Consider the following 57,521-nt stretch of genomic DNA (forward strand, 5'->3'; position numbering starts at 1 on the left):
CAACCTCATCTTCGACGCCATGCTGTCGAACAAGCTCGACCGGCGCGCCGTGCTGGTGGCGCTGGGCGGCGGGGTGATCGGCGACATGACCGGCTTTGCCGCAGCGGTCTACATGCGCGGCGTGCGTTTCGTGCAAGTGCCCACCACATTGCTGGCCCAGGTCGATTCGTCGGTAGGCGGCAAAACGGCGGTCAATCATCCGCTGGGCAAGAACATGATCGGCGCGTTCTATCAACCGATTTCGGTCGAGATCGACCTGGACGTGCTCACCACCCTGCCGGCCCGCGAAATCTCTGCCGGCCTGGCTGAAGTCATCAAGTACGGCCTGATTCTCGATCCCGCATTCTGGTCATGGTGCGAGGCAAACGCCGAGAAGTTGCGCGCACTCGACCCGCCCACGATCGCCTATGCCATCCAGCGTTCGTGCGAACTCAAGGCGCAAGTGGTGGGCAAGGACGAGCGCGAGTCGGGCCTGCGCGCCATCCTCAATCTGGGTCACACCTTCGGTCATGCCATCGAATCGGGTCTGGGCTATGGCGCATGGCTGCATGGCGAAGCGGTGGGCTGCGGGATGGTGCAGGCCGCTGAGCTGTCGGCCGAAGTGATGGACTTTCCGCGGGCCGATGTCGAACGCGTGCGCGCACTCACCGAGGCCATCGGTTGCCCGGTGGTTGCGCCCGATCTCGGCGCGGATCGTTGGATCGACCTGATGCAGGTCGACAAGAAAACGGAAGGGGGCGAGATCCGCTTCGTGTTGATGCCGCAAATTGGCGAGGCCTTGATGCGCAGCGTACCCGATGCGGCATTGCGACGCGTGCTCGACCGCACGGTGGAAACCGCATGAGCGCACTCGCGCCATACGCCTCCAACCCTGACCGCACGCGCGGCCGCCGCTTTCCCGAAACCACGCCGCCGGGCCGCAGCGAGTTTCAGCGCGACCGCGACCGCATCATTCATTCGGGCGCGTTTCGGCGCCTCGAGTACAAGACGCAGGTCTTCGTCAATCACGAGGGTGACCTGTTTCGCACACGGCTCACCCACAGCCTCGAGGTGGCGCAAATTGCCCGCACCCTGGCGCGCAACCTGGGGCTGTCCGAAGATCTTACCGAGGCCATTTCGCTGGCTCACGATCTGGGCCATACCCCGTTTGGACACGCCGGGCAGGATGAGCTCAATGCCTGCATGCGCGAGTATGCGCCGGATGCGGGCGGCTTCGAGCACAACCTGCAAAGCTTGCGGGTGGTGGATGCGCTGGAAGAGCGTTACGCGTCGTTCGATGGCCTCAATCTGTGCTTCGAAACGCGCGAGGGCATCCTCAAACACTGCTCGATTACCCATGCGGCGCAATTGGGCGATGTGGGCGAGCGGTTTCTGAATCGCACCCAGCCTTCGCTCGAAGCCCAACTGGCCAATCTGGCCGACGAGATCGCCTACAACAATCACGACATCGACGATGGCTTGCGTTCCGGCTTGCTGACCATCGAGCAACTGCAAGCGGTGCCGATTTTCGAGCGGCACTTTGCTGAAGTCACGCAACGCTATCCCGGCATTCAGCCGCGCCGCGCCATTGCCGAAACCACCCGCCGCATGATCAATACGCTGGTGGTGGATCTCACGCAGACGAGTGCGGCACGCATCGCCGAGCATGCCCCGCAGAGTGTGGACGATGTGCGGCAAGCGCCTGCACTGATCGGGTTTTCAGCGGCGTTGCGCGCCGAGGCCAACGCGCTCAAGCGGTTTTTGTTCGAGAACCTGTACCGGCATTACCGCGTGCTGCGGATGACCACCAAGGCGCAGCGTATCGTGCGTGAGCTGTTTGTGGCGTTCCATGCCGATGCGCGGCTGCTGCCGCCCGATTACCGCCGCGACGACCCCATCGCGCAAGCCCGCGCCATCGCCGATTACATCGCCGGCATGACCGATCGTTACGCGATCGGCGAACATAGACGCATGTTCGAGATGAGTCAGCTGTAGGGCGTCGTCGACGGTACGCAATGTACCGGCGCACTTGCTCGTCGATCGCTTTGGCGATCGACGGCCCCCGTCCAGCAGCGAACCGCGGTAGGTGTTCCGGGCACCTGCGGTATGACATTTGCTCTCCTGATCCGCCCGGCAGGTCGATTGCATCAGACCCTGTGCGGGATTGTCGATTCGGGCGAGCGCCGCTTGGCCCTGTTATCGAACGCTTTCGGACGATCTTCATGGCCACCTCGAGCAGCCGTACGATTTGGAAAGGGGCGATTTCCTTCGGCCTCGTGCATATCCCGGTCGGATTGCATACCGCGACCACCGAACAGGGTATCGATTTCGACTGGCTCGACAAGCGGTCGATGGATCCCGTGGGATACAAGCGCATCAACAAGCGCACCGGCAAGGAAATCGATCGCGAAAATATCGTGAAGGGCGTGGCCTACGAAGACGGTCAGTACGTCATCATCTCGCCCGACGAGATCGAGAACGCGTATCCCAAAACCACGCAGACCATCGAGATCCAGCGATTCGTGGATGCGTCCGAAGTGCCGTTCGTCTATCTGGAACGACCCTATTACGTGGCGCCGATCAACAAAGGCCACAAGGTGTATGCGCTTCTGCGCGAGACGCTGGTGAAAACCGGAAAAATCGGCATTGCCCGCGTGGTCATCCAAACCAAGCAGCATCTTGCGGCGTTGATGCCTTCGGGCGATGCCTTGGTGCTCAATCTACTGCGCTGGGGCGATGAGGTGCGCACTACGGAAGGCCTCGATCTACCGGCATCCGGAAGCAAGGGCGTAAGCATCAGCGCCGCCGAAATGAAAATGGCCAAGCAGTTGGTCGACGACATGACCGAGAAATGGAATCCGGACGATTTCAAGGACGAGTTCAAGCAAGCCGTGATGGGCTTGGTCGAGAAGAAGGTGAAAGCCGGCAATACCGAGACCGTGATGCAGCCGGAAGAAGAGACGCCGGCGCAAGGCGACAACATTCTGGATCTGACCGAGCTGCTGGCACGCAGTCTGGCGGGCCGCAAAGGCAAGGGTTTGGGTGGCGCAGCGGCGAAAACGGACGAGGATGCGCCCAAGAAAGCAGCGAAAGCCGTGTCCATAGACAAGGCCAAGTCGGGCGATACCGGCACAGGTGCGAAAAAGTCCTCGAAGGCCGCGACCAAATCGGCGGGCAAGACAGCCACGAAGACCACCACGAAGGCGGCCGCGAAAGCAGATGCAGATAGCGATGGCGCCGGCAAGGCGACAGCCAAGAAGGCATCGCCATCCAAGACCCCAGGCAAGGCTGCTGCGAAAACCGCGAAGCCACGTAAGGCGGCATAGCCATGGCCGATACCCTGCAGCGGTACCGCGAAAAGCGGAACTTCGGCATCACGTCGGAACCTGCTGAAGGGGGCACTGCAAACGACGACGCACGCGCCTTCGTCATCCAGAAGCACTGGGCGTCGAGGCTGCACTACGACCTGCGTCTTGAGCTCGACGGTGCGATGAAAAGTTGGGCCGTGCCGAAAGGGCCCAGCTATGACGTGGCCGACAAGCGCATGGCGGTGCAGGTCGAGGATCACCCGATCGCATATAACCAGTTCGAAGGCGAGATCCCCAAAGGACAGTACGGGGCCGGCCGCGTCATCATCTGGGACGAAGGCGTGTGGGTGCCGCTGGAAGATCCGGTCGAGGGTTACCAACGCGGCATGCTCAAGTTCGAGCTGCACGGCGTAAAGATGCGCGGGAAATGGGCGTTGATTCGCATGAAAGGCAAGGGCGAAAAGCAGCCCCCCTGGTTGCTGATCAAGGAAAAGGACGCGTTTGTGAAGCCGGCTGCCGAGTTCAGCGTGGTGGACGAGATGCCCGACAGCGTTGTGCCGTTGCGGGCTGAGGTCAAGAAAGCGCGGGCGCAGCAAGCAAAGGCCGCGACGGCTGCAAAAACTGCAAAGGCTACAACGGCGAAGGGTGCAACGGCGAAGGGTGCAACGGCGAAGGGTGCCGGTGCTGCCGAGGCGAAAGCGTCGAAGGCTGATCGGGCGAAAACGTCGGCGGCATCGGATGCTTCGAAGGCTAGTGGGGCCAAAGCGGCAACGGCCACATCGAAGCGGGCGAAGGCCGCAGTGAAGAAGGCGCTCGATGGCGATCCAGACGCTTCGACTGCCGTGGCGGAGGACAGTGCGGGCCGTCTGCCCGGTGAAGCCGCGCCGCTTCCCGATCTGCTCAAACCGCAACTGGCCACGTTGGTGGACGCGCCGCCGCCCAATCCGAAAGATTGGCTGTTTGAAGTGAAGTTCGACGGCTATCGCATCGGCGCACGGTTGGACGGCAAGCGAGTCCAGCTCTTTACCCGCAACGGTCACGACTGGACGCACAAGCTGCAGCATCTGGCCGACGCCTTGGCGACGATGAAAACCGGCAAAGCCTGGTTGGACGGTGAAATCGTGGTGCTGGGCGATAACGGCGCCCCAAGTTTTCAAGCGTTGCAAAACGCGTTCGACAGCAGCAAGACGGGCAACATCGCGTACTACGTGTTTGACGCGCCCTTTCTCGCGGGTCGGGATTTGCGCGGCGAAACCTTGATGACGCGCCGCGCGTTGCTCGAGCAGATCTTCGATGATGACTCGCCGGATCTCGTGCGCTTCAGCGGCGCTTTCGACGTGCGGCCGCAGGATTTGGTCACGTCCGCCTGCAAGATGGGTTTGGAAGGGGTGATCGGCAAACTACGCGACTCGACCTATGTGTCGCGCCGGTCGCCGGCCTGGATCAAGCTCAAATGCGGTCAACGCCAGGAGTTCGTGGTTGTGGGCTACACGCAGCCCAAAGGCACGCGCGTGGGGTTGGGCGCGTTGCTGATTGCCGTGCACGATGACGATGGCGCACTGCGCTTCGCCGGTAGTGTGGGCAGCGGCTTTGACGATCGCGGGTTAACCGAAATCAAACAGAAGCTTGATGCCATCGCGGTGGACAAAAGCCCGTTTTCCGCGCGTACGCCGGTCGATCGAACGGCACAGTGGGTAAAGCCGCAATTGCTTGCCGAGGTGTCGTTTTCCGAATGGACATCATCCGGCAGCATTCGACATCCCGTGTTCAAAGGATTACGCAGCGATAAACCGGCGAAGGCGATCGGGCGCGAGAAGCCGGTGCCGGCGAAAGAGGTTGTCGCCAAGCTCAATGCGGCAACGCCCGATGACTCGGAGAGCACGATGAAGAAAACAAGCGCGACGACGAAGGCGAAGAAGAGCGCCAAGAAAGCGACTACGGGTAAAGCGACTGCAAAGAAAGCGCCCGCAAAGAAAGCGCCCGCAAAGAAAGCGACTCCAAAGAAAGCCACCGCTGCGCCGGCAAGCCCCGCGAAGACCGCAACCAAGAAATCGTCCGCCAAACTCACGCATCCTGAGCGCGTGATTGATTCTTCCACTGGTCTCACCAAGCTCGATCTCGCGGAATACTACGCTCGCGTGTCGCCTTTGTTGTTGCCGCATTTGAAAGCGCGTCCCGTGTCGTTGGTGCGTGCGCCGGGCGGCATTGAAAAAGAACTGTTTTTCCAAAAGCATCTCGAAGCGCCGATGCCGGGGGTGAAGCCACTCGATCCCAAACTCGATCCCGATCACCCCCCGCTGCTCGAAGTGCCCACGGCGCAAGCATTAATGTCGGCGGTGCAGATGAACACTGTTGAGTTCCATACCTGGAACGCCGTCAAGACGGCCATCGATAAACCCGACCGGATGACGTTCGATCTCGATCCGGGCGAGGGGATCAAATGGCCCGCGATGGTGCAGGCAGCGCAACTCGTGCGCGTGATGCTGACCGAGATCGGGTTGACGTCGTGGATCAAGACCAGCGGGGGCAAGGGTCTGCACGTGGTGGTGCCGCTGAAAAAACAGTATGGCTGGGATACCGTCAAATCATTCTCGCAAGCCATCGTGCAGCATCTTGCGCGTACGTTGCCCAAGCTTTTTGTGGCGAAGAGCGGGCCAAAAAATCGCGTGGGAAAAATCTTCGTGGATTACCTGCGCAACGGCTTCGGTGCCACCACGGCATCGGCGTGGTCGGCGCGGGCGCGGCCCGGTATGGGCGTGTCGGTACCCATCGAATGGGACGAAGTCGAGGGGATCAGCAGCGGCGGCCATTGGACGATCGCCAACATCGACGACCGCCTGGATGTAGGCAACCATCCTTGGGACGACTATGCCCCGCAGTCGGTGACCGGTGCGATGTCGACACTGGATTTCAAACCCTAGCGGTCAACGCAGGTAATACCTCAGTATCTCCTCCACGCCTGCCTGTATCAGTGGCGCCGTCCGCTCATGCCGCCAGGCCAATTGGCACACCGATTTATCGGTATGCGGAAACGCGATGAAGCGGCATCCGGTCAGGCCGCTGCGCGCCAGGCACGACGGCACGATGGCTACGCCCAGGCCTTGCGACACCAGTGAGGCCACCGTCAACCAATGCCGCACTTCGTGGCGGATGGCCGGCGTAAAGCCAGCATGTGCGCAGAGCGACAACACCGTCTCGTAATAGCGCGGTGACGCATCGCGTGCGAATAGCACGAATTCGTCCGCCGCCAGATCCTGCAAGGCGATCTCGCTGGCCTCAGCCAGCCGATGCGTGGCGGGCACGCACACCACGAACTGCTCGGCCACGATATCCACAGCCGTTACGCCGTCGGGCGCTGGGTTGGCGTGGATGAATGCCAGGTCCAATTCGTCGCGTTGCAGGGCCTCCAGCTGATCGCGTGAGTTGAGCTCGGTCAGCACATGCTCCACGCCGGGTTGTATGTGGCGCAGGGTCGTCAACGCATCGGGCAGGCCGCGATACACCATCGATCCCACAAAGCCGATACGCAACCGCCCAACCTTGCCGCTTTCGATGCCGGCAATGAGCGTGCGCACCTCGTCGTTGCGTTTGAGCAAACTCAGTGCCTCCTCGTAAAGCGCTTCACCGGCTGCCGTCAGGCTCACCTGCCGGCTCGTGCGGTGCAGCAATGTGGCGTTGAGCGACTCCTCCAGTTGGCGAATCGCATAGCTCAACGGCGGCTGCGACATGTGCAATCGCTGCGCCGCCTTGCTGAAGTGCCGCTCTTCCGCGACCGCAACAAAATAGCGCAGCACTCGAGGGGATAAGTCCATGGTTGTCTCTTATCTATACTTTTTTTGAATTGTTCTACACCCAAGCGGTATTTGTACAGTTGGATCGGTCGGCCGACCATGCGGCGTATGTCTACCCCGGTCACTATCGCCATGGATTCGATCCCTCGCACCGCTGCGCCCCATCCCGATGCACCTGCCGCCGACGCATCCTCGTTGGGCGTACCCCTTCCCGAGTCACACATTCCCGATGCGCGCGGCATCAATCTATTCGATGCCGACCCGCACGCCGCGCCGTTGCTGCGCCTCTATCTGGGCGAGCGCCTGTACGACCATCTGCATCCCCATGTCCATCGCCTGGGTGCGCTGGCCGGCGGTGGGCTGGACGAGTTGGCGTCCACAGCGGATAGGCACCCGCCCACGCTGGCGGTGCGCAACCGGCAGGGGCAGGATGGCTCGTTCGTGCACAAGCACCCGGCCTACGTCGAGCTCGAGCGGCTGGCTTACAGCGAGTTCGGGCTGGCCGCGATGTCGCATCGTGGCGGCGTGCTCGGTTGGCCCGAGCCGTTGCCACCCGCCGCCAAATACGCGCTCACTTATCTTTTCGTGCAGGCCGAGTTCGGTTTGTGCTGCCCGGTCAGCATGACGGATTCGCTCGCGCGCACGCTGCGCAAGTTCGGCCGTCCGGAATTGGTCGCCGATGTGCTGCCGCAGTTGATCACGCAAGACTTCGACGGTCTGCGCCAAGGCGCGATGTTCATGACCGAACAGGGTGCGGGTTCCGATGTGAGTGCCACAGCCACGATCGCTGCGCGCAGCGATGACGGTACGTGGCGGCTCACGGGCGATAAATGGTTCTGCTCCAACGCCGATGCAGGATTTGCGATGGTGCTGGCGCGCAGCGAGACCGAACCCGGGCTGAAGGGCGTCTCGCTCTTTCTGCTGCCGCGCGACCTGCCCGATGGCCGTCACAACGACTATCGCATCTTGCGCCTGAAGGACAAGCTGGGTACGCGATCGATGGCCAGCGGCGAGATCCGTCTCGAAGGCGCGCAAGCCTGGTTGATCGGTGAGCGCGGTCAGGGCTTCAAGCACATGGCCGACATGATCAACAACTCGCGTCTGTCCAACGGCATGCGCGCCGCCGGATTGATGCGGCGCGCTGTCACCGAGGCAACCTACATCGCCACGCATCGCCGTGCCTTCGGGAAACGATTGATCGACATGCCGCTCATGCGCCGGCAATTGGCCAAGATGACGGTGTGGACCGAACAAGCTCGCAGCATGATGTTCCAGACGGCGCAGGCCTTGCAGGCCGCCGATGTGCCTGGCGCGGATCGCGCGCTGGCCCGCATCCTCACGCCGCTGATCAAATTTCGGGCCTGCCGCGATGCGCGCAAGGTAACCGGCGACGCAATGGAAGTGCGCGGTGGCTGCGGCTATATCGAAGAATGGAGCGACGCGCGGCTGCTGCGCGACGCTCACCTTGGGTCAATCTGGGAGGGCACCAGCAACATCGTGGCGTTGGATGTGTTGCGCGCCATCAAGAAGGAAAACGGCCTGCCCGCGCTAAAGAACCGGATTGCCGAACTGCTGGCGGATGGCGCACCGTGTGAGCCCGCTATCCGCGAACGCCAGGCGCAGGCCCTGGAGAGCGCCTATGCGCTCGCCGAGCACGCGGCGCAAGGCGGACATGACCATCTTGCGCGCCAGGCCGCCACCGGGCTCTACAACGCGTTCTCGATGGCGGCCTTGCGCTGGGAAGCGCAGGCTGCCGGGATCCCGGGCCGTGCCGATATCGCCGACGCCGTCTTGCGGCATCGCCTGGCGCCGCGCGATCCGTGCGCCATGGCGCCGGACGAATCAATCGCGATCGATCGTATTTTGCAACCGTCGCTCGAACGGTAAGCCCATCAGAACAGGAGACAACCATGATCAAACGAATGCTTGCCGTCGGCATGACGGCGGCCGCTGCCTTGGGAGCGCTCGGCGTGCCTGCCATCGCGCTTGCCGACGCCTATCCGTCGCGCCCCATTACTTTGGTGGTGCCGTTCCCGCCGGGCGGCCCGACCGATGCGCTGTCGCGCCGGCTCGCGGGCGGTGTCGGTCAGGCGATCGGCCAAACCGTGGTCGTTGAGAACCGGCCGGGTGCAGGTGGCAATATCGGCGCCGAATATGTGGCGCACGCCAAGCCCGATGGCTACACGTTGCTGTTTGGCACCTCGGGGCCGTTGGCGATCAACGGCAGTTTGTACAAGGATCAACGCTACGACCCGCAGAAGAGCTTCGCGCCGGTGATACGCGTGGGCCACTTGCCCAATATCCTTGTGGTCAATCCCAAGGTGCCGGCGACGAATGTGCAAGAACTCATCGCCTTGGCGAAATCGCGTCCCGACGCGTTGACGTATGCGTCGTCGGGCAACGGCGCATCGTCCCATCTGGCCGGCGTGATGTTCAATCAGATGGCGGGCACCAAGCTGCTGCACGTGCCTTACAAGGGCACGGGCCCGGCATTGAATGACTTGCTGGGCGGCCAGGTCGACATGTCGTTCACCGACATCATGACGGCGTTGCCGCACATCAAGGCCGGCAAGCTGCGCGCGATCGGGCTGGCCAGCGCCGACCGATCCGCGGCATTGCCCGACCTGCCCACGATCGCAGAGCAGGGCCTGAAGGATTACGACGTGAGCGTGTTCTTCGGCATCACGGCCCCCGCCGGCACGCCGCCCGACGTGGTGGCGCGCTTGAACGAGGCGTTTGCCAAGGCGCTCGACGATCCCGCAGTGAAAGAGACGCTGACCAATCAGGGCATCGTCGCTGCGACCGACCGCACGCCAGCCGGTTTGCAGGCGTTCATCGATGAGCAAGTGCCCAAGTGGCGCGACGTGGTGCGTGCAGGCAACGTGTCCATCAACTAACGACCAAGGATCAAAAGATGAAGTCTGCCGGTGCGCTTGCGGGATGCAAAGTCGTCGATCTGTCGCGTGTGTTGGGTGGCCCCTACTGCACGCAAATTCTGGCCGATCATGGCGCCGAGGTGACCAAGATCGAGCCGCCGTCAGGTGACGAAACGCGCGGCTGGGGCCCGCCGTTTCTGGGCGATACGGCGTCCTACTTTATCGGCGTCAACCGCAACAAGCGCGGCATGGCCGTGGACCTGTCGCAGCCGGCGGGGCAGGAACTCGTGCGTACGTTGCTCGCCGATGCCGATGTGCTGGTGGAGAACTTCAAACCCGGCACGCTCGAGAAATGGGGCCTGGATTACGACACACTCAGTGCGGCATTTCCACGTCTGGTGCACTGCCGCATCAGTGGGTTCGGTGCCGATGGCCCGCTCGGTGGATTGCCGGGCTATGACGCCTGCGCGCAAGCCATGTGCGGCTTGATGAGCGTGAATGGCGATGCGGATGGTGAGGCCACGCGCGTGGGCTTGCCGGTGGTCGACATGGTGACCGGGCTCAATGCTGCAGTGGGTATTTTGCTGGCGCTCAACGAACGTGAAAAAAGCGGGTTGGGCCAGTTCGTGGACATGACGCTCTTCGACTGCGCGATTTCGCTGCTGCATCCGCATGCCGCCAATTTCTTCTACAGCGGCAAGACGCCGCAGCGATCCGGAAATGCGCATCCGAATATCGCGCCTTACGAAACGTTTGAGACGCAAACGGGGCCGATCTTTCTCGCGGTGGGAAACAACACCCAATTTGCCGGGTTGCTGCGCGTGCTGTCTGCCGAGCACCTGGGCGAAGATCCGCGCTTCGTCACCAACGCCGAGCGTTTGAAGCATCGCGACGCGTTGCGGGCCGCATTGGGCGCACTGCTGGCATCCAAGGATGCCGCCGTGCTGGCCGATAAGCTGTTGCGCCATGGCGTGCCCGCGGCACCGGTGTTGACGGTGCCGGATATCTTGAGCCATCCGCACACCGCGCACCGCAGTATGGTAATGCACGAGGGCGACTATCACGCGGTGGCGTCGCCCATCAAGCTGTCGCGCACGCCCGCAAGCTTGCGGCGGCTGCCGCCGAAGCTGGGGGAGCATAACGAGGGATAGGGCGGCTCTCAGGCACGCGGCTCGCTGATGATGGTCGTCATTCAACGCCCATAAGGTAGCCGCTATGTCGACGCCCGTTACGCCCCCCTCAAACCCGCAGTTTGTTCGTTACACCCCAACGCTCGAGCAGATCCCGGACGATGAAGCTGAAACCATCCAGGGGCTGACCGAGGCGTTGCGCAGTATTTCCGAGCGGGTGTACGAAGATAGCGGCCATGCCGTGCGTTCCGTGCATGCGAAAAGCCATGGCCTGTTGTCTGCGGTCCTCGACGTGCCGGAGGGTTTGCCCCCGCATTTGGCGCAGGGCATCTTCGCCAAACCGGGTCGCTATGACGTGGTGATGCGTTTTTCCACCAATCCGGGCGACATTCTCGACGACAGCATCTCCACCCCGCGCGGACTAGCGGTGAAGATCATTGGTGTGGAGGGCGAGCGGCTTCCCGGTTCCGAAGGCGAGAACGTCCAGGACATCGTGATGCAAAATGCGCCCGCATTTACCGCCGCAACGCCGAAAGCCTTCTTGAAAACGCTGAAACTGCTTGCGGCCACGACTGATAAGGCGCCGGGGCTGAAGAAGGCCTTGTCAGCCGTGCTGCGCGGCACCGAAAAGGCGCTCGAAGCGGTGGGTGGGGAAAGCGGCACGCTGAAGTCGCTGGGGGGCCATCCCGAAACCAACCTGCTGGGCGAAACCTACTACTCGATCGCGCCGGTGCGTTATGGCGATTATGTGGCGAAGCTCAGTCTGGCACCGGTGTCGGCTTCACTCACGAACCTGACCGACGCACCGGTCGAAATCAATGGCCATCCCAATGGCTTGCGCGAGTCGGTCAATTCGTTTTTCGTACAGCAATCGGGCGAGTGGGAAGTGCGCGTGCAGCTCTGTACGAACGTCGAGACCATGCCGATCGAGGACGCCTCGGTGCGTTGGCCCGAAGACGAAAGCCCGTTCGTTACGGTGGCCAAGCTGACGGCAGGACCACAAACCGCCTGGAGCGAAGCGCGCGCGGCAGTGGTCGACGAGCGCATGGCCTTCGGCCCGTGGCATGGTGTGGTGGCGCATCAGCCGTTGGGTGGCGTCATGCGCGCACGCAAAACCACCTATCAGTCGTCGGCTGACTATCGCAGCGAACGCAATGGCTGCCCGATTCATCAGCCTCGCGAGCAGACCTATTTGCCTGAATGATCAGAGCCGTGTCGGCGCGCGGCGTCAAGCACCGCTTGAGTACGTGCACCGGCCGCAAAAGCGCGTAGCGAGCAATCGCTACGCGCTTTTGTTTGCCTAGTCGCGCGTCACCGCAGCGCGCGCATCGGCGCGTAACGAGGCCGGCCCATCCGGCCAGATGATGGCTTGCGCCACAATCACTTGCGCGCCGTTGAACGTGACGGCGGGTGAGCCATGCAGCACGTATCCCATCGTGAGGGCATCGCTCACGCGCTGGCAAAATGCGGCGTCGTCAGGGCCCGTGAGCACGCGGTAGATCGGGAGATTCGAAGGGGGCAAGCTCATGCGGTCTTCCTGTTTTCGGGATGCTTCTTCAGCGTGCGGGCCAGATACGTACCGGTATGGCTTTCCGGTGCGGCCGCCAGATCTTCTGGCGTGCCTTGCGCAACCACGCGTCCGCCACCGTCGCCACCTTCCGGACCCATGTCTACCACCCAGTCGGCGGTTTTGATCACGTCCAGATTGTGTTCGATCACGAGCACGGTATTACCCGCTTCGACCAATTGATTGAGCACCTGCAGCAACAGTTCGATATCGCGGAAATGCAGGCCCGTGGTGGGCTCATCCAGGATATACAGCGTGCGGCCGGTGCTGCGGCGCGACAACTCGAGCGACAGTTTCACGCGTTGCGCTTCACCACCCGATAACGTGGTGGCGCTTTGACCCAGACGTAGATACGACAGGCCCACGTCCATCAACGTATGCAGCTTGCGGGCGATGTTCGGCACCGAATCGAAGTACTCGAGCGCCTGCTCGACCGTCAGATCCAGCACCTCGCTGATATTGCGGCCGCGATAGCGGATTTCCAGCGTTTCGCGGTTATAGCGTTTGCCGTGGCACGTGTCGCAGGGTACGTACATGTCCGGCAAAAAGTGCATCTCGACCTTCACCACGCCATCGCCCTGGCACGCTTCGCAGCGGCCGCCCTTGACGTTGAAGCTGAAACGTCCGGGATCGTAGCCGCGCGTGCGCGATTCCGGCACACCGGCAAACAATTCGCGGATCGGCGTGAACAGGCCCGTATACGTTGCGGGGTTGCTGCGCGGCGTGCGGCCGATCGCGCTTTGATCGACAGTGATGATCTTGTCGAAATGCTCCAGCCCGTTGATCGCCGTATAAGGTGCCGGCTCCGATTGTGCGTGGTGCAGATCGCGCGAGAGGGCCACGGCCAACGTATCGTTGATCAGCGTGGATTTGCCCGATCCCGATACTCCCGTCACGCACACGAAGCGGCCCGCCGGAATGCGCAGATCGACCGACTTCAGGTTATTGCCGCTTGCGCCCAGCAATTCCAGCGCTGGCTGGTCGTCGGTGACCGGGCGACGTTCGGGAATCGCGATTTCGCGCGCGCCGCTCAAATATTGTCCGGTAACCGAATTGGGATCGCTCTGAATAAAGTCGGGCGTGCCTTGCGACACGATCTGACCGCCGTGTTCGCCCGCACCCGGGCCCATGTCGATCACCCAATCCGCCGTGCGGATCATGTCCTCATCGTGCTCGACCACGATCACGCTATTACCGAGATCACGCAAATGCTGCAGCGTACCGATCAGCCGATCGTTATCGCGCTGATGCAAGCCGATCGACGGCTCGTCCAGCACATACATCACGCCGGTCAGCCCGGAGCCGATCTGGCTGGCCAATCGAATACGCTGCGCTTCGCCGCCCGAAATCGTATCGGCGCTGCGATCCAGCGACAGATAATTCAAACCGACATTATTCAGAAACGCCAGACGGGCCTCGATCTCGCGCACGATGCGTTCGGCGATCTCCTGCTTTGAACCCGTAAGCTTGAGCGCTTGAAACCACGCGAGGCAGGCCGACAACGGCATCGCTTCGACTTCAAAAATCGCCTGGCCGTGACGTTCGCCCACACCGCGATCTTCATTGCCGATCAACACATTGCGCGCATCTTCGCGCAGGCGCGAGCCGCCGCAATCCGGGCAGGTTTTGACCGCACGATATTTACCCAACTCTTCGCGCACCGTGGACGAATCGGTTTCCTTCCAGCGGCGTTCCAGATTGGGAATCACGCCTTCGAACGGGTGATTGCGTACCGTGCTGCGGCCTTTCTCGTTCAAATACAGAAAGGGAATTTCTTCGTCGCCCGAACCGTCGAGCACGATCCGGCGCATGTCTTCGGTGAGTTCTTCCCAGGGCGTTTCGATATCGAAATCGTAATGGGCCGCCAAACTGGTCAACAGCGAATGCGTAAACGCGTTGCGCCGATCCCAGCCGCGAATGGCACCGGCGGCCAAGCTCAATTCGGGAAACGCGACCACGCGCTTCGGATCGAAAAAGCCCACGTGCCCGATGCCGTCGCAACTGGGGCAGGCACCGATGGGATTATTGAAACTGAACAGACGCGGTTCGAGTTCCGGCAGACTATGGCCGCACACCGGACAGGCATATTTGCTGGAGAAGGTTTGCTCGTGGCCGCTATCCATATCGAGTGCGATCACGCGGCCTTCGGCCAGTTGCATCGCCGTCTCGAAACTCTCCGCCAGACGCTGGGTGGCCTCGGGGCGCACGCGCACCCGGTCGAGCACCACGTCGATATCGTGTTTCTCGGCCTTTTTAAGCTCGGGCATGCTGTCGATCTCGACCATCTCGCCGTCGACGCGCAGCCGCACGTACCCTTGCGCCTGCAGACTGGCGCACTCATCCTCGAACGCGCCTTTCTTCGCGCGCGCCAGCGGTGCCAGGATCGCCAGGCGCGTCTCGGGCCGCCACGCCATCACCGCGTCCACCATCTGGCTCACGCTCTGCGATTGCAGCGGCAGCGAATGGATGGGGCAAAAAGGCGTGCCGACGCGGGCATAGAGCAGGCGCAGGTAATCGTGGATTTCTGTAATGGTGCCCACGGTGGACCGCGGGTTATGGCCGGCCGCCTTTTGCTCGATCGAAATCGCGGGCGACAGCCCCTCGATCAGGTCGACCTCCGGCTTGTCCATCAGTTGCAGGAACTGGCGGGCATAGGCGGAAAGACTTTCGACATAGCGCCGCTGCCCTTCGGCATAAAGCGTGTCGAAGGCGAGCGAAGACTTGCCGGATCCCGAAAGACCGGTCACCACCACCAGCTTGTGACGCGGGAGGTCCAGCGACACATTCTTCAGGTTGTGGGTGCGCGCACCCCTGATACGAATCACATCCATGCGGGTTTCAGCAGATTCAAAGGCCAACTTGGTACTATAGCGCGCCGAACCGCCTTGGCCGCATGGGCAGGTCGGTCTGGCTGTACTTTGGCTGTATTCAGTACCGGAGATGCCCATCATCCGGACTTCCCATTTCATTTCTGCATGCCCGCCACACCCAAACTCAAACTGACAGCGGCCGAACGCCGCGCCAGCATCGCTCTCTCCGGCCTTTTCGCCTGTCGGATGCTGGGCCTGTTCCTGCTGCTGCCGGTGTTTGCCGTGTCGGCCGCCGGGCTGCCGGGCGGCAACGATCCCGCGCGCGTGGGGTTGGCACTGGGCATGTATGGACTCACGCAGGCCGTGATGCAGATTCCGTTCGGTCTGGCGTCCGATCGCTGGGGGCGACGGCCCATCGTGCTGCTGGGGCTATTGCTCTTCATCATCGGCAGCGTGGTCTGTGCGATGGCCGATGATGTGTTCTGGATCACCATCGGCCGCGCGATTCAGGGTTCCGGCGCCATTTCCGCGGCCGTCACCGCCTGGCTGGCCGACGCCACCCGCGATGAGGTACGCACCCGCGCCATGGCCATGGTGGGCGGCTCGATCGGGATTTCGTTTGCCGTGTCGCTCGTGGCGGCCCCCGTGCTCGTGGGCTGGTGGGGCTTGTCGGGCCTTTTCTGGACGATTGCCTGCCTGGGCGTGGCCAGTCTCGCGGTGGCGCGTTTCGTGGTGCCCGTCGTGCCTCGCACCACCGCCCGCAGCCTTTCGGTCAGCCCGCGCGCTGTGCTCACCCATGGCGACCTCCTGCGGCTCAACTTCGGCGTGTTCAGCCTGCATTTGATCCAGGTCGCGCTCTTCGTCGTTACCCCGGCTTTGCTGGCCCAGGCGGGCGGCCTGGCGGCGAGTGACCTTTGGCGTGTGTATCTGCCGGTCATCCTGATTTCCTTCGTGCTGATGGTGCCCATCGTCTTCATCGCTGAGAAACGCCGCGCCCACCGTGGCGCGCTGCGTGCGACGGTGGCGGGGCTGGCGGTGGTCTGTGCGCTCATGGGGGCCGTCAGCCACACGTTTTATGCGCTGGCTGGCGCGCTCACGCTCTTTTTCGTGATGTTCAACGTGCTCGAGGCGTTACAACCGTCGCTCGTATCGCGCGTGGCGCCAGCACAGTTTCGCGGTCTGGCGCTCGGGTTCTACAACACCGCGCAGGCCGCCGGGCTGTTCACCGGCGGCGCGCTGGGCGGCTGGATGGCCTCGCACTATGGGTCGAACGCCGTATTTGCCGGCACGGCGATCCTGGCGGCACTGTGGCTGATCGTGACCTGGGCGCTGAAACCGCTGCCGGAGGCGGCCAAGCCGTTGCATTGAGCGCCGGATGGCCGGGTTCGTCCCATGCGGTCAAGGCTGGGGCAGGCCTCTTGCACATGCGGTACTGCGGCTGCAAATCGCCATAGTGACCCGGGTGGACACGGTTGTCCGCCCGAGTAGGTCGAATTCATCACAGAACAATTTTTTTAAAACCTGTTTTATCGTCTAATGGCGGTTTAAGGGAGATCGCAATGGCATCCGTCAACAAAGTCATTCTCGTCGGCAATCTGGGCCGCGACCCGGAAGTGCGCTACAGCCCCGAGGGTAGCGCCATCTGCAATCTGTCTCTGGCGACGACGTCCCAGTGGAAAGATAAGGCGTCGGGCGAGCGCAAGGAAGAAACCGAATGGCACCGTGTGGTCATGTACAACCGCTTGGCTGAAATCGCCGGCGAGTACCTGCGCAAGGGCCGCCCGGTGTATATCGAGGGTCGTCTGAAGACCCGCAAGTGGCAAGACAAAGACACCGGCGCTGATCGTTACAGCACCGAAATCGTGGCCGACCAGATGCAAATGCTGGGTGGCCGTGAAGGCGGTGGCGAAGGTGGTGGTTTCGGCGGTGGCGACACCGGCGGCGGCTACGAAGGCCGTGCTCCGCAACAGCAACGCAGCGCGCCGCGTGCTGCTCCGCAGCGTCCGGCGCCCAGCGCACCGGCCGGCGGCAATGGCGGCAACCAGGGTGGCGGCGCCGCTAACTTGGCCGATATGGACGACGATATTCCGTTCTAAAGTCGGCGGTTACGGCTGGAAGACTTACAGACCCGCGCTCGCAAGATCGCGGGTTTTGTATTTGGTGCCATAGCGCAGAGGAAAATAATTCGCAACCGAATGCAATCCGCCGCTCCCGAAGCGGGCGCGATTGCTAGAGTGCGTGCCCCTCAGTTAAACGAAGTACCCCAAATGAAAGTGTTGAAGTTCTTGCTCATTATCGTGATCGCCGCCGTCGTGATCTTTGGATGGCGCTGGTACAGCTACGTAAGCAACACGGAAAGCCCGTATCAGGAAGTCGGCATCGAGCTGAACAGCCGCATGCCAGGCCCGATCAATAAGTGGGGCTGCGACAAGCTGCATGCCACGTTCCAGAACGTGCTGCCGCCGTATGGTTGCCAAGCTGCGACGGATCCGAAGCAGTGGCGTTGATGCGGTGATGCCGTCGTGATCGATGCCTGGTGCACCGCATAGCGAATACACCTGCAACAGCATTCACATTCGCACTGTGGATCGTTGATTTGCCGAAATAAATCGGGCCGCCATCGATGAGATGGCGGCCCGATCGTTTGTGAGACGGACAACGCTTCAGTTCGCCGTAATCCCGGCCGACGTAATCACACCCGACCAGTGCTTGGTATCGGCCTCGACCGTTTCACCCAACGTCTTCTGATCCTGATACCGCACCTCGATACCGGCGCCGCGCGCCTTCTCGATCACGTCCGGCGATTGCAGCCCCTTCTGAAGCGCCGTCGACATCTTGGCGATCACGTCGTCAGGCGTACCTGCCGGTGCGAACAGCGCGACCCACGCATCCAGTTCGAATCCCTCAAACCCTTGCTCGGCGGCTGTGGGCACGTCGGGGATCATGGGGTGGCGCGCGCTGCTGGCAACCGCAATCGCGCGCAGTTTGCCTTGCTGAATGTGGCCCATCACCGAGGGCGGTGTGGTCAGGAACACCTGCACACGGCCCGACAGCACATCCTGGATCGCGGGGCCCGAGCCTTTGTAGGGCACGTGCACCATGTCGGTGGCGCTCATTTGCTTGAACAATTCAATGCCGATGTGCGGCACCGAGCCGCTGCCTTGCGACGCATAGTTGATCTCACCCGGGTGCGCTTTGGCATACGCCACCAGCTCTTTCAGGTTGTGCACCGGCAACGAAGGGTGCACCACCATGACCTGAGGGGCTACGGCAATCATCGCCACGGGCTTGAACGATTCCTTGGTCCAATGCAGCCCGGTGAACATCGACGGGTTGCCCGCGTGGTACATCGAATACGACGCGAGCAGCGTGTAGCCGTCCGGCGGCGCGGCGGCCACCATGTTGTAGGCGATGTTGCCGCTGGCGCCGGTGCGGTTGTCGACCACGGTGGCTTGGCCGAGCCCGCGAGTGAGCGGTTCGCTCGCCAATCGCGCCGCGAGATCGACGATGCCGCCAGGTGGCACCGGCACCACGATGGTGATGGGATGCGTGGGGAACTCGGCCGCATGCACAGCCGGCACGAGCAGGGTCGCGGCCAGCACGGCCAGCACTTTACGAAACATGATGCGGTGTCCTTACTTGCCGTTGACGGAGCCGTTGCCGGTCGTCTTCGCCAACTCGTCGCGCACAATGCGGGTGCCGTCGACCATGGCGCGCATCTTGTTGAAGGCCACATCGCGCGGCAGGTATTTCAGGCCGCAGTCGGGGGCGATCACCAGGCGTTCGGGCGCCACGTGGGGCAGGGCGCGGCGAATGCGCGCGGCCACGACGTCGGGCGTTTCGATCTCGTTGGTCGACAGATCGAGCACGCCGAGCATGATCGATTTGTTCGACAGGTCGTCGAGCACGGCGCAATCGAGGTTGGACTGCGCCGTCTCGATGGAGATCTGGTGCGCTTTGCAACCACACAACTCGGGCAGGAACGAGTAGCCCGAGGGACGCGCGTGAATCACGGCGGCGTAGCCGAAGCAGATATGCACGGCGGTGGTGCCGGTGATGCCGTCCAGCGCGCGGTTCAACACCTCGACGCCGAATTCGCGCGCCTTTTCCGGGCGGGCTTGCATGTAGGGCTCATCGATCTGAACCACGTCGGCACCGGCCGCAAACATGTCGCGGATTTCTTCGTTTACGGCTGCGGCATAGTCCATGGCCATGTCAACTTCGTTGTCGTAGAAATCGTTCTGCGCTTGCTGGGCCATGGTGAAGGGGCCGGGCACCGTGATCTTGATCTGGCGATCGGTGTGGGCACGCAGAAACTGCACGTCGCGGACTTGCACGGCGTGACGGCGGCGAATCTTGCCCACCACACGCGGCACCGGATTGGGGTGGCCGCTGCGATCCAGGGCCGTGCCGGGATTGTCGATATCCACGCCGTCGAGCGCGGTAGCGAAGCGGTTGGAGTAACTCTCGCGGCGCATCTCGCCGTCGGTCACGATGTCCAGGCCGGCACGTTCTTGCTCGCGAATGGCGTGGATGGTGGCGTCGTCTTGAGCTTGCTCGAGCCACTCATCCGCCACGCGCCACAGTTCTTGTGCGCGCACGCGGGGCGGAAACCGGCCGCCGAGTTTGGCGCGATCGATCAGCCAATCGGGTTGGGCGTAAGACCCCACGAGGGTGGTCGGCAAGAGCAAAGACATGACGAAATCCTGGGTGATGAGGCGCCTCATACGGCGCATGCGAACAACCAGGATTTATAAGATAAATAGCGAGAAAATGGCTTGTGATTAGCGTGAGCGCGGCTCACGTTAATCACGGCAGGAGCGCATGGAGCTTTCAATAACCGCGCCGCCGCTGCCTCTTGGGCGCATATCGGTTCGGCGAAGATAGGTTCAGCAAATATCGGTTTGGCAAAGTTAGCCGGCCAACACACTTCGTTGGCCAGGGGCCTAACTGGGTCAAGCCTGTGGTTCTTGCCGCGCCAGAAATGCCACAAACGCGGCCAGCGTGGCTTCGCTCACATAATGCTCGATCCCTTCCGCATCGCGTCGTGCCGAATCTTCATCGACGCCCACGGCCACCAGAAACCGCTCGACGATCTGATGACGCCGGCGGCTGGCCTCGGCCAGTTGCTCACCGGCTTCCGTCAAGAAGACCCCGCGATACGGCTTCTGCACCACATAACCGGCTTCCACCAGCCGGCTGAGCATCTTGGCCACCGTGGGCTGCGTGACCCCGATGCGGGCGGCCAGGTCGACCTGGCGCGCCTCGCCACCATCCCGGATCAGATCCGAAATCAGCTCCACATAGTCTTCTACCCGCTCCTGGCTGCGGGCTTGTCGGACTTGGCGAAAGTTTTCGACCTGGATGGCAGCGGCCATCAAATCGGACTTTGCAGGGGTACAGGGCGTGTTCTTGGTCATGCGAGTGCCGTGCGGCAACCTCTTCGGCGATGGGGAAGGCCACATCTTAATGGACTGGAATGGCGCTTGCTATCCATCCACATAGTCTAGACTGTAGATTATAGCCAATGCTATATTCGATCGACAGTTTGTGTAATCCCTTATCTGACGGCATGGCTCGGAGAGAAAATGGTACTGAACGGTGGACGCAGGATGCTCGGCGCGGCGGCAGTGGCGGTCGCGATGGCTGCTTTTTTGGGACTGACCGCTAATCAAGCCCAGGCTGCGGAGAAGTTCAAGGTCGTCACCACGTTTACCGTGATTGCCGATATCGCCAGCAATGTGGCCGGCGATGCCGCCACCGTCGTTTCGATCACCAAGCCGGGTGCCGAGATCCACGAGTATCAGCCCACGCCAGGCGATATTCTCAAGGCGCGCGATGCACAACTGGTGCTGTGGAATGGGTTGGGTCTCGAGCTGTGGTTCGAGCGCTTTCTCAAGCGCCTGGATAATGTGCCCAGCGTGGTGATTTCGAATGGTGTGACGCCGATGGGGATTGCCGACGGCCCGTATTCGGGCAAGCCCAATCCGCACGCCTGGATGTCGCCGTCTGCCGCGTTGATCTATGTGGACAATATTCGCGATGCGCTCGTCAAATACGATGCGCCCAATGCGGACACCTATCGCGCCAATGCCGAGGCGTACAAGAAGAAAATCAATGCCACCATCGCACCGATCCGCGCGCAACTCGAGGCGATTCCGGCCGAGCGCCGCTGGTTGGTATCGAGCGAAGGGGCATTCAGCTACCTGGCGCGGGATTTCGGGATGAAAGAACTCTACCTGTGGCCCATCAACGCCGACCAGCAAGGCACGCCGCAGCAGGTACGCCGCGTGATCGATGCAGTGAAGGCCAACAAGATTCCTGCCGTGTTCAGTGAAAGCACGATTTCGGCCGCGCCGGCGCAGCAGGTGGCGCGTGAAACCGGGGCGAACTACGGGGGCGTGCTGTATGTGGATTCCTTGAGTGCCGAGGGCGGCCTGGTGCCCACCTATATCGATCTGCTGCGCGTGACCAGCGAGACGATTGCCAAGGGGATCGCACAGTGACCCCCGGCGCGATGGACACTTCCGGTTCAGGGCTGTCCGTTCAGGGCGCCACCGTCACTTACCGCAATGGCCATACGGCATTGCACGACGCGACCTTCGAGATTCCCACCGGCACGATCACCGCGCTAGTGGGCGTGAACGGCAGCGGCAAGTCCACGCTCTTCAAGGCGATCATGGGTTTTGTGCGCCTGGCGACGGGGTCGATTTCGGTACTGGGCATGCCGGTGCCGGCTGCGATCAAGCGCAATCTGATCGCCTATGTGCCGCAGAGCGAAGAGGTCGATTGGAACTTCCCGGTACTCGTCGAAGACGTGGTGATGATGGGCCGCTATGGCCACATGAATATGCTGCGCCGCGCGCGGCCTGCCGATCACGAGGCCGTCGATCAGGCGCTGGCGCGCGTGGGGATGGCCGATTTTCGCAAGCGTCAGATCGGTGAACTCTCGGGCGGGCAGAAGAAGCGAATCTTTCTTGCGCGCGCATTGGCCCAGGATGGCCGCGTGATCCTGCTCGACGAGCCGTTCACCGGCGTGGATGTGAAAACGGAAGACGCCATCATTCAATTGCTCGACGGGCTGCGCGCGGAAGGCCGCGTGATGCTGGTCTCAACCCACAACCTGGGCAGCGTGCCCGAGTTCTGCGATCGCACCGTGCTCATCAATCGCACCGTATTGGCGCACGGCACCACGCAAGAGGTGTTTACGCATGAGAATCTGGCACGCACGTTCGGAGGCGTGCTGCGCCACTTCGATTTCCAGCAAAGCGACGCCGACTCGGGCGCAGGCGCGGTGGGCATCATCACCGATGATGAACGGCCCCTGGTGATCTGGGGCGGCAAGTCGGCCGTGCGCGAGCGGCCCGGACCCGGCGACGATGATTGGAAGGGAGCCGACTGATGGACGTGCTCCTTCAACCGTTCGGCTATGGCTATATGGTCAACGCTATGTGGGTATCGGCATTGGTGGGCGGCGTGTGTGCGTTCCTGTCGTGCTATTTGATGCTCAAGGGCTGGTCGTTGATCGGCGATGCGCTGTCGCATGCGATTGTGCCGGGCGTGGCCGGTGCCTACATGCTGGGTTTGCCGTTTTCGATTGGCGCATTTTTCTCGGGCGGCTTAGCCGCCGGTGCGATGTTGCTGCTCAATCACCGCACGCGCTTGAAGGAAGACGCGATCATCGGCTTGGTGTTCTCGGGCTTTTTCGGTTTGGGGCTTTTCATGGTGTCGCTGTCGCCCACTTCCGTGAATATTCAAACCATCGTGCTGGGCAACGTGCTGGCCATCACGCCCGCCGATACGCTGCAACTGGCGATCATCGGTTTCGTGTCGCTGGCGATTCTGCTGCTCAAGTGGAAAGACCTGATGGTCGTGTTCTTCGATGAAAACCACGCGCGCTCGATTGGCTTGAGCCCTGCACGGCTGAAGCTTTTGTTCTTCACGTTGCTCTCGGTATCAACCGTCGCCGCCATGCAAACGGTGGGCGCGTTTCTGGTGGTCGCTATGGTGGTCACACCAGGTGCTACTGCGTATCTGCTCACCGATCGGTTCCCGAAGTTGTTGGGTTTAAGTGTGGCAATCGGCGCGGGCACGAGCTTCATCGGCGCCTACACCAGCTACTACCTCGATGGCGCAACCGGCGGCATCATCGTCGTGCTGCAAACGCTCATCTTTCTGACGGCGTTTTTCTTCGCACCCAAGCACGGCATGCTGGCGGCACGCCGGCGCGCCGCGCAAGTGCTGGAAACCGGAGCGCCCGCGGCATGAGCCTGATCCTCGATATCCTCTATCTGCCGCTCACCTTCGATTTCATCCGTCAGGCCCTGATCATTTCGGTTCTCGTGGCCATTCCCACGGCGCTGCTGTCGTGCTTTCTGGTCGTCAAAGGCTGGGCGTTGATGGGCGATGCGGTGTCGCATGCCGTCTTTCCAGGCGTGGTGCTGGCCTACATCATCGGCATCCCGTTTGCCGTGGGCGCGTTCGCCGCCGGCATGGGCTGCGCCCTGGCCGTGGGTTACCTGAAGGAAAACAGCCGCATCAAGCAAGACACGGTAATGGGCGTGGTCTTCTCGGGCATGTTTGGCTTAGGGCTGGTGATGTACACGAAGATCAGCAGCGAGGTGCACCTCGACCACATCCTGTTTGGGGACATGCTGGGTGTGGGTTGGCCCGACATCATCGAAAGCGGCGTGATCACGTTGATCGTGGCCGGTGCGATCGCGTTGAAGTGGCGCGATCTCTTGCTGCATGCGTTCGATTCGGTGCAAGCCAAGACGGTCGGCCTGCCAGTGCGTGCGCTGCACTACGGTTTGCTCGCGTTGATCTCGCTGGCCATCGTGGGCGCGCTGAAAGCCGTGGGTATCATCCTGGCGATTGCACTGCTGATTGCACCCGGCGCGATTGCCTTGTTGCTTACCCGCAGCTTCGGCGTCATGTTGTGGACAGCGGTTGCCGTGGCCGTAGCATCGGCGATCATCGGCATCTGGATCAGCGTATTCATCGATAGCGCGCCGGGTCCCACCATCGTGCTGGTGCTGTCCGCCATCTTCGTGATCGTGTTTCTGAATTCGTTGCGCCGGCAAGCCGTGGCGGACCGCCTGCAGGTCAAGGATGTGGCGGCGCCCTGATCGAGCGCCTGCTTGATCTGCCATAGCAAATTGATCGAAGAAATCAGTGAGACGCCGCGCTTGCAAGCCGCGGCGTCGGGGCGAGCCGGCGCGCGCTCGGGCACGGCCTGGATGCAAGCAGTCGTCAGTGTGCCGGCGCTGAGGTCGATACCGTTGCTTGCGGCACATTCGCCACCCGCGCCAAGAACGCCGTCAGCGCAGGATTGTCGTGCTGGCTGCGCCAGGCGAGGTAAATATCGGCATGCATGTTTTCCTGGGCAAGCGGGCGAAAGATCACGCCTTCCAACCTCAGCTCGCGCGCCGAATCCGGCACGATGCCCACGCCCAGGCCTGCGCGCACCAGCGCCAGCAACGTATGCGTTTGGCCCGCGAGTTGCACGATCTGCGGCGTGACGTCTGCCAGGCCGAACGCGCCCAGAATGCGTTCATAGAAATACCGGCTCTCGTTGGGCCCATAGAGCAGGAAGGGTTGGCGATGCAGCGCGCTCAGGGGCACGGCGTCGTAGTGGGCGAGCGGCGAATTCGGCGTGAGCGCCAGCACCAATGGCTCGCGCTCGATCAGATGATGTTGAAGGCCGGGTGTGCGCGGCAACTGCCGCGTGAGGATGAGATCCAGCTCGCCGGCGGTCAGCAGATCGCCAAGGCCGGCCGACACCATCTCGCGCAGCTGGATATCCACGTCGGGCAGCACCTCACGCGCGCGCACCAATAGCGCCGGCATGAGCCGATAGGCGCCCACCGCCGTAAATCCGAGTGACATGCTGCCCGCCTCGCCCTCGGATGTGCGCCGAGCCATCTGTGCAGCCCGCTCGGCGTGGGCCAGCAATTGGCGCGCGTCCTCCAGAAAGCGTCGTCCGGCTGCGGTGAGGTGCACATGGCGGCTGTTTCGATCGAAGAGCGACACGCCCAGCGTCTGCTCCAGCAACTGGATCTGGCGGCTCAACGGCGGTTGTGTCATGCACAGGCGCTCGGCCGCACGGCCGAAGTGCAACTCCTCGGCGACGGCCACAAAACAGACAAGTTGGCGAAATTCCATCGATTCAAAACCAGTATTGATCGATGTTATTTATAGCTCAAAGCGAAACGATGCGAATTTGATTTCTATACTGCATCGAGCTCGACCGACGTCGTACCCCACAACGCGACGCGAATAATCAATCCTGCAAGGAGACAAAAGATGAAGATCACACCGAAATCGCGTGTGCGGGTCCGCATGCTGGCAGCCGTGGCGAGCGCCGCGTGCCTGCCCTGGGCAGCCCAGGCGCAAGACACGTATCCCACGCGGCCCGTGACGATGGTGGTGCCTTTCTCGCCGGGTGGCGGCACCGATATCGCCGCGCGGCTATTGGCCACGCAACTGGCCCGGGCGACAGGCCAATCGTTTGTGGTGGAAAACCGCCCGGGCGCAGCCGGCCAGATCGCAGCCGACGTGGTGGCGCGTGCCACGCCCGATGGGTATACCGTGCTGTTCGCCAACTCGGGGATGCTTGCCATCAACCCGTGGCTCTACAAGCTGCAGAGCGATCCTGAGAAGGCATTTGCGCCGGTCGCCATGTTTTGCGATCTGCCGTTTGCGTTGGTCGTGTCGCCCAAGCTCGCCGCCAATTCGGTGGCCGAGCTGATTGCACTGGCCAAGTCCGATCCCGGCAAATACACCTTTGCCAGTTCGGGCACGGGCGGCGCGCCGCATATGGCGGGCGAGGTGTTCCAGCAGTCCACCGGCACCACGCTCATGCATGTGCCCTACAAAGGCGGCGGCCCGGCCATGACCGATCTGATTGCCGGTCATGTGGATATGCTTTTTGCCTCGGTGCTGGAAACCACGTCGCACGTGAATTCGGGCAATCTGCGTGCGCTGGCGGTGACCGGCGAGCAGCGTTCGCCGGTGATGAAGAACGTGCCCACGCTCGATGAGGCAGGGGTCAAGGACGCGAACGCCGGGTCTTGGACGGCCGTGATGGCGCCCAAGGGCACACCCAAAGCCGTCGTCGACAAGCTCTCGCAACTGGTGCGCGATGCCGCCGATAACCCAGAGGTAAAGAAGAATCTGATCGAGCAGGGCGCGATCGCGCATGGTTCGACGCCCGAAGAACTGATGAAAATAGCCGCGCAGGATCGCGCCCGATACGGCAAGATCATCGAAACCCGCAAACTCAGCGTCAATTAATGAGCGTCAATGAAGACCGCTAACCGGTCTGACTGCCGCCTTAACCCTTACGGATGCCATGAAAGATAACGCCGATACCCACGCCATCGATTTGCTGATGGTGGGACCGCTCATCCCCGAAATCATCGCCTATCTCGAAGGCAAATATCGTCTGCACAAATGGTGGACGATCGAGGATAAGGAGACCTTCCTGCGCGAGCATGGCGCCACGGTACGCGGCATCGTGACCAGCGGACGATTCGGTGCAACCAAGACGCTGATTGATAGCCTGCCCGCGCTGGAGGTGATCAACAGCTTCGGCGTGGGCTACGACCCGATCGATATCGACGCTGCGCACGCGCGCAACGTGGTGGTCACCAATACACCGGGCGTGCTGGACGATTGCGTGGCGGATACGGCGTTGGCCTTGATCCTCGGGGTATCGCGGCGCATCGCCGAAGCGGACCGCTTCGTGCGGGCCGGACGCTGGCCCAACGAGTCGTTCGGGCTGGGCCGCAAGATCGGCGGCAAGCGCTGCGGCATCGTTGGATTGGGCAATATCGGGCGCCAGATCGCGGCGCGCGCCGAAGCCTTCGGGATGGATATCGCGTACTACAACCGCCGTGCGCGTACCGATGTGCCTGCGCATTACCGCTATTGCGAGGATGTGGTGAGTCTGGCGCGCGAGAGCGATTATCTTGTGCTGGCCTTGCCGGGCGGCAGCGCCACCAGGCACATCGTCAATGCCGAGGTGCTCAAGGCGTTGGGGCAAGACGGGTATCTGATCAACGTGGCGCGCGGCAGTGTGGTCGACGAAGCGGCCCTGGTGCAGGCGCTGCAGGCGGGCGAGATTGCGGGGGCGGGCCTGGACGTATTCGAGCATGAACCCAAGACGCCGGAAGCGCTGTGGTCGATGGACAACGTGGTGCTGTTGCCGCACATCGCCAGCGGCACGCATGAAACGCGCAAGGCCATGGCGGATCTGGTGCTGAAGAACCTGGATGGCTGGTTCGCGACACGCGAAGTGGTGACGCAAGTCGTGTGAATGAGGCGGCGGGGCGTCGCGGCAGCGGTGGCGTATTCAGCAGGATGCCCCATCGGCGCTAGGCGAGCAGACCGCCTCCCTTTCGGTACTCGCTGGGTGTGATGCCCACTTCACGCCGAAAGATCTGCGAAAAGTGGCTGGCGTTCGAATAGCCCACGGCCAAGCCGATGTCGATGATGCTCAGGTCACTTTCGGCGAGCAGTTCGCGCGCGCGCTGGATGCGCAGACGGATGAAATACAGCGACGGTGCCAGCCGCGTGGCACGTTTGAAGAGCCGGCTGAAATGATATTCGCTCATGCCCGCGATGCTGGCGAGCATGGCAAGGTCGAAGGGCGCGGCAAGGTGCTCGTCCATGTGCGCCGTCACCTGGCGCAGTTTGAAGGCCGGTAATGCGCTGGCTGCAGGCGTACGCGTCATATCGGGATCGCGATAACTGCGCACGAGATGAACGGCAAGCGCCTGGGCAATGCCTTGCACGAATAGCGGGCTCGCATTGCGCGTGGCCATTCTCTCGGTTTTCAGCCGATCGAGTAACGACGAGAGCACGGGATCGCGCTGGCCCGAAACCTCCCGTAAGCGCAATGGCACAGTGTTGCGCCCGAGCACGTCGCGTCGCGCGGCGTCCAATATCGGCAAACCCAGGTACAAGTGCATCACCTGAAAGGCATCGCAGTCGATGGTCTGCCAGCGCATCTCGTAAGGCGCGGTTGTGGTGGTCAGGAAAAAGTCACCCGCGTTGACGATGGACGCTTTCCATTCGCCGCCCAGGACGCGTTCTTCCACATTTGCCGTGCCGGCCAATATCCACACGATCAACGGTTCGGCCACCGCCGGCACCAATACGCTTTGCGTGGTGGTTTGGTGCGTGAGAATGCGCACGTAGACGTCCCGCCACGCATGCTGGTCGTCGAAGTCGATTGCCTGACCAGGGAGGTACGCGCCGAAGTGTTCGGCGGTGCTGCGATCTCTTGAAAACAGGCGCGACGATGGGCTCATGCGGCTATCTTAATGCGTGTGGCCGTGCGATTCGAGCAAGATCCCAACAGCTGCAGCAATAGCGCGAAAGCACGGTGAGCCCTGGTTTGAGAAAGTGAATCCCTGTTTCGCGACAGTGCGTGCCCTACCGCACGCATGGCTGCATTCCGCTGCCCGTCGCTTCAATGAGAGATTCGACATGACTCAAAACATCGCTATTCATCAAGATGAAGTTGCCGGCAAGGTTGCTCTGGTAACGGGCGCGGCCAGCGGCATCGGGCGCGCCATCGCGTTGATGCTGCATGCCCGCGGCGCAAAAGTCGTCGCTGAAGACATCGACGGCAGCGTGGAGGCGCTTGCGCGCCCGGGGCTCGTGCCTGTGGTCGCCGACATTACACAGGACGGGGCCGCAGAACATGCGGTTGCGGTCGCCGTCGACCAGTTCGGGCGCCTGGACATCCTCGTGAATAACGCCGGGATCATCATCAACAAATTGGTCGTCGACATGACGCGCGCCGATTGGGAACGCATTCAGGCGGTCAATGCCACGGCGGCGTTCCTGCATTGCCGCGAAGCTGTCAAGGCAATGATCCCCCAGAAAAGTGGCGCGATCGTCAACATTGCCTCCTATGCGTCCTACTTTGCCTTCCCCACCATCGCTGCGTATACCGCGTCGAAAGGGGCATTGGCGCAACTCACGCGCACGCTGGCCCTCGAAGCGATCGGTCACGGCATACGCGTCAATGCGATCGGTGTTGGCGATGTGCTGACCAACATTCTCGACGACGTGGTTGAAGATGGTCCCGCATTTCTCGCCGAGCACGGTCAGGGCGCGCCGATCGGTCGTGCGGCGCAGCCTGAGGAAATCGCCGAGATTGTGGCGTTCATGGCGTCGGACCGTGCCAGCTTTATGGTGGGGGCGGTGGTGATGGCCGATGGGGGCATGACCGTCACGGCCGGCTAACCGGCCTGAGCCACCACCGTCAAGAGCAAATCCTCCATCGCGCGGCTGGCAACGGTTGGCGTTGCATCGGCAAGCTGCATGATGCCCAGCCGACGAACGATGCTGGGCTTTTTCAACGGCACGAAGACCAGGTCGTCGCGATCGGGGGGCACGCCCAATTGTGCGAGCACCGTGACGCCCATGCCGCGTGCCAGCATGGCGATCATCGACAGCATGTTGGACACGAAGAAATCGGGATGGCGCAGGAATGCGGCCTGGGGATAGCCGTCGAGCTGCCGATGCGCCACGGTGCCGATCATGTTGGGCAAGGTGGCGATCTGCTGCCATGTGAGCGATTTGCGCTCGGCCAGCGGATGGCCGCGATGGCAGACGAGTCCGAACGTGTCTTCCAGCAACGGCGTGAACTTCAGTCGCGGATCGTGGCTCACTTCGCTGCAGATACCCAGATCGATCTGGCCGTCCAGCACCAGGCGTTCGACGCCTTCGGAATTGTGGTCCTGGATCTGCAGCGCGACCTGCGGATGCTGGGCGCGAAATTGTTCGATCAGCTGCGGCATCCAATGCGTGGCGAACGACATGATGCTGGCGACACGCAGAAAGCGCGTATTGCGCCGGGCCATGCTCGAAAGCAATTCATCGACCGAATGCGCGTGCTCGACCAGGCGCTTGATCACCTCCAGGCATTCGCGCCCGAATGCCGTCAGCACGATCGGGCTGCCGCGTTCGAAAAGCGGTTGCCCCAGCCGTGCCTCCATATCCTTGATGGCCAGCGAAATGGCCGGTTGCGACCGATGTGCGCGCAGCGCTGCTGCACGAAAGCTGCCCGTTTCGGCGACCCAAACGAAATAGCGGCAGATCTGCAGTGAAAACATCGCTTCTCGCAGAATAGATTTTTCTGATGTGCCGATATGATATTTTAATTTTTCTTATCGACTGCCGCCTCCTAAGATGGCGGCTATGCGCTCATCGACCAGCACCCCATCCGCACCTCTCGCACACCTGGATTTCTCCGGCATCGACCGCCTGCCGCGTTTGCGCGGGAGCGATTTCGAATTGGTGGTCGGGCGCCATGCGCCCGCTGAAGGTTCGATCCCGACACCTGCAATGCTGTTTGTCCCCGGCGCGTATCACGGCGCCTGGTGCTACGCGCACTACCTAAGCTATTTCGCGCAGCGGCAGATCGACTGTTATGCCATCGATCTGCCCGGGCACGGTGAGTTGGCCGATGCTTCCGGCTTTGCGGAGCTGGGTATCGAAAACCTGGGTGCGTGCGTGCGCCGAGCATGCGCCATGCTCGATCGTCCCGTGGTTGTCGTCGGCCACAGTATGGGGGCGGTGCCGGCCATGCTGTCGGCAAGTCATCGAAGGGTGCGGGGCCTGGTGCTGCTGGCGCCGTCGCCGCCGGGCAATCTCGCGGGCGCGCAGGCGTTGCCTGCTGTGTCGCACCAAGGCTTGCGGCCGCCGCCGGATGAGGGCGAGATTCGTAGCCGTTTCGTCGGTGCGGACGACGGGGATGACGTGTCGGGCGTTGTCGCCAGATTGAGTGCCGAAAGCCCGCGTGTACTTAACGATCGCTATCTATTGCGCGTGTCCGTTGATCCCGCCGGCATTACCTGCCCAGGCATCTGTTTCGAAGCCGAGCGGGACGATCCCGCGCGCCATCCTGCCGGGCAGGACGAGGCGATCGCGCGCTTTCTGGGGCTGGCGTATCGGTGCCTGCTTGATCAGCCGCACAGCATGATGTATGGCGCGCACTGGCAGGCGAGCGCCGAGGCTATTTTTGAGTGGTATGCCCGCCAGTTTGGCGCGTCGTCGGCTGCTGCCGATGCTGCCTCATCGGTTCCGCCTGCCGCGCCTGCTGCAACGTCGTCACCGCTTTGATTCAACCGACATTTTCGCGGCATCGGACGGCGAGATCCGAGCCATCCTTCAGGAGACAGATCATGTTTTTCAGTTCGGTATTGCACCGCTTTAGCCTCAGCATACTGGCGTTGAGCGCGTTGGCTACGGGAGCAAACGCCATCGCGGCGGATGCGTGGCCCACCAAGCCCGTGACACTCGTGGTGCCGTCGGCCGCGGGCGGGGCGGCCGACCTCACCGCGCGCACGCTGGCCAAGTACCTGAGTCAGGCGCACGGCATGAACGTGGTCGTTGAGAACCGCGCAGGTGCCGGCGGCATCATCGGTACCACCACCGTGCAGAAGGCTGCACCCGATGGCTATACGCTGCTGTTGTCGACCAACTCAACGCAGTCGGCCAATCAATTTTTGTATAAGAACCTCCCCTACAACGCCGCGCGCGATTTCGTCGATGTGGCGATGATCGGCAAGTTCGGCACCGTTGCGGTTGTGGCGCCCGACAGCCGATTCAACACGTTGGCTGAACTCGTGACCGCTGCGCGCGAGACACCTGAGAAAGTTTTTTTCGGCTACTACAGTTCTTCGTCGCAAGTGCCGGCCGAACTGCTCAAGCAATATGCGAGTTTGAAGGTCGAAGGCGCAGCCTATAAAAACGTGACGCAGATCCTGACCGACCTGAGCGGTGGACTGATTCAGTTCGCCTTTGTCGACTACCTCACGGCGATGGGGCAGATCGCCGGCGGCAGGCTCAAGCCGATCGCCGTGACCGGTCAGTCGCCGAGTCCGTCATGGCCCAAGGTGCCCACCACGCAAAGCAGTTATCCCGGCTTTGTGGTGGAAGGGTGGCTGGGCATCTCCGCACCGGTCGGTACGCCCGACGCAGTGGTGACGACGATGAACGGTTTCGTACGCGAGGCCGTGAACGACGCGGATACGCAGCAGCGTTTCACTCAGTTGGGATTGCAGCCGCAGGCCATGGACGCCGCAGCCTTCAAAGCGTTCGTGGTGCAGGATGTGCAGCGTTGGAAGGGCTGGGTAGAGACGGCGAAGATCGAGCCGCAATAACGTGCGAGGCAGGGCGCCTCAATACCGAATATTCATTTCCAGCCCCACTGCATCGATCTCGCGCGTCGTGGCGATCGCAATGGCCTCGTCCCTCGCGCACCGCTCGGCGCTCCACAACACAGCGAAGGCGTCCAGGACGTCATCCGCTGCGCATTGCGCGCGCTGCAGATGAGCAAGTGCACGATCGACAGCGATTCGATAGTCGGCCGGCATCAGTGCCAGCCGACGTGCGTGACCGGCTGCGGTGCGCTTGGGTTCAATCAGGCCTTTGCTTTGTAAGCCGCCCCGTTTGCCATCGCTTGCTCCGCTGCGCGGCTGGGCCAGTGCCATGAACGCCAGTTCAGGATGGACCTCGAACACGCGCTGAGGGTGTTTGGGCAGCGTTTGCAGCACGGCATCCACTTCAGAGATTTTGGGCAGGATGTTGAATGCTTGTTTGGACATGGCGCGGCCGACGGCTGCGCGATTGCGCGCACAGGCGTCTTCATAAGACGACGCCCCCAACACGGCCCTCACGGGCGGTGAAAATACGGATGTGGCACGCGGCCATCCCAAGCGTTTGCGGGCCTCGGTATCGCAGTCGCGCGATGCGGCGGTGGCCAGCCCGATCGGCATGTCGATACCGATCACCGCCGGTGCGGGGGCCCAATCCAGAAGCTGTGCAAAGGTCGCCAGCACAGCAACCTCGATGGTGTCGCTGGCCCTGTCGCGCTTGACGGCAAACCATCCGCCCTTGCAACCGTCCACGCCAACGGCGACCTGTGCACCGTCAGACATCGACCGACGCACTCGGCACGCTTACCACCCGCAATGAAAGGCCTTCGTACGGATCCAGTGTGATCGTGAGTTGCCCGTCTTCCAGCAGGTCGCCTTCGATCTGCTCATTGATCATGTCGATCACGGGGCCGGGCGACACATTTTCCAGCACGACGTTTTCGCTGATCGGTTCAGCGCCGAAGTTCAGCGCCGTGATCTGCGTGCCGCGCCCGGCCGGCAGCTCGTGGATCATCAGCAGCAGGGCAGGATTCGTCACGTCGGGGATCGACACCTGTCGGCTGCTGGCAATGTCATACGCCTGGCGCACGGCCAGCATGCGCTTGAGCTTGCTGGCAAACGAGTCGGGATCGTTGAGTTGCGACGTCAGGCTGCCATAGAGCGCCTTGGCGCGCGGCATGCCTTCATTGGAAAACGCCGCGTCAGGATCGACGTCGACCAGATCGTAGGCACCGCGCTGAATCCAGCGCGTGTCGCCATCGCCCATGCGATCGGCGACCAGCTCCTCCGGCAGGGGCAAGGCGCCCACCAGATCCCAGCCCGACAGCGCGAATACGCCGGGCTGGAAGGCGTTGAACATGGCCATCAGCAAGTGCACCTTCTTGACCTTCTCCACTTCTTCCGCGCTCATGGCGTCCAGCTCTCGGATGCCCAGCGAGGCCGCAGCCACACTCGCCGAGGTGCAGGCCACGCCGTTGGTCACGAAGCGCAAGTTGTAGGGTGCATGCTCGCCACTCAGCTTCTCATACATCGTCTCGCGGATGTGCTCGCGCAGGATGGAGCCCGGCAAGGTCTGGCCGTGAAACATGAACGTATCGTTGGCATGCAGCGTCCAGAAGTGCACCAGCTCCAGCGTGAGCTCATCGTGGTTCTGCATGGCGTGAATCAGCGAGGCGGGATCGATGCCGTATTGATGCACAGTACGCAGCATCAGACGCAGAAATTCGGTGTCGCCGGTGGCGACCGCATGGTGATAAGCGGGGCGCGTGATGAAGTCGTACGAGAGATCCGCACCGCCCTTGGACATCGATGCGATGTCGTCGACCGTCAGGTTGAGCTCCTGGAAGCTGAACCCGCCCGCCTTGCGGATCGTGCCGGCCAGCAACTGATTGCCCACGATCGAGAGCGGATGGCTTTCAGACCAGGCATTCTCATGCGAGCGCCGCTCGACGCCGAGAAAACCGTTGGCGTCCAGTCGCAGGCCGCGCGCACCCATCACGTCCAGGCAGTGCAGGGCGTCGCCGATGATCAGTTGCTGCGCAGCGAACGACGGGTCGAGCCAGTTGAGCGACGGTTGGCCTTCCTTGAAGTAATGCAGGTACACCCAGCGCCGGATCTTGCCGTCCACGCCTTCGATGGGCGGCGTCGCGCTCCAGTCGGTTTCCTTCACGCCGGGCTCGAAGAAGATCACGCGCTGCAACTGGCCCACGATGTAGCACTTCTCTTTGAGGATATCGACGATTGCCGGCGGCAAGTTGACGGCATCGCGTCCCTCCGGCACTTCGGGCAGCACCGGCCAGTCTTCTTCGCGAATTTCGACCATGTGATAGAGGCCGGGATAATCTTCGTAGGCCAGTTCGGCCAGCCGAAAATCGGCGCCCTTGCCGGTGTGCGACGGGATCACATCGTCGATCACGATGGCGTTGAAGGCCGATGCCATGCGGCTGATGGATTGGTACTCTTCTTCGGTGCCGAAACGGGGATCGATCACGAAGCTTGATCGGTCGAAGTTGCCGTCAACCGTGGGCGTCACTTCATAACCCTTCAACCCACCGCCCAGCTTGGTGGGGCCGGTGTGGATGGCTTGCACACCGATGGAGGAGAGGGCCTGCCAAAGCTTGGCATCGCCCAATGTCTTGAGCACCGAATCGTCTTCAGCAGTCACGATGGCGCCGGGATAAGCGGTAAACCATACCGATGCAACGGTCGACACGGCGCGCGGGCGCGTTTCGGCATAGGCATGCATCCACATCCGGCCCTGACCGCCATACGATTTCGCGCGTTGCCGGGCTTGCGCCAGCATGGAGCTTTCCAAGAGGAAATCGATGTATTTCTGGTCGGGAGTAGCCATTGCATTCCTTAAGCGAGGGGGTGCGCTGCGCGCACGCAATGGCTTTTGGTTTGCAAGAATCGTGCGAGCGGAACGATTGGCCGTTCAGGCGCCTTTGGAGCGGAACAACCACTGCCAGAATAACGCCCCGCGCGCCACCTTCCGCGGATCGCCGCGTTGTGCCGGGTGGTGGGGGGCCGGGGCGGAGGCCGTTGCAGGGGCCGTTGCCGGGGGCGTTGCGGCAGGCGCGGCCCCCGGCGCAGGCTTGGCATGACCGGCGTCCTCATTGTTGTTACTGGCCGTACCGCACCCTGACAAGCCGCTGGCGGCAGGCGAGCACACGGGTGGGGATGACCCCGCAAGCGGCGCCGAGGCACCTGCCGACGGTGCATGCTCCGCACGGGCGGCGTGCCACGACAGGCATGCCGAGGCCAGCAAGAGGGTAAAAACAGCACCTCGAGCATGAACCCGGGGTCGCCATTCGAGGCGATGCACTGCGCGGATGTGAGTAAACATGGCAGGTGGGCGGTAACGAGATGACTCAGTGTGGCGGCGCGAGCGTGGAATTTTCATCAAATTTGCTCATTATTAGTATTGAATCCATCGCGCCCACGCGGATTCGGCCAGGCGAGGTTCAGACGACCGGCACCCAGGTGGCCGCAAAGCGGCGTGTGTTGAAATAGCCCGCTCGCATCACCCCAGACACGACCCAGCCCCTTCTCCTGCGCTTGCGCGCTGCTGCTTTCTACCTCGCCTATGACCGCTCGCCGCCTCGCCCGTCCCATGTCGCCGAGTTTGTTCTCATGGCAGCGCAAGTTGTTCTGGAAGTACACGCTGAGCCTGTTGCTGACGTCGTTCATCTCCACGATCGGGTTGACGGCCGTCTTCAGCTGGATCTATCAACGCGATGTACGCCACAGCATCGAATCACCCGCCTTCGAGCGTTCGCTCGTCCATGCTTTCGATGAATACCGGATCCTGACGCAGCAGGACACGCCGCAGGTCACCGACTGCGGCAGGTTGATGCGGTCGCTGACGCGCAATCTTTATGAACAACAAGGCATACGCGGGGATCCGCGCAATGATTTTCAGGATTCGATCGAGCAAGGCCGGCTTGTGTTGACGTTCTCCGACGGCGGGTCGCAGTGCAGTTTTCCGGCCAATGCCAATGCCGAACTGCTGCAGGGCATGCGCGATGTCGAAGCACGCCAGGCGGGACGGGCGGGCGGCGAGACACTCAGCCCCAACCGTTTCGGTGGCTGGTCGCGCATACAGTCGATCACGCCGGCAGCCGAACCGGGTGCGGTCATGACGGTGGGCATCGCGGGCTTGAGCGTGAGCGAGATCCTGGGCGGCGCGCTGACGCGCGGCTGGACGTGGCTGGTGCCGTATATCGTGGGGTCGTGCTGCATCAACGCGCTGATCCTCGTGGGATTTCTGCTGCGGCGGATCCGGCGAGCCGAGGCGACGGCTGCGCAATGGGCCGACGGCAATCTGGGCGCGCGCATCAACGATCACGGTAAGGACGAATTCCGGCAGTTGGCCGATAACTTCGACACGATGGCCGACGCGCTCAACAACGTGATTCGTGTGAAACAGAATCTGGCCGCGCTGGAAGAGCGCAATCGTCTGGCGCGGGATCTGCACGACACGGCCAAGCAGCGGTGCTTTGCGCTGGGCCTGCAGTTGTCGATCCTGCGCAAACAGCATCGCGACGACCCCGCGAGCCTGCGGCTCACCGAGGCGGCGCTGGCGCTGACGGATCATTTGCAAAACGATCTGCGCAACATCATCACGCGGCTGTCGGCGCCCACCGTCAGCGAATTGGGTCTGTCGGCGGCGTTGCAGGAGTCGCTGGCGGTTCTGCTCTCCGGCAACGATATTACGTTGTCGGTCGAGGTGGGCAGGGAAGACGACGAGGCTTTGAAGGCACGTCCGGAACTGGGCGTCGAACTGATGGTGATCGCCCTGGAAGCGGCCTCCAATGCGGCGCGTCACAGTGCTGCCACGCAGGTCACGGTAGCGCTGCGGCGCCACGCCGAGCGGTATGAATGGCTGATCGTGGATGATGGCAACGGCTTCGATGTGGCGGCCGGTACCGGCGACGGCATGGGGCTCACCAATATGCGCCATCGTGCCGAAACGCTGCCCAACGGCCAGTTCGAATTGCATAGCGAGGCGGGTGCGGGCACCACGATCCGCGTTTTTTTCGATAACCCGACTTCCCAGGACGCGCCATGAAAACAACCGTGTTGATTGCGGACGACCACGCCATCGTGCGCGAAGGCATTCGCAGCCTGCTCGAAACCACCGACGATTTCGAAGTCGTGGGAGAGGCGTCCGACGGGCAGCAGGCCGTGACGCAGACGCTCGCGCGTGCGCCGGCCATGATCATTCTCGATCTGATGATGCCGGGCTCATCCGGCGCATCGGTGATCGCTACGCTCACACAGCAATGTCCAGGCAGCCGTATCGTCGTCTTGAGTTCGACCGAAGACGATGACCTGGCATTTTCGGCGATCGAGGCGGGCGCGCATTCGTTTCTCGTCAAAACGATGCTGGGCGACGAGCTGATCGACACCTTGCGGCGGGTCGCACGCGGCGAAGCCGTCATCCATCCGAAGATCGCGCGGCGCGTGCTGACCGTGGTGCGACGGGTCAATACCCCCCAGGTCGATCCCTTCGAGCCGCTGTCGGACCGTGAGCGTGCCGTGCTGCAGGAGCTTGCCAAGGGCCGCTCGAACAACCGCATCGCCGAAACGCTCCACATCAGCGAGAAGACGGTGAAGACGCACGTGAGCAGCGTGTTGGCCAAGCTGCAGCTCGGCGATCGCACGGAAGCCGTCGCCTTCGCCTGGCGCGAAGGGCTGATGGCGGCCGATGGCAAAAGCGACTGAACATCGAGTGCCCCCGGTGGCAGCGGGCCAGCCTTCGCTTAGCAACACCTGCTTAAGCAATTGGGACTTTCGACCGAGGGAAAACCCGCCTTAGGGCGGAGTCTATTGTGCCGGCTATCGCCTAGCATCCCCTGCAAACCAGTGGCGGGCGATCGCGCCCGCCGCGCATTTTCAGATGGACAGCTCAGTGGCAGCACGCAATTTTCGCTTTCGAACTCCGGCCCTCTTGGCCCTTCCTTTTCTCTTGGCGTGCGCCGCGCACGTGCAGGCGCAGGGCATGATCGGTGTTGGCGTGGGCGTGGTGCCGGAATACGAAGGATCGCGCGACTACCGCGCGGTGCCTGTGCCGGTGCTCAATTACCAGTCCGGCGCCTTTTTCATCGGCTCGCGTAACGGCTTGCCCGGTCTGGGGCTGAAAGCGCCGCTCGCGCAAGACCTGACGGCAGGGGTCTATCTGGGCTTGGGGCTGGGGCGGGATTCGTCCGACCATACGCGACTGCGCGGCTTGCCGGATGTCGATTTCCACGGTTTGGCGGGCGGGTTCGTGGAGTACAAGCCCGGCCGCGCCAGCTTCTCGATCGATGCCCGCCAGGCGCTGAAGTCGAACTACGGCGCCACGGTAGACCTCGGCGCGAGCTACGCGGTATTCCAGTCGCCCGAAAGCACGATTTCGTTGGGCGCCAGCACCACGTGGGCCAACGACGATTACATGAATACCTGGTTTGGCGTGAGCCGATCGAACGCCGCGCGCAGCCGTGCCGGGCTAGAGGCGTACTCGCCGTCGGCCGGTTTCAAGTCCGCCGCGCTCACCACCACGTGGACGTATCGCTTCAACAAAAGCTGGATGACGAGCACCACCATCGGCGTGAAGACGCTGCTTGGCGATGCGCGCGACAGCCCGATTGTGGAACGCGACACCAGCGCGTTCGGCGCGGCGTCCATTCTCTACGCGTTCTAATGCCCGGCGCGGTCGATGGCCGCGTATCACCTGTTTCGATATCGTTGCCATGCCCCTGATGAAGTTCGCACCACTGTTCCTGTTGTTGTCGATCGCCGCGTGCACGTCCGAGCCGCCGCCGCCCGCCGCGCCGCCGCCGACCAAGGTGGGTGTGATCACGCTGCAAGCGGAGCCGGTGGCGCTCACCACCGAACTCGTCGGGCGGACCACGCCTTACCTGATGTCCGAAGTGCGCCCGCAGGTCGCCGGCATCGTCAAGGCGCGGCTGTTCGAAGAAGGATCGCTGGTGAAGGCAGGAGACGTGCTGTATCAAATCGAGCCGGCGCCGTTCCAGGCGACCGTGAACGAAGCGCAAGCGGCGTTGGCCAATGCGCAGGCGACCGTGGCGGCCGCACGCTTGAAGTCGGAACGCTTTGCCGATCTGGTGAAGATCGATGCCGTCGCACGCCAGGATGCGGACGACGCCCAAGCCACTTATCGGCAGTCGGTCGCCAATGTGGCGCAGCAGAAAGCGGCGCTCGAAAGCGCCCAGATTCAACTGCGATTCACCAAGATCACGGCACCCATTTCCGGACGGATCGGCCGCAGCGCCGTGACGGCGGGCGCCTTGGTTGGCGTCAATCAAACCGATGCACTGGCCACGATCCGGGCGCTCGATCCTGTGTATGTCGACATGAATCAATCGAGTGCGTCGCTGCTGCGATTGAAGCGCATGCTGGGCAGCGGGCAGGTCGATCCCGGTGCCACGGAAGTGTCGCTGCGATTGGAAGACGGCACGATATACGGCCATACGGGGCAACTGAAGTTCTCGGAAGTGGCCGTGGATCAGGAAACCGGTTCGGTCACCTTGCGCGCGACGTTCCCCAACCCCGATGAAGTGCTGTTGCCGGGGATGTATGTGCAGGCGATCGTCAATGAGGCGGTCGAGCCGCGCGGCATTCTCGCGCCACAGCAGGGCATCATGCGCGATGCGAAGGGCAACGCCCTTGCGCTGGTGGTCGATGCCGACAACAAGGTCGCACAGCGCGCGGTCGACACCTCACGCGCCATCGGCAACACGTGGTTGATCGCCAAGGGGCTCGCAGCGGGCGATCGCCTGATCGTCGAAGGCGTGGAGAAAACGCGTGCCGGAGCGGTGGTCGAGCCGCTCGATGTGAGCAAAACGTTCGCTGGCGCCAAGCCCAGCGCGGCGGGGGGTGAGCAACCGGCGGTGCCCGCCACGGACGGCCCGTCCGCGTCATCCGCAGCCGCGCCGTCCGCGGCATCCGCGGCCAAGCCGGCAGCGGCATCGTCGGCCACGCCGAACGCATCGTCCCCGGCGGAGAAGCAATAAGTGTTGGCGAAATTCTTTATCGACCGGCCCATCTTCGCGTGGGTCCTCGCCATCGCCACCATGCTGTTCGGCCTGATGGCCTTGCGCGCGTTGCCGATCGCGCTTTACCCCGACGTGGCGCCGCCTACGGTTAGCGTCACCGCGACCTATTCGGGCGCGTCGGCCGGCACGTTGGAGAACAGCGTGACGCAGATCCTCGAGCAGCAATTGGTGGGGATCGACGGGTTGCAGTCGTTCAGCTCGTCGTCCAGTTCCACCGGCACCGCCACGATCACGGTCACGTTCGAGCAAGGCACCGACGCCGATAACGCGCAGATCCAGGTTCAGAACAAGATTCAGCAGGCCTTGCCCCGGCTGCCCTCCGAGGTGCAACGCCAGGGCGTGACGGTGGCCAAGGCGCAGAGCGATTTTCTGCTGATCATGGCGATCTTCGACGAAACCGATCGCGCCAGCTCGACCGACATCTCCGATTATCTCGTGAGCAACTTCCAGGACGCGCTGTCGCGTGTGCCGGGCGTGGGCGGCGTGCAGGTGTTCGGCTCGGAATACGCGATGCGTATCTGGCTCGATCCCTCGAAGCTCGCGGCGTACGGGCTCATGCCGTCGGACGTGGATGCGGCAATCCAGGCGCAGAACACGCAGATTTCGGCCGGCCGCATCGGCGCGCTGCCGGCGCCTGCGGGTCAGGAATTGAACGCCACGGTGACCGCCCAGTCGCGTCTGCGCACACCCGAGCAATTCGAGAACATCATCCTGCGCGGCAATACCGGCGGCTCGAAGGTGCTGTTGAAAGACGTGGCGCGGGTGGAGCTCGGCAACGAGGATTACAGCATCGTCACGCGCCTCAACGGTCATCCGGCATCGGGCCTGGCCGTGCAATTGGCACCCGGAAGCAATGCGTTGGCCACCGCCGAAGGGGTGAAGTCGTTGGCGCAGGATCTCGGGAGGGGCCTGCCCGATGGCTATGCGCTGTCGTTCCCGTTGGACAACACCGATTTCATCAAGCTCTCGGTCAAGGAGGTCGTCAAGACCCTCGCCGAGGCGATGGTGTTGGTCGTGCTGGTCATGTTCGTCTTTCTGCAGAACTGGCGCGCAACGATCATTCCGGTGATCTCGATCCCGGTGGTGCTGCTGGGCACCTTTGGTGTGTTGTGGCTGGCGGGATACTCGATCAATACGCTCACGTTGTTCGGCATCGTGTTGTCCATCGGCTTGCTGGTGGATGACACCATCGTCGTGGTCGAAAACGTCGAGCGACTCATGCAGGAGAAGGGGCTCTCGCCGCGCGATGCCACCATCGAATCGATGCATGAGATCAACGGCGCGTTGATCGGCATCGGCGTGGTGCTGGCGGCGGTGTTCCTGCCCATGGCGTTCTTCGGTGGATCGACGGGTGTGATCTATCGGCAGTTCTCGATCACCATCGTGACGTCGGTGGTGCTGTCCGTCGTGGTGGCGTTGATTCTCACACCGGCCTTGTGCGCGGTGATGCTCAAGCCCGGTCACCAAGGCGAACGCCGCGGTTTCTTTGGCTGGTTCAATCGCACGTTCGATCGCAATCTGAATCGTTATGAGCGTTCGGTAACCGGTGTGCTCAAGCGCCCGTTGCGCTTCATGCTGATCTACGGCGCGCTCGCTGTGGTGCTGGTCGTGCTGTATCAACGCATGCCCAGCGGGTTCCTGCCTTCCGAGGATCAGGGCTCGAACATGGTGCAATTCACGTTGCCGGTGGGCGCTTCGCAGGCACGCACGCTCGAAGTGGCCCGCAGTGTCGAGCGTCACTATCTCGAAGACGAGAAGGACAATACGGCAGCGATCTTCTCGATCGTCGGCTTCGGTTTCGGCGGCAGCGGCCAGAACACCGGCCTGGCCTTCGTTGCGCTGAAGGACTGGGCGGAACGTGATGGCGTGGAGAACCGCGCCGACAGCATTTCCAATCGCGCCATGGCCGGCTTCTCGGCGGCCCGCGATGCCCAGATCTACGCGCTCTCGCCGCCGGCAATTCAAGGTCTGGGGCAATCGGGCGGCTTCTCGTTTCAGCTGCAGGCGACCCCCGGCACGAGCCGCGCGCAATTGCTCGAGCGCCGCAATCAGTTGCTGGGACTGGCGATGCAGGATGGCTCGCTCGCGGCGGTGCGCCCAGGCGGGCTGGAGGAGACGCCGCAGTTGAAGGTGGATATCGACCAAAGCAAAGCCGTAGCCAACGGCCTGGCCCTCTCCGATGTGGCCGCCACGCTCACCTCCGCCTGGGGGAGCACGTATGTGAACGACTTCATCGATCGCGAGCGCGTGAAGCGTGTGTATATGCAGGGCGACGGGCAGTTCCGTTCCAAACCGGAGGATCTGGACAAGTGGCATGTGCGCAGCGAGTCGGGTGCGATGACGCCGTTCTCGGCGTTTGCGACGTCGCGCTGGGAGCGCGGTCCGGATAATCTGGAGCGTTATAACGGGCTGGCCTCCTATGCCATTCAGGGGCAGGGCGCGGCGGGCGTCAGCTCCGGCGCGGCAATGGACACGATGGAATCGTTGGCCGGCCAGATCGACTCCGGCACCGCGTTCGCGTGGAGCGACCTGTCGTATCAAGAGCGCCTTTCCAGCGGGCAAGCGGTGTGGCTCTATGCCTTGTCGATCCTGATCGTGTTTCTTTGCCTGGCCGCACTCTACGAGAGCTGGTCGATTTCGCTATCGGTGCTGCTGGTGATTCCGTTGGGCGTGGTGGGCACCTTGCTGGCCGCGACGATGCGCGGGCTGGAGGCCGATATCTACTTCCAGGTCGCACTGGTGACCACCATCGGGCTGGCGGCGCGAAACGCGATTCTCATCGTCGAGTTTGCCGAGGCGGCCGAACGACGCGGCGCCACGCTGGTTGAGGCGGCCATCGAAGGCGCACGCCTGCGGTTGAGGCCGATCCTGATGACGTCGCTCGCCTTCATCGCCGGCGTCACACCGCTCGCGCTTTCCACGGGCGCCGGTGCCAATAGCCGAATCGCCATCGGCACCGGTGTGATCGGCGGTACGCTGACCGCAACCGTGCTCGCCATTTTCTTCATCCCGTTGTTTTTCGTCTTGGTGCGAAAGATGGCCTTGCGGGGCCGCGCGCCCCAGGCGCAACGCCCGAGTCAGGTACAGCCGTGAAGATTTCATTCCTATTCGTTGGCTTGTTGGCGCTAGGCGGATGCACGCTCGATCCGAATTACGTGCGTCCCGAGTCGCCCGTGCCGGCGCAGTGGCCCACCGGTGATGCATACGGCGATGTGGGCCGGCAGACCGGCGGCGCACAGGCGCAAGACGTCGCATTGCCCGCGCCTTGGCAGCAGTTCGTACAAGACCCAAAGCTGTCGCGAGTGATCGACGCGGCGCTGTTGAACAACCGCGATCTTCGTCGTGCCGCTGCGAATATCGAATCGGCGCGCGCGCAGTACCGCATCCAGCGGTCGGACCTGTTTCCCACGTTATCGGCAGGAGGCGACTACACACGGTCGCGCACCCAGATCGCTACAGGCGGCGACAGCACCTCGATCGTCGGTAACTCGTATTCTGTTTCTGCAGGTCTCAGTGCGTATGAACTCGATTTCTTCGGGCGTGTACGCAGTCTGTCGCGCGCGGCGCTCGAGCAGTATCTCGCCACCGAAGAAGCCGCACGCGCCGCGCGCATCAGCGTGGTGGCCGAGGTGGCGAACGCATACATCCTGTTGGCCACCGATCGCGCGTTGCTCGACGTCGCGCAGCAAACGCAGGCAAGTGCCGAGCAGACCGTCAAGTTGATTCAGGCACGTCTGTCGGGCGGCATCTCGTCTCGCAATGAACTGCGCCAGGCCGAGACGATCTTTCAGCGTGCCCGATCGGATGTGGCCAATTATCGAACGTTGATCGCGCAGGATCGCAATGCCCTGCAACTGCTGGTGGGGCAATCGATCAACGACGATTGGCTGCCCGCGTCGTTGTCACCGGAAACCGCGATGTTTGCGGAGGTACCTGCGGGCATGTCGTCGACGGTGTTGCTGTCGCGTCCGGATGTGGCGCAGGCCGAGCATTCGCTGTTGGCGGCCAACGCAAACATCGGCGCGGCGCGCGCAGCGTTCTTCCCGCGCGTGAGCCTCACGGCGAGCGGCGGGTTCGCCAGCGGTGAGCTGTCGGGATTGTTTTCCTCAGGCAACAAGGCCTGGTCATTTGCGCCTTCGATCAGCATCCCGATCTTCGATGGCGGCTTCAATCGTGCCAATCTCGCCTACGCTCAGGCGCAACGCGATGGACTGGTGGCCGATTATGAATTGGCGGTGCAGGCGGCGTTCAGGGACGTGGCCGATGCGCTGGCGCGCGCCGGTACGATCGACGAACAGCTCGACGCGCAACGCGCGCTTTACGAAGCGTCGCTGGAAAGCTACGGCTTATCCGACGCCCTGTATCGCCGCGGCGTCGGCACCTTTCTCGATGCGCTGGATGCCCAGCGCACGTTGTACTCGGCGCAGCAAACCTACCTGAGTGCGCTGCAACTGGCGCTGGAGAATCGCGTGGCGCTCTATCGCGCGCTGGGCGGCGGCGTATAGCTGCGCCGTCCGGCGCGCCTGCATTCAGTTCACGGCCACATTGTTGTCTCGCACAAGCTTGGCGAAGCGGCTGGTGTCATCGGCGATTTGCTTGGCCATCTGCGCCCGCGTGTCGCCGATCGGTTCGGCGCCGATCGCCGCCATCTTGCTGCGAAAGTCCGGCGACTGAATTACCGCCACCATTTCCTTATTCAATCGATCGAGGATCGCTGGGGGCGTGCCCGCCGGTGCCAGCACGCCAAACCAGGTACCCAGATCGAAGCCCGGCATGCCGCTTTCCGCCAAGGTGGGCACATCGGGCAAGGCCGATGAGCGCTTGGCGGTGGTAACGGCCAAGGCCCGCAGTTTGCCGGCGGTAATCTGCGGCAGCACAGGGGTCACGGTGTCGAACGACATCGAGATCTGACCGCCCACCAGATCGGTGGTCAACGGGCCGCTGCCCTTGTACGGCACATGCATGATGTCCACGCCGGCGAGACTCGAAAACTGGGTGCCGATCAGATGCTGCGCGGTGCCTGCGCCATTGGATCCGTAGGACATCTTTCCCGGCGACTGTTTGGCCAACGCAATCAGCTCGGCCACATTCTTGGCGGGCGTATTGGCGTTGACGACCAGCACATTGGGCACCAACGCAATGGTGGTGAGCGGCTCAAAGCTTTTCTGAAAATCGTAGGGCAGGCCTTTGTAGACACTGGTCGCGATGGTGTGATGCACGGCGCCGATCAGCAGCGTGTAGCCATCGGGCTCGGCGCGCGCCACATAGGTGGCACCGATCGTAGCCCCTGCGCCGCCGCGGCTCTCGACGATGACCGGTTGCCCGATACGTTGCGACAAGCTTTCAGCCAACGCGCGCGCGAGCACATCCGTGGTGCCGCCTGCTGCAAAGGGGACGACGAGACTCACAGGCTTCGTTGGCCAATCGGCCGCGAGTGCGGCGTTGCTCCAACACAGCGCCACAGCAGCGAGTGCCCCGCCGAACGTGGTGAGCAGGGTGCGCCGGGTGCGATCCTTTAGATCCTTGCGAACAGCTGGAACCGTGCGGTCTGTTCGATCCGCGCAGTCTGTGAGATTGCTAGCCGCCGTGCGAACGGCCGATAGGGGATTGAGCGAACGGTAAGCGTGCATGAGTGTCTCCTCGGCATTGTTTTAGATATTCAACACTGCACGCTCGCCATTCTGTGTGGCGTAGCGTGCAGGTGATGTGAGGCGGCGAAAGCGTGCCGTGAGACCGCGCCTCGACACCGTCATGCTGTTATTCCGCTACGCCGCTTTGCGTTGCCCCGACTGCGCCAGGTGCTCGCATACCGCGCGCGTCACGTCGGCCGTTTTGGCCGTGCCGCCCAGATCGCCCGTGTGCAACGCTGGGTTGCGCGTTACATGCTCGACGGCCGCCATCACCCGTTGTGCCGCGGCATGTTCACCCAAATGTTCGAGCAGCATGACTACCGACCAGAACGTGCCGACGGGATTCGCCAAGCCCCGGCCCATGATGTCGAATGCCGAGCCGTGAATGGGTTCGAACATCGACGGATAGCGCCGCTCCGGATCGATGTTGCCGGTGGGCGCAATGCCCAGGCTGCCGGCCAGCGCAGCGGCCAGATCGCTCAGGATGTCGGCATGCAGGTTGGTGGCCACGATCGTGTCCAACGTGGCGGGGCGATTGACCATGCGCGCGGTGGCGGCATCGACCAGTTCCTTGTCCCAAGTGACGTCGGGAAACTCCTTGGCGATCTGTACGGCGATCTCATCCCACATCACCATGGCGTGGCGCTGCGCATTGCTCTTGGTCACCACGGTCAGCAGTTTGCGCGGCCGCGATTGCGCCAGTTTGAAGGCGTAACGCATGATGCGTTCGACGCCGGCCCGGGTCATCATCGACACATCGGTCGCCGCTTCGATCGGGTGCCCCTGATGCACGCGGCCGCCCACGCCCGCATATTCGCCTTCGGAGTTTTCGCGCACGATCACCCAATCGAGATCGTTGGGGCCGCAGCGTTTGAGCGGGCCGTCGATGCCCGGCAGGATGCGGGTCGGGCGCACGTTGGCGTATTGATCGAAGCCTTGGCAGATTTTGAGCCGCAGGCCCCAAAGCGTGATGTGATCGGGAATATCGGGGTCGCCTGCCGAGCCGAACAGGATGGCGTCCTTGTCGCGCAAGGCGTCCAACCCATCGGCCGGCATCATCTCGCCGTGCTTGCGATACCAGTCGCCGCCCCAGTCGAAGTTCTCGAATGCGAACGTGAAGCTGCCATCCGTTTGCGCCAATGCGCTCAATACTTCCTGGCCCGCAGGAATCACTTCCTTGCCGATGCCGTCGCCGGGGATGGTTGCGATGCGATAGGTCTTCATGAGGCGCTCGTCCTTGGAGTCGATGGATGCAAGCAATATAGGACGTGGACGGCGCGCGATACGACGACTAAAGTGAAGGCATCGTTAACTTGAGTTCAATAATGAGATCGAGATGAAAGCTTCGCTTTTGCCTGCCGACCTGTCGTTCTTTTCGGTGTTGGCTTCTCATTCCAGCTTGAGCGCGGCCAGTCGCGATCTGGGCGTGACCACAGCTGCCGTGAGCAAGCACCTTACACAGCTTGAACGGCGCCTGGGCGTATCGCTGGTCAGCCGCACCACCCGCCGCATGAGTCTCACGCCGGAAGGCATGATTCTGGTCGAGAATGCGCGCCGCATTCTGCTCGATATCGAAGCGCTGGACCATCGGCTAACGGCCGCGCAGGACGTGCCCAAGGGGTTGCTCCGCGTCAACGCCACGCTGGGCTTTGGCCGCTCGTACATCTCGCCCTTGATCTCGCGATTCGTGCGCGACCATCCCACCGTGGATGTGCAGCTGCAATTGTCCGCAAGCCCGCCGTCACTCGCGGATGATGTATTCGATGTGTGCATCCGCTTTGGCGAGCCGCCCGATGCCCGCGTGATTGCGCGCCACATTGCGCCCAATCGCCGGCTGTTATGCGCTGCCCCGCGCTATCTGGCCGAGCACGGCGCACCCGTCGAGGCGCAGGATCTGAGGGACCACAACTGCATCGGCATTCGCCAGGGGAGCGATGCCTACAACCTGTGGCGGCTCACGCGGCGCCACGGCGGGCGCGAACGCAGCGAGTCGATCAAGACCCGCGGCAACCTCACCACCAATGATGGCGAGATCGCCGTGAAATGGGCGCTGGATGGGCACGGCATCGTGATGCGCGCCGAGTGGGACGTGAAGGCGCATCTGGATGCTGGACGTTTGGTGGAAGTGCTGCCGGATTACGCGACGCCGGGCGCGGATATCTATGCCGTCTACCCGCAGCAGTACAAGCATTCGGCGCGGGTGCATGTGTTCGTCGATTTCGTGGCCGAGCATTTGCGGCAGACCAATCAGCGCCCGGGGCGCCGGGCGGTGACCAAGGTCAAGACGCGCTCAGCGTGATCGCGCAAGCGCCTCCAGGATACGCGCCTTCAACGTCATCAACGCCTCGGCCACGGTGGTGTCGAAGAGCGGAGCGATGTCTTCGCCGATTGCACTCATGTTGAGTACACACGGTGCGTAGCCTGGCGCGATCAGGGGCGTCGACATCGCCGTGACCTGCGGCTGCCACGACACGCTGCAATAGTCGCGCGCACGAACGTCGGCGATCGATTGGTTGATGGCGCGCGCCAGCGCCACCCAGCCGCTTCGCCGGTGCGCCTTGAACGCGGCAAAGTGCCGATCGCTTTCGGCGGCATCGCAAATGGCCAAATAGGCGCGTCCCAACGACGTCAGTTCCATCGGCACCCGTTGCCCGGCGACCACCGTTCGCAAGGAGGGCCGGCGGTTATAGCGGAACGACTCCAGGTACACCATCTCGTCGCGATCGGGTGCCGCCAGCCCTACATTCAGGCGCAGCTTCTCGGAGGCCGTGCGCATCAACGGCGCCGCGCAAGACAGCAGCGGCGACGCCCCGCGCATCGCGTGGGCCAGGCTCAGCACGGGCGGCGCAAGACGGTAGGCGCGGGCCTGCCGGTCGTGTTCGAGCAACCCAGTGGTTACCAGCGTTTGCGTCAATCGACTGACGGTCGCCAGCGGCAAGCCCGTGCGCTCGGCGAGCTCGCCATTTCCCAGTAAATCGTTGCCGGGCCTGAATGCGCGGAGGATCTCGACGCCCCGCTCAAGTGAGCGATTCTGCGGCGCACTGTCAAACCGGTGTGCTGTGACGTCTGTTGAGCGAGGTGAGGACATGGACGAATCCAATTCCACTACATGGAAATAGGGTCTGTGCGCTCGAAAGCTTAGCGCATAAGCTGGTCTGATCAAAAAACAAACGATGGAGACGACATGACGGATTACCGCTGGGTGGAATTGTCTGTGGCGAACAGCGTGGCGACGCTGCGTTTGAATCGCCCCGAGAAGCGCAATGCCTTCACCGACGGTATGCGCAGCGAATTCGTGGCGGCGCTGGGCGTGGTGGCGGCGGACAAGGGCATCAAGGCGCTGGTGCTGACCGGCAATGGCAAGGGCTTTTGCGCGGGCGGTGACATCGCCGGCATGCAGGCCCGGATGGAGGCACCTGCCGGCGAGGTCGCCTTCAATGGCTGGACACGGCAGCAGGGCGTGCACCGCGCGGTGACGGCGCTGCACAACATGCCCAAGCCGACGATCGCGGCTGTGAATGGCGCAGCTGCAGGGTTGGGCGCCGATACTGCGCTGTGCTGCGACTTTGTGCTGGCAGCCGACGACGCAAGCTTTACGTGGAGCTACATCGCGCGAGGTTTGATCCCCGATGGTGGCGGCATGTATTTTCTGCCGCGCCGCGTCGGCCTGCCGCGCGCCAAGGATCTGATTTTCTCGGGGCGCCGGGTGCTCGCGCCGGAAGCACTGGCGCTCGGTATCGCCGATCGCATGTGCCCGGCCGACGAATTGCTCGCGCAGGCCCAGGCCTGGGCAGAAACGATGGCCGGGCACTCCGCCACGGCGCTCGCGTTGAGCAAGTCGATCCTCGATCAAACGTTCGAGCTACCCGCCCATCAGGTATTCGCGTTGGGCAGCCAGGCGCAAGGCATTTGCTACACGAGCGCCGAACATCGTGCGTCGGTACTGGCCTTTCTGGACAAAATGGCTGAGGCCAAGCGATGAGCGCCGCAGACGCGATTGCATGCCTCTTCAAACCGCGCAGCGTGGCCGTCATCGGTGCGTCGGCCGATCCCAGGAAAACGGCGGGGCGCCCGATCGAGTTTCTGCTCAAGCATGGGTATGACGGCGCGATCTATCCCGTCAATCCTCGTGCCGAAACCATCGCCGGCTTGACGTGCTATCCCAGCATCGACGCGTTGCCCGAAACCCCTGAAGTGGCGATCGTGTTGCTCAACGCGGATCGCGCCATCGAGGCGGTGGCGGCCTTGTCGCGTCGCGGCACCACGGCGGCCATCGTGCTCGCCAGCGGATATTCGGAAACCGGCGCGGTGGGCATCAAGCGCCAAGCCGATTTGCGTGCGGCCGCAGGCGCGATGCGGATACTGGGGCCGAATACGATCGGGCTTGTGAACCTGACGGATGGCATCACCTTGTCGGCCAGCGGCGCGCTCGACATGGCGACATTTCCGAAAGGTCATGTGGCGCTGGTCTCGCAAAGCGGCGGCATCCTCGGCGCACTGTTGTCGCGGGCGAGTGCGCGCGGCATTGGCTTGTCCAAACTCATCTCCACCAGCAACGAAGTCGATCTCGATCTGGCCGACTTCGTGGATGTGCTGGCCGATGATCCTGCCACGACTGCGATTGCGCTCTACATCGAGAGCATCCGCGATCCCGCGACGTTTCTTGCCGCCGCACGCAAGGCGGCGCGGGCCGGCAAGCCGATCGTGGCGTTCAAGATCGGGAGATCCGAGTCGGGCGCCCAGGCAGCGGCATCCCACACCGGTGCCATGGCCGGCGCCGATCGCATGTATGACGCGCTGTTCGAAGAGGCCGGTGTGATCCGCGCCGCCACGTTCGCCGATCTGCTCGAGCTGCCTGCGGCGTTGGCCTGCACGGGGAGAGTCGCCGGCAACCGCGTCGCGATCCTGACCTCCACAGGGGGGGCCGGCACGCTGGTGGCGGACAGCCTGGGCGTGGATGGTTTCGATATGCCCAAACCCGACGCATCCACGGCGGCGAGGCTGGTCGCGTTACAGGACGGCGATCATGCGGCACTGGATCGCAACCCGATTGACGTGACGTTGGCTGGCTTGCAACCCGATCTGCTGCGCACGGCGATCGGCGCGCTGCTCGAAAGCGACTCGTATGACGCGCTGGTGGTGATCGTGGGGTCGTCCGGTGTGGGCCGGCCGGAGCTGATGGCCGATGCCCTGCAGGCCACTGCCAATCCGCACGGCAAGCCTGTACTGGCGTACGTCAGTCCGCATGCCCCGCGAGCGGTCGAGGTGCTCAGCGCGCGTGGCGTGGCGACCTTCGTGGCGCCTGAGAGTTTGAGTGCGGCGCTGCGCGCGCTGTTGCACTGGTCGCAACGCGCTACTCGTGCAACGCCGTCGACGGTCGTCGCGCCGCCCCGCGCGCCGGTCGCACTTGCGCCTGACCTGCCGGTCGGATCGCTGGACGAGGCGCAGGCCAAGCATCTGTTTGCACAGTTCGGTGTGCCGGTCGTGCGCGAAACGATTGTCGATGCTGCGGGCGCACGCGCAGCGGCGCACGCATTGGGATCGCCCGTCGTGGTCAAGATGCTGTCGTCGTCCGTCACGCACAAAAGCGACGTGGGCGGGGTGGCCGTGAACGTGTCCGCGCAGGATGTCGCGGCATGCGTCGAGCGGATGATCGCAACCGTGCAGGCCCATACCGGCGAGCGCCCGGAGCGTTTTCTGATTCAGGAAATGGTGCCGGGCGGGGTGGAGGTCATCCTCGGCTTTCGCCGCGATGCGCTGGGCGGTGCCGTGCTGCTGGGCATGGGCGGCGTCATGGCGGAGCTGATGCAGGACACCACGTTGCGTCTGTTGCCGGCGGACGGCGGCGGCTTATCGACGCAGGCCGCGCACGACATGATCCGCCGGCTGAAGATGTTTCCGCTGCTCGATGGTTATCGCGGCCGCGCGCTTGCCGACGTGGCGGCACTGGCGCAGGCCATCGTGGACTTCTCGTGGATGGCGGCGCAGCTCGGCCCGCGGTTATTGGAGGCTGAGATCAATCCGCTTTTCGTTCTGCCGCTAGGGCAGGGCGTGCGCGCGGCCGATGGTGTGGCGGTGCTTACCGCATAAAGGCAACGTCGCGCGCTGCGGAACCGCTGAAAAAGATAGAGCAACCTCAAAAATGATCGTCCGCTTAGGGACGACGAAATCGGTAGGAGACAACCATGCATTTACGCCATTCGTCGCGGCTTCGCGCCGTTTTTACCCACGCTGCGGTAGCGCTGGCATGCGCTGCGGGCGCGATGTCCGCCGCACACGCCGCGTTTCCTGAGCGTCCTTTGAAGTTGGTGGTGCCGTTCCCGCCTGGCGGGGGCACCGACCTGATCGCTCGCCAGATGGCGGACGGATTGAGCAAGGACCTGGGGCAGACCGTGGTGGTCGAGAATCGCCCCGGCGGCGGCACGATCATCGGCAGCGACAACGTGGCCAAGAGCGACCCTGACGGCTACACATTGCTCATGGCCACGTTCGCGCATGCCGTCAATCCATCCATTCACAAGTCACTGCCCTATGCGACCAACGATGCCTTCGTGCCGGTCGGCATGATTGGCCAGTCGCCCAATGTGCTTGTGGTGTCGCCGAAATCGCCGTTCAATAGCGTGCAGGACATGGTGGCATACGCCAAGAAAAATCCCGGCAAGCTCACCTTCGGCTCGTACGGCAACGGAACGTCGGCGCATCTGGCCGGTGAGATGTTCAAGAGCATGGCGGGCGTGGATATCCTGCATGTGCCCTATCGCGGCGCGGGGCCGGCGATCAACGACCTGATCGGCGGGCAGATCGACATGATCTTTTCCACTGCGGCCAGTGTGAGCGGGCACATCAAGCAAGGCAATATGAAAGCGTTGGCGGTGACCACGCAACAGCGCGCACCCGCCTTTCCGAATGTGCCCACCGTGGCCGAATCCGGTGTGCCCGGATATTTCGTCGACAGCTGGTACGGCATTTTCGTCGCGAAGGGTACCCCTGCGCCGATTCGCGATCGTCTGAATGTTGCCATGCAGGCTGCGGTCAAACGTCCGGCGTTTCAGAAGAACGTCGAATCGGAAGGCCTCGTGATTTCTGCAGGATCTCCCGAAGCGCTAGGCAAGTATGTGGCGACCGAAGAAACCCGGTGGCGCAAGATCGTGCAGGACGCCGGCATTACCGACGCGCCTTGAGGCATGCGCGTTCAGCCTGCTCGCGCACCACACAGGAACATCTTCACGGCGCGTTCCGCCATTGCGTGAATCTCGGCGACCGTTACCGGCTCGGGATGACGTTGATAAAGCCGGATTTCGACTTCGGCAGTGGTCAGATTTGTGAATTGGCGCGCTCGAATGTAGGGGTCGAAGGGCGCGAGTTCGCCGCGCTGCATGGCATCCGAGAGCGCTTCAGCCAGGGCGGCAATACATTCGCTGGGTCCTGAACGGTGAAACAACTCGCCCACGTCCGAGCGGCCCGCTTCGGCCATCACCATGCGATAGACGTCGATCGCACGCGCATCGTCCGTCACCACCTGCAGCAGGCATTCGGCAAACTTCATCAGCAGCTTACCGATCGGTGCGTCGTGCGCGGCTTCGGTGGCGATTACGCGGATCGCAGCTGAGAGATGGTCGGTGGCGAACGATCTCACTACGGCGATGAAGAGCTCCTCCTTGGACGCAAAGTACCCGTAAAGCGTGGCTTTCGAGCCGCCGCAACGGCGCGCCAGTTCGTTCATCGAGGCGCGCTCATAGCCCGTTTCCAGAAACAACGCGGCAGCTTCCTCGATAATGGCCGCGCGTCGCGCTTCGCTTCTCACCCGCATCCCATCTCTCCATAAGTGAACAACCTGGTTCATTTTACTTGCACCCGACAAGCGCTGACTTTAATATAACCGTACCGTACGGTACGCTTATAGCAGATCAACTTTGCTCGGGGACTTCGATGAACATACGCACCTTCCTTCTGGTCATGACGACCTACATGCTGCTGGCACTAACCGGGTGCGCGATTACGCCGCCGGCGTCATATGCCGATCTCGGCTCGTCTTCGAAGCTCCAGCCTAATCCCGATGACGCGACCCGAATGCCTTACATCTACAGTCCGCAAATTGATTGGCGCGCCTATACCGCAGCGATTGTTGAACCCGTCGCTATTTATGGCGGCGCAGATCACCAGTTCGGTGATCTGCCCACAGCCGACAAAGAGGCGCTTGCCGACTACATGCGAAAAACCTTCAGCAACACATTGGCTGGACGCTTCAGCATCGTCGACCGCGCAGCGGCGAAGACGCTGCGAATCAAACTCACCTTGACAGGGGCAGAGACGAACACGGCCGTCGTGTCCACCTTCACGCGTTTCGATCTCGTCGGTATGCCGTACAACATCGTTCAGTCCGCGCGCGGCAAGGAAGGCATGTTCATGGGCTCAGTGAGCTACTCGATCGAAATCTATGATGCCGTCACGCAGGAACTGCTCAAGGCGTACGTGACGCGCCAGTATCCGAACGCGATGAATGTGGGGGCGACTTTCGGTTCGCTAGGCGCCGCCAAGACCGGCATTGAACGTGGCGCCGACGATCTGCTGGCGCAGCTCGAATAGCAGGCGGCGCCGATGCGCCGACCTTCAGCTGTGTGGCTCGTGGCGGTGCTTGCCGCATTGGCAACGGCGATGTTCTTGGCTTGGAGCGCTTTCTCGTTTGGTGCCAAGGTGGTGGTGACGTTCGACGACGCGACCGGTCTGGTCGCGGGTAAAACGACCGTTCGGTATCGTGGCGTGGTCATCGGCCAGGTCTCCGCGATTGCGCTCAGCGAAAGCCGAACCGACGTGCGCGTGGACATCGCACCGAGCAGCCACGCTCGCGATCTTGCCCGAAGCGACACCCGTTTCTGGGTGGTCAAGCCGCATATCCGGCCCGGCGAGGTATCGGGGCTGGAAGCGATGATGACGGGCGCTTATATCGCCGTGGATTTTGGCCGCTCGACGACGTCAAGCCAGCGCAGCGTGGGACTGGCGTCGCCGCCCGCCGTCGTCAACGATGCCGCGGGTACGTTCTATACGCTGAGAAGCGCGTATGCCGGTACCGCTGCCACCGGTTCCCCGATCATGTATCGCGGCGTGCGCGTGGGGCGGGTCGTGGCCAGTACGCTTGACGCCGATGGCCGGCATGTGGCGATCGGTATATTCATCGACGCGCCGCACGATCGATACGTCACCGCCGACACGCGCTTTTGGCGACTGAACGGGGTGTCGGTATCCATTGGAAGCGAGGGATTGAAGGTGGATACCGACGCGCTCGCTACCTTGATGACCGGTGGGCTTGCATTCGATACGCCTCGCCGCGAGATCGCCGCCGCCGCACCGGCCAAGACGCAGTTCGCGTTGGCCGAGAATGCCGAGTCGGCGATGGCCCTCGTCGATGGACCAGCTTACTACCTGGAACTGCGCTTCGATCAGACGTTACGTGGATTGGCGGTCGATGCACCTGTCGATTTCAATGGGGTGAGCATCGGCAAGGTGACATCCATCGCGACGGACTTCGAGGCGTCGCGTTTTCATTTTTCGTCGATCGTGGGCATCACCGTATATCCACATCGCATGGGTCGTGTTTTCGAGCGACTGCCGCAGCCCGATGGCGACCAACGCGCCATGGAGCGATTTCTTGAAGAGATGGTGCGCCACGGCTTGCGGGCGCGAGCGCGGCCGTCGAATGCACTGTTTGGACCGCTGTACATCTCGCTCGAGTTCAAGCCCGACGCGCCGGCCGTGGCGTTTGACGCCACGGCGCGACCGCTGATACTGCCCACCTATAACGGCAGCATGGATCAGATGCAGGACCAGGCTGTAAAGATCATGAACAAGATCGCGGCGCTGCCATTGGATGAGGTCGGAGAACAACTGGCGAAGACGCTCGGTGGCGTAAAGCAAGTGCTGTACCAGCTCGACACGAAAGTGTTGCCCGCGTCGACCGCCGAATTGCAGTCAGGCAAAGAGGCGCTCGCCGCGATTGCGCGGATGTTCAACGATGACGCACCGGCGATGCGCCGGCTCGAGGCCGGTCTGGGTGAGGTGCAGCGCATGGCCCGCGCGCTGCGTTGGCTGATGGAGTCGCTCGAACGCAATCCGGAATCCCTGCTGTGGGGCAGTGCTACGCCATCTCCGGCAAATGGGCGATGAGCTTGTCGAGCGTGATCGGGTAGTGGCGCACACGAATGCCGGTGGCGTTGTACACCGCATTCGCCACCGCCGCGCCAACCCCGCAAATACCCAATTCGCCCACGCCCTTGGCCTTCATAGGCGAAGACATCGGATCCGTTTCGTCCAGAAAAATGACGTCCTGATGGGGGATGTCGGCGTGTACCGGTACTTCGTATCCCGCCAGATCGTGATTGACGAAAAAGCCGAGGCGCTTGTCCACGGCCAACTCTTCCATCAGAGCGGCTCCCGCGCCCATCGTCATGCCGCCGATCACCTGGCTGCGGGCCGACTTCGGATTCAGAATGCGACCGGCCGCACACACGGCGAGCATGCGTCGGATTCGCGTCTCACCGGTAGCGATATCGACGCCGACTTCGACGAAGTGCGCGGCAAAGGTGGCTTGCTGATGCGTCTTGGCAAGGTCGCCGAATTCGATCAGGTCTTCGGCCACGATCTCGCCATCGGCAGCGGCCTGTGCGAGCGGTACGCTGCGTTCGGCCGAATGGATCCGTCCGTCTGCAAACCGGGCATTTGCCGGATCGAAGCCGATCCGCGCTGCAATCGCATCGCGTAGCTTGGTGCAGGCGGCATACACGCCTGCAGTCGAACAGTTCGCGCCCCATTGGCCCCCCGATCCTGCCGACACCGGGAAGGTCGAGTCGCCGAGACGCACGGTCACGCGATCCAATGGCACGCCCATCATTTCGGCGGCAGTTTGCGCAATGATGGTGTAGCTGCCGGTGCCGATATCGGTCATGTCAGTCTCAACGGTAATCTTGCCCGTCTGGTCGAGCCGCACGCGTGCACCGGATCTCATCAACGCATTCTTGCGTAGCGCCGCTGCCACGCCGGTGCCGACGAGCCAGCGGCCGTCACGCAACTGGCCGGGCGTGGCGCTGCGCTTGTCCCAACCGAAGCGTTCGGCGCCTACGCGATAGCACTCAGCGAGCTGACGTTGAGAAAAAGGACGCGCCGGATTCTCGGGATCGACGTCAGTCTCATTCATCACCC

Annotated in this window: 48 protein-coding genes (2 of these 48 only partly in view); 32 read left to right on the forward strand and 16 right to left on the reverse strand. The window is 62.6% G+C overall.

Features of this window, described 5'->3' with window-relative positions; genetic code table 11:
* The 4 genes from aroB to ligD form a co-directional block, all read left to right on the forward strand.
* Positions 1-844 carry the 3' portion of a 3-dehydroquinate synthase gene (gene aroB, locus EYW45_RS11210; protein WP_161135498.1) on the forward strand. Its footprint begins 239 nt before the window's first position, so 844 of the gene's 1,083 nt are visible here — the last part of the coding sequence; its start codon lies beyond the left edge, outside the window; its stop codon occupies positions 842-844.
* Positions 841-1,974 (forward strand): deoxyguanosinetriphosphate triphosphohydrolase, encoded by a 1,134-nt coding sequence (locus tag EYW45_RS11215; protein WP_161135499.1) that lies wholly within the window; start codon positions 841-843, stop codon positions 1,972-1,974. The genes aroB and EYW45_RS11215 overlap by 4 nt, the downstream gene beginning before the upstream one ends.
* Before the next feature lie 227 nt (positions 1,975-2,201).
* Entirely contained in the window at positions 2,202-3,305 is a 1,104-nt protein-coding gene (gene ku, locus EYW45_RS11220) for a non-homologous end joining protein Ku (protein ID WP_161135500.1), read from the forward strand.
* A 2-nt stretch (positions 3,306-3,307) separates the two neighbouring features.
* On the forward strand, positions 3,308-6,208 hold the full coding sequence (gene ligD, locus EYW45_RS11225) for a DNA ligase D (protein WP_161135501.1): 2,901 nt from the start codon (positions 3,308-3,310) through the stop codon (positions 6,206-6,208).
* Positions 6,209-6,211: 3 nt separating this feature from the next.
* Here the strand turns inward: ligD and EYW45_RS11230 are convergent, their stop codons facing one another.
* A complete protein-coding gene (locus tag EYW45_RS11230) occupies positions 6,212-7,099 on the reverse strand; it encodes a LysR family transcriptional regulator (protein ID WP_161135502.1) in 888 nt (295 codons plus the stop codon).
* A gap of 111 nt (positions 7,100-7,210) precedes the next feature.
* On the opposite strand from EYW45_RS11230, the gene EYW45_RS11235 reads away from it, so the two are divergent.
* The 4 genes from EYW45_RS11235 (at position 7,211) to EYW45_RS11250 (ending at position 12,288) form a co-directional block, all read left to right on the forward strand.
* Positions 7,211-8,965 carry an acyl-CoA dehydrogenase family protein gene (locus EYW45_RS11235; protein ID WP_161135503.1) on the forward strand — a complete coding sequence of 585 codons (1,755 nt, stop codon included), beginning with the start codon at positions 7,211-7,213 and terminating at the stop codon, positions 8,963-8,965.
* 23 nt (positions 8,966-8,988) lie between these two features.
* Entirely contained in the window at positions 8,989-9,975 is a 987-nt protein-coding gene (locus EYW45_RS11240) for a Bug family tripartite tricarboxylate transporter substrate binding protein (RefSeq protein WP_161135504.1), read from the forward strand.
* Positions 9,976-9,992: 17 nt separating this feature from the next.
* Positions 9,993-11,105 (forward strand): CaiB/BaiF CoA transferase family protein, encoded by a 1,113-nt coding sequence (locus EYW45_RS11245; RefSeq protein ID WP_161135505.1) that lies wholly within the window; start codon positions 9,993-9,995, stop codon positions 11,103-11,105.
* Positions 11,106-11,169: 64 nt separating this feature from the next.
* Entirely contained in the window at positions 11,170-12,288 is a 1,119-nt protein-coding gene (locus EYW45_RS11250) for a catalase family protein (protein ID WP_161135506.1), read from the forward strand.
* Positions 12,289-12,384: 96 nt separating this feature from the next.
* Here EYW45_RS11250 and EYW45_RS11255 read toward each other — a convergent pair whose 3' ends face one another.
* Both EYW45_RS11255 and uvrA read right to left on the reverse strand, forming a co-directional pair.
* Complete coding sequence (locus EYW45_RS11255; RefSeq protein WP_161135507.1) at positions 12,385-12,612, reverse strand: DUF1737 domain-containing protein; 228 nt, start codon at positions 12,610-12,612, stop codon at positions 12,385-12,387.
* Positions 12,609-15,482, reverse strand: a complete 2,874-nt coding sequence (gene uvrA, locus EYW45_RS11260) for an excinuclease ABC subunit UvrA (protein WP_161135508.1) — start codon at positions 15,480-15,482, stop codon at positions 12,609-12,611. The genes EYW45_RS11255 and uvrA overlap by 4 nt, the downstream gene beginning before the upstream one ends.
* Positions 15,483-15,626: 144 nt before the next feature.
* Between uvrA and EYW45_RS11265 the strand changes: the two genes are divergently transcribed.
* The 3 genes from EYW45_RS11265 to EYW45_RS11275 all read left to right on the forward strand — a co-directional run bounded on the left by EYW45_RS11265 (position 15,627) and on the right by EYW45_RS11275 (position 17,968).
* Positions 15,627-16,829, forward strand: coding sequence for an MFS transporter (locus EYW45_RS11265; protein ID WP_161135509.1), 1,203 nt, complete (start codon positions 15,627-15,629; stop codon positions 16,827-16,829).
* Between the two features lie 191 nt (positions 16,830-17,020).
* The gene (gene ssb, locus EYW45_RS11270) at positions 17,021-17,557 is read left to right on the forward strand and encodes a single-stranded DNA-binding protein (RefSeq protein ID WP_161135510.1); all 537 of its coding nucleotides are present in this window, start codon (positions 17,021-17,023) and stop codon (positions 17,555-17,557) included.
* A gap of 171 nt (positions 17,558-17,728) precedes the next feature.
* Complete coding sequence (locus tag EYW45_RS11275) at positions 17,729-17,968, forward strand: hypothetical protein (protein WP_161135511.1); 240 nt, start codon at positions 17,729-17,731, stop codon at positions 17,966-17,968.
* Positions 17,969-18,124: 156 nt separating this feature from the next.
* Here EYW45_RS11275 and EYW45_RS11280 read toward each other — a convergent pair whose 3' ends face one another.
* From EYW45_RS11280 to mntR, 3 genes are all read right to left on the reverse strand, one after another.
* The gene (locus EYW45_RS11280; protein WP_161135512.1) at positions 18,125-19,084 is read right to left on the reverse strand and encodes a Bug family tripartite tricarboxylate transporter substrate binding protein; all 960 of its coding nucleotides are present in this window, start codon (positions 19,082-19,084) and stop codon (positions 18,125-18,127) included.
* Between the two features lie 12 nt (positions 19,085-19,096).
* Positions 19,097-20,158 (reverse strand): uroporphyrinogen decarboxylase family protein, encoded by a 1,062-nt coding sequence (locus tag EYW45_RS11285; RefSeq protein WP_161135513.1) that lies wholly within the window; start codon positions 20,156-20,158, stop codon positions 19,097-19,099.
* Between the two features lie 258 nt (positions 20,159-20,416).
* Positions 20,417-20,881 carry a manganese-binding transcriptional regulator MntR gene (gene mntR / locus EYW45_RS11290; protein WP_161135514.1) on the reverse strand — a complete coding sequence of 155 codons (465 nt, stop codon included), beginning with the start codon at positions 20,879-20,881 and terminating at the stop codon, positions 20,417-20,419.
* A gap of 222 nt (positions 20,882-21,103) precedes the next feature.
* Here mntR and EYW45_RS11295 point away from each other — a divergent pair, with 222 nt between their 5' ends.
* The 4 genes from EYW45_RS11295 to EYW45_RS11310 are packed head-to-tail and all read left to right on the forward strand — an operon-like array spanning position 21,104 to position 24,589.
* The gene (locus tag EYW45_RS11295) at positions 21,104-21,967 is read left to right on the forward strand and encodes a metal ABC transporter substrate-binding protein (RefSeq protein ID WP_235939011.1); all 864 of its coding nucleotides are present in this window, start codon (positions 21,104-21,106) and stop codon (positions 21,965-21,967) included.
* Positions 21,964-22,863 (forward strand): manganese/iron ABC transporter ATP-binding protein, encoded by a 900-nt coding sequence (locus tag EYW45_RS11300; protein WP_328703623.1) that lies wholly within the window; start codon positions 21,964-21,966, stop codon positions 22,861-22,863. The genes EYW45_RS11295 and EYW45_RS11300 overlap by 4 nt, the downstream gene beginning before the upstream one ends.
* On the forward strand, positions 22,863-23,729 hold the full coding sequence (locus EYW45_RS11305) for a metal ABC transporter permease (RefSeq protein ID WP_161135516.1): 867 nt from the start codon (positions 22,863-22,865) through the stop codon (positions 23,727-23,729). Before EYW45_RS11300 ends, EYW45_RS11305 begins: the two co-directional genes overlap by 1 nt.
* Positions 23,726-24,589 carry a metal ABC transporter permease gene (locus EYW45_RS11310; protein ID WP_161135517.1) on the forward strand — a complete coding sequence of 288 codons (864 nt, stop codon included), beginning with the start codon at positions 23,726-23,728 and terminating at the stop codon, positions 24,587-24,589. Before EYW45_RS11305 ends, EYW45_RS11310 begins: the two co-directional genes overlap by 4 nt.
* A gap of 124 nt (positions 24,590-24,713) precedes the next feature.
* Here the strand turns inward: EYW45_RS11310 and EYW45_RS11315 are convergent, their stop codons facing one another.
* On the reverse strand, positions 24,714-25,625 hold the full coding sequence (locus tag EYW45_RS11315) for a LysR family transcriptional regulator (protein ID WP_161135518.1): 912 nt from the start codon (positions 25,623-25,625) through the stop codon (positions 24,714-24,716).
* A 141-nt stretch (positions 25,626-25,766) separates the two neighbouring features.
* Between EYW45_RS11315 and EYW45_RS11320 the strand changes: the two genes are divergently transcribed.
* Both EYW45_RS11320 and EYW45_RS11325 read left to right on the forward strand, forming a co-directional pair.
* Positions 25,767-26,756 (forward strand): Bug family tripartite tricarboxylate transporter substrate binding protein, encoded by a 990-nt coding sequence (locus tag EYW45_RS11320; protein ID WP_161135519.1) that lies wholly within the window; start codon positions 25,767-25,769, stop codon positions 26,754-26,756.
* 58 nt (positions 26,757-26,814) lie between these two features.
* Positions 26,815-27,780, forward strand: coding sequence for a 2-hydroxyacid dehydrogenase (locus EYW45_RS11325; RefSeq protein ID WP_161135520.1), 966 nt, complete (start codon positions 26,815-26,817; stop codon positions 27,778-27,780).
* A gap of 58 nt (positions 27,781-27,838) precedes the next feature.
* On the opposite strand, the gene EYW45_RS11330 is transcribed toward EYW45_RS11325, so the two are convergent.
* Positions 27,839-28,777: a helix-turn-helix domain-containing protein gene (locus tag EYW45_RS11330; protein ID WP_202444689.1), complete on the reverse strand. Its 939-nt coding sequence runs from the start codon at positions 28,775-28,777 to the stop codon at positions 27,839-27,841.
* Between the two features lie 178 nt (positions 28,778-28,955).
* Between EYW45_RS11330 and EYW45_RS11335 the strand changes: the two genes are divergently transcribed.
* Positions 28,956-29,720 (forward strand): SDR family NAD(P)-dependent oxidoreductase, encoded by a 765-nt coding sequence (locus tag EYW45_RS11335; RefSeq protein ID WP_161135521.1) that lies wholly within the window; start codon positions 28,956-28,958, stop codon positions 29,718-29,720.
* Here the strand turns inward: EYW45_RS11335 and EYW45_RS11340 are convergent.
* A complete protein-coding gene (locus tag EYW45_RS11340) occupies positions 29,717-30,592 on the reverse strand; it encodes a LysR family transcriptional regulator (RefSeq protein ID WP_161135522.1) in 876 nt (291 codons plus the stop codon). The two genes, EYW45_RS11335 and EYW45_RS11340, sit on opposite strands and share 4 nt — an antisense overlap.
* Positions 30,593-30,677: 85 nt before the next feature.
* Here EYW45_RS11340 and EYW45_RS11345 point away from each other — a divergent pair, with 85 nt between their 5' ends.
* Together EYW45_RS11345 and EYW45_RS11350 are read left to right on the forward strand one after the other, a co-directional pair.
* A complete protein-coding gene (locus EYW45_RS11345; protein WP_235939012.1) occupies positions 30,678-31,601 on the forward strand; it encodes an alpha/beta hydrolase in 924 nt (307 codons plus the stop codon).
* A 62-nt stretch (positions 31,602-31,663) separates the two neighbouring features.
* Positions 31,664-32,644 (forward strand): Bug family tripartite tricarboxylate transporter substrate binding protein, encoded by a 981-nt coding sequence (locus EYW45_RS11350; protein ID WP_161135524.1) that lies wholly within the window; start codon positions 31,664-31,666, stop codon positions 32,642-32,644.
* An 18-nt stretch (positions 32,645-32,662) separates the two neighbouring features.
* Here the strand turns inward: EYW45_RS11350 and EYW45_RS11355 are convergent, their stop codons facing one another.
* Together EYW45_RS11355 and treS are read right to left on the reverse strand one after the other, a co-directional pair.
* Complete coding sequence (locus EYW45_RS11355) at positions 32,663-33,421, reverse strand: DUF429 domain-containing protein (RefSeq protein ID WP_161135525.1); 759 nt, start codon at positions 33,419-33,421, stop codon at positions 32,663-32,665.
* Positions 33,414-35,489 (reverse strand): maltose alpha-D-glucosyltransferase, encoded by a 2,076-nt coding sequence (treS, locus tag EYW45_RS11360; protein WP_161135526.1) that lies wholly within the window; start codon positions 35,487-35,489, stop codon positions 33,414-33,416. Before treS ends, EYW45_RS11355 begins: the two co-directional genes overlap by 8 nt.
* Positions 35,490-36,224: 735 nt before the next feature.
* Between treS and EYW45_RS11365 the strand changes: the two genes are divergently transcribed.
* The 6 genes from EYW45_RS11365 to EYW45_RS11390 all read left to right on the forward strand — a co-directional run bounded on the left by EYW45_RS11365 (position 36,225) and on the right by EYW45_RS11390 (position 45,203).
* Positions 36,225-37,709: a HAMP domain-containing sensor histidine kinase gene (locus EYW45_RS11365; protein ID WP_161135527.1), complete on the forward strand. Its 1,485-nt coding sequence runs from the start codon at positions 36,225-36,227 to the stop codon at positions 37,707-37,709.
* A complete protein-coding gene (locus EYW45_RS11370; RefSeq protein ID WP_161135528.1) occupies positions 37,706-38,365 on the forward strand; it encodes a response regulator in 660 nt (219 codons plus the stop codon). The genes EYW45_RS11365 and EYW45_RS11370 overlap by 4 nt, the downstream gene beginning before the upstream one ends.
* A gap of 226 nt (positions 38,366-38,591) precedes the next feature.
* Positions 38,592-39,323, forward strand: coding sequence for a MipA/OmpV family protein (locus EYW45_RS11375; protein WP_235939013.1), 732 nt, complete (start codon positions 38,592-38,594; stop codon positions 39,321-39,323).
* Between the two features lie 49 nt (positions 39,324-39,372).
* Entirely contained in the window at positions 39,373-40,656 is a 1,284-nt protein-coding gene (locus EYW45_RS11380) for an efflux RND transporter periplasmic adaptor subunit (RefSeq protein WP_161135530.1), read from the forward strand.
* Positions 40,657-43,791, forward strand: coding sequence for an efflux RND transporter permease subunit (locus EYW45_RS11385; RefSeq protein ID WP_161135531.1), 3,135 nt, complete (start codon positions 40,657-40,659; stop codon positions 43,789-43,791). It abuts the gene before it with no gap.
* Positions 43,788-45,203: an efflux transporter outer membrane subunit gene (locus tag EYW45_RS11390; RefSeq protein ID WP_161135532.1), complete on the forward strand. Its 1,416-nt coding sequence runs from the start codon at positions 43,788-43,790 to the stop codon at positions 45,201-45,203. Before EYW45_RS11385 ends, EYW45_RS11390 begins: the two co-directional genes overlap by 4 nt.
* A gap of 24 nt (positions 45,204-45,227) precedes the next feature.
* Here EYW45_RS11390 and EYW45_RS11395 read toward each other — a convergent pair whose 3' ends face one another.
* Complete coding sequence (locus EYW45_RS11395) at positions 45,228-46,328, reverse strand: Bug family tripartite tricarboxylate transporter substrate binding protein (protein WP_161135533.1); 1,101 nt, start codon at positions 46,326-46,328, stop codon at positions 45,228-45,230.
* Between the two features lie 135 nt (positions 46,329-46,463).
* The gene (locus tag EYW45_RS11400) at positions 46,464-47,552 is read right to left on the reverse strand and encodes a tartrate dehydrogenase (RefSeq protein WP_161135534.1); all 1,089 of its coding nucleotides are present in this window, start codon (positions 47,550-47,552) and stop codon (positions 46,464-46,466) included.
* A gap of 112 nt (positions 47,553-47,664) precedes the next feature.
* On the opposite strand from EYW45_RS11400, the gene EYW45_RS11405 reads away from it, so the two are divergent.
* Positions 47,665-48,627, forward strand: coding sequence for a LysR substrate-binding domain-containing protein (locus EYW45_RS11405; RefSeq protein ID WP_161135535.1), 963 nt, complete (start codon positions 47,665-47,667; stop codon positions 48,625-48,627).
* On the opposite strand, the gene EYW45_RS11410 is transcribed toward EYW45_RS11405, so the two are convergent.
* The gene (locus EYW45_RS11410; protein ID WP_161135536.1) at positions 48,619-49,416 is read right to left on the reverse strand and encodes an IclR family transcriptional regulator; all 798 of its coding nucleotides are present in this window, start codon (positions 49,414-49,416) and stop codon (positions 48,619-48,621) included. The two genes, EYW45_RS11405 and EYW45_RS11410, sit on opposite strands and share 9 nt — an antisense overlap.
* 96 nt (positions 49,417-49,512) lie before the next feature.
* Here EYW45_RS11410 and EYW45_RS11415 point away from each other — a divergent pair, with 96 nt between their 5' ends.
* The 3 genes from EYW45_RS11415 (at position 49,513) to EYW45_RS11425 (ending at position 53,509) form a co-directional block, all read left to right on the forward strand.
* On the forward strand, positions 49,513-50,310 hold the full coding sequence (locus EYW45_RS11415; RefSeq protein ID WP_161135537.1) for an enoyl-CoA hydratase/isomerase family protein: 798 nt from the start codon (positions 49,513-49,515) through the stop codon (positions 50,308-50,310).
* A complete protein-coding gene (locus EYW45_RS11420) occupies positions 50,307-52,418 on the forward strand; it encodes an acetate--CoA ligase family protein (RefSeq protein ID WP_161135538.1) in 2,112 nt (703 codons plus the stop codon). The genes EYW45_RS11415 and EYW45_RS11420 overlap by 4 nt, the downstream gene beginning before the upstream one ends.
* 95 nt (positions 52,419-52,513) lie before the next feature.
* On the forward strand, positions 52,514-53,509 hold the full coding sequence (locus EYW45_RS11425) for a tripartite tricarboxylate transporter substrate binding protein (RefSeq protein WP_161135539.1): 996 nt from the start codon (positions 52,514-52,516) through the stop codon (positions 53,507-53,509).
* 11 nt (positions 53,510-53,520) lie between these two features.
* Here the strand turns inward: EYW45_RS11425 and EYW45_RS11430 are convergent, their stop codons facing one another.
* Entirely contained in the window at positions 53,521-54,138 is a 618-nt protein-coding gene (locus EYW45_RS11430) for a TetR/AcrR family transcriptional regulator (protein WP_161135540.1), read from the reverse strand.
* A gap of 119 nt (positions 54,139-54,257) precedes the next feature.
* On the opposite strand from EYW45_RS11430, the gene EYW45_RS11435 reads away from it, so the two are divergent.
* Positions 54,258-54,914, forward strand: a complete 657-nt coding sequence (locus EYW45_RS11435) for a DUF3313 domain-containing protein (protein ID WP_161136211.1) — start codon at positions 54,258-54,260, stop codon at positions 54,912-54,914.
* A 12-nt stretch (positions 54,915-54,926) separates the two neighbouring features.
* Positions 54,927-56,489, forward strand: a complete 1,563-nt coding sequence (locus EYW45_RS11440; RefSeq protein ID WP_161135541.1) for a PqiB family protein — start codon at positions 54,927-54,929, stop codon at positions 56,487-56,489.
* Here the strand turns inward: EYW45_RS11440 and paoC are convergent.
* Positions 56,461-57,521, reverse strand: partial view of an aldehyde oxidoreductase molybdenum-binding subunit PaoC gene (gene paoC / locus EYW45_RS11445; protein WP_161135542.1) — the final stretch only. The gene runs 1,150 nt beyond the window's last position; 1,061 of the gene's 2,211 nt are visible here — the last part of the coding sequence; the start codon falls outside the window, past its right edge — the gene reads right to left on this strand; its stop codon occupies positions 56,461-56,463. The genes EYW45_RS11440 and paoC overlap by 29 nt on opposite strands.

This window comes from Schauerella aestuarii, assembly GCF_009866805.1.
Lineage (GTDB): Bacteria > Pseudomonadota > Gammaproteobacteria > Burkholderiales > Burkholderiaceae_B > Schauerella > Schauerella aestuarii.

What these genes read in the sequence shown, in the direction of transcription:
- ku (WP_161135500.1), top strand. Translation starts at nt 2,202, where the DNA reads ATGGCCACCTCGAGCAGCCGTACGATTTGGAAAGGGGCGATTTCCTTC.
- EYW45_RS11350 (WP_161135524.1), top strand. Translation starts at nt 31,664, where the DNA reads ATGTTTTTCAGTTCGGTATTGCACCGCTTTAGCCTCAGCATACTGGCG.
- EYW45_RS11345 (WP_235939012.1), top strand. Translation starts at nt 30,678, where the DNA reads ATGCGCTCATCGACCAGCACCCCATCCGCACCTCTCGCACACCTGGAT.
- EYW45_RS11365 (WP_161135527.1), top strand. Translation starts at nt 36,225, where the DNA reads ATGACCGCTCGCCGCCTCGCCCGTCCCATGTCGCCGAGTTTGTTCTCA.
- EYW45_RS11425 (WP_161135539.1), top strand. Translation starts at nt 52,514, where the DNA reads ATGCATTTACGCCATTCGTCGCGGCTTCGCGCCGTTTTTACCCACGCT.
- EYW45_RS11430 (WP_161135540.1), bottom strand. Translation starts at nt 54,138, where the DNA reads ATGCGGGTGAGAAGCGAAGCGCGACGCGCGGCCATTATCGAGGAAGCT.
- ligD (WP_161135501.1), top strand. Translation starts at nt 3,308, where the DNA reads ATGGCCGATACCCTGCAGCGGTACCGCGAAAAGCGGAACTTCGGCATC.
- EYW45_RS11420 (WP_161135538.1), top strand. Translation starts at nt 50,307, where the DNA reads ATGAGCGCCGCAGACGCGATTGCATGCCTCTTCAAACCGCGCAGCGTG.
- EYW45_RS11370 (WP_161135528.1), top strand. Translation starts at nt 37,706, where the DNA reads ATGAAAACAACCGTGTTGATTGCGGACGACCACGCCATCGTGCGCGAA.
- EYW45_RS11265 (WP_161135509.1), top strand. Translation starts at nt 15,627, where the DNA reads ATGCCCGCCACACCCAAACTCAAACTGACAGCGGCCGAACGCCGCGCC.
- uvrA (WP_161135508.1), bottom strand. Translation starts at nt 15,482, where the DNA reads ATGGATGTGATTCGTATCAGGGGTGCGCGCACCCACAACCTGAAGAAT.
- EYW45_RS11280 (WP_161135512.1), bottom strand. Translation starts at nt 19,084, where the DNA reads ATGTTTCGTAAAGTGCTGGCCGTGCTGGCCGCGACCCTGCTCGTGCCG.
- EYW45_RS11335 (WP_161135521.1), top strand. Translation starts at nt 28,956, where the DNA reads ATGACTCAAAACATCGCTATTCATCAAGATGAAGTTGCCGGCAAGGTT.
- EYW45_RS11310 (WP_161135517.1), top strand. Translation starts at nt 23,726, where the DNA reads ATGAGCCTGATCCTCGATATCCTCTATCTGCCGCTCACCTTCGATTTC.
- EYW45_RS11295 (WP_235939011.1), top strand. Translation starts at nt 21,104, where the DNA reads ATGGCTGCTTTTTTGGGACTGACCGCTAATCAAGCCCAGGCTGCGGAG.
- EYW45_RS11250 (WP_161135506.1), top strand. Translation starts at nt 11,170, where the DNA reads ATGTCGACGCCCGTTACGCCCCCCTCAAACCCGCAGTTTGTTCGTTAC.
- EYW45_RS11410 (WP_161135536.1), bottom strand. Translation starts at nt 49,416, where the DNA reads ATGTCCTCACCTCGCTCAACAGACGTCACAGCACACCGGTTTGACAGT.
- EYW45_RS11380 (WP_161135530.1), top strand. Translation starts at nt 39,373, where the DNA reads ATGCCCCTGATGAAGTTCGCACCACTGTTCCTGTTGTTGTCGATCGCC.
- EYW45_RS11355 (WP_161135525.1), bottom strand. Translation starts at nt 33,421, where the DNA reads ATGTCTGACGGTGCACAGGTCGCCGTTGGCGTGGACGGTTGCAAGGGC.
- EYW45_RS11415 (WP_161135537.1), top strand. Translation starts at nt 49,513, where the DNA reads ATGACGGATTACCGCTGGGTGGAATTGTCTGTGGCGAACAGCGTGGCG.
- EYW45_RS11440 (WP_161135541.1), top strand. Translation starts at nt 54,927, where the DNA reads ATGCGCCGACCTTCAGCTGTGTGGCTCGTGGCGGTGCTTGCCGCATTG.
- EYW45_RS11255 (WP_161135507.1), bottom strand. Translation starts at nt 12,612, where the DNA reads ATGAGCTTGCCCCCTTCGAATCTCCCGATCTACCGCGTGCTCACGGGC.
- EYW45_RS11305 (WP_161135516.1), top strand. Translation starts at nt 22,863, where the DNA reads ATGGACGTGCTCCTTCAACCGTTCGGCTATGGCTATATGGTCAACGCT.
- mntR (WP_161135514.1), bottom strand. Translation starts at nt 20,881, where the DNA reads ATGACCAAGAACACGCCCTGTACCCCTGCAAAGTCCGATTTGATGGCC.
- EYW45_RS11405 (WP_161135535.1), top strand. Translation starts at nt 47,665, where the DNA reads ATGAAAGCTTCGCTTTTGCCTGCCGACCTGTCGTTCTTTTCGGTGTTG.
- EYW45_RS11275 (WP_161135511.1), top strand. Translation starts at nt 17,729, where the DNA reads ATGAAAGTGTTGAAGTTCTTGCTCATTATCGTGATCGCCGCCGTCGTG.
- EYW45_RS11230 (WP_161135502.1), bottom strand. Translation starts at nt 7,099, where the DNA reads ATGGACTTATCCCCTCGAGTGCTGCGCTATTTTGTTGCGGTCGCGGAA.
- EYW45_RS11330 (WP_202444689.1), bottom strand. Translation starts at nt 28,777, where the DNA reads ATGAGCCCATCGTCGCGCCTGTTTTCAAGAGATCGCAGCACCGCCGAA.
- EYW45_RS11435 (WP_161136211.1), top strand. Translation starts at nt 54,258, where the DNA reads ATGAACATACGCACCTTCCTTCTGGTCATGACGACCTACATGCTGCTG.
- EYW45_RS11395 (WP_161135533.1), bottom strand. Translation starts at nt 46,328, where the DNA reads ATGCACGCTTACCGTTCGCTCAATCCCCTATCGGCCGTTCGCACGGCG.
- treS (WP_161135526.1), bottom strand. Translation starts at nt 35,489, where the DNA reads ATGGCTACTCCCGACCAGAAATACATCGATTTCCTCTTGGAAAGCTCC.
- EYW45_RS11315 (WP_161135518.1), bottom strand. Translation starts at nt 25,625, where the DNA reads ATGGAATTTCGCCAACTTGTCTGTTTTGTGGCCGTCGCCGAGGAGTTG.
- EYW45_RS11235 (WP_161135503.1), top strand. Translation starts at nt 7,211, where the DNA reads ATGGATTCGATCCCTCGCACCGCTGCGCCCCATCCCGATGCACCTGCC.
- EYW45_RS11245 (WP_161135505.1), top strand. Translation starts at nt 9,993, where the DNA reads ATGAAGTCTGCCGGTGCGCTTGCGGGATGCAAAGTCGTCGATCTGTCG.
- EYW45_RS11285 (WP_161135513.1), bottom strand. Translation starts at nt 20,158, where the DNA reads ATGTCTTTGCTCTTGCCGACCACCCTCGTGGGGTCTTACGCCCAACCC.
- EYW45_RS11400 (WP_161135534.1), bottom strand. Translation starts at nt 47,552, where the DNA reads ATGAAGACCTATCGCATCGCAACCATCCCCGGCGACGGCATCGGCAAG.
- EYW45_RS11340 (WP_161135522.1), bottom strand. Translation starts at nt 30,592, where the DNA reads ATGTTTTCACTGCAGATCTGCCGCTATTTCGTTTGGGTCGCCGAAACG.
- EYW45_RS11240 (WP_161135504.1), top strand. Translation starts at nt 8,989, where the DNA reads ATGATCAAACGAATGCTTGCCGTCGGCATGACGGCGGCCGCTGCCTTG.
- EYW45_RS11325 (WP_161135520.1), top strand. Translation starts at nt 26,815, where the DNA reads ATGAAAGATAACGCCGATACCCACGCCATCGATTTGCTGATGGTGGGA.
- EYW45_RS11215 (WP_161135499.1), top strand. Translation starts at nt 841, where the DNA reads ATGAGCGCACTCGCGCCATACGCCTCCAACCCTGACCGCACGCGCGGC.
- ssb (WP_161135510.1), top strand. Translation starts at nt 17,021, where the DNA reads ATGGCATCCGTCAACAAAGTCATTCTCGTCGGCAATCTGGGCCGCGAC.
- EYW45_RS11320 (WP_161135519.1), top strand. Translation starts at nt 25,767, where the DNA reads ATGAAGATCACACCGAAATCGCGTGTGCGGGTCCGCATGCTGGCAGCC.